At 72.0% G+C, this 46,066-nt stretch carries 48 protein-coding genes and 2 pseudogenes; 30 read left to right on the top strand and 20 right to left on the bottom strand.

Annotated features, from left to right (window positions below):
* Positions 1 to 123 precede the first annotated feature (123 nt).
* A complete protein-coding gene (locus ACWCYO_RS28245; RefSeq protein ID WP_449785764.1) occupies positions 124 to 1,104 on the bottom strand; it encodes a COX15/CtaA family protein in 981 nt (326 codons plus the stop codon).
* A 394-nt stretch (positions 1,105 to 1,498) separates the two neighbouring features.
* On the opposite strand from ACWCYO_RS28245, the gene ACWCYO_RS28240 reads away from it, so the two are divergent.
* Positions 1,499 to 2,179, top strand: a complete 681-nt coding sequence (locus tag ACWCYO_RS28240; RefSeq protein WP_449785762.1) for an LAETG motif-containing sortase-dependent surface protein — start codon at positions 1,499 to 1,501, stop codon at positions 2,177 to 2,179.
* Positions 2,180 to 2,248: 69 nt separating this feature from the next.
* Here the strand turns inward: ACWCYO_RS28240 and ACWCYO_RS28235 are convergent, their stop codons facing one another.
* Both ACWCYO_RS28235 and ACWCYO_RS28230 read right to left on the bottom strand, forming a co-directional pair.
* Complete coding sequence (locus ACWCYO_RS28235; RefSeq protein WP_270150935.1) at positions 2,249 to 2,968, bottom strand: ABC transporter permease; 720 nt, start codon at positions 2,966 to 2,968, stop codon at positions 2,249 to 2,251.
* A 41-nt stretch (positions 2,969 to 3,009) separates the two neighbouring features.
* Entirely contained in the window at positions 3,010 to 3,939 is a 930-nt protein-coding gene (locus tag ACWCYO_RS28230; protein WP_270143285.1) for an ABC transporter ATP-binding protein, read from the bottom strand.
* Between the two features lie 164 nt (positions 3,940 to 4,103).
* Here ACWCYO_RS28230 and ACWCYO_RS28225 point away from each other — a divergent pair, with 164 nt between their 5' ends.
* From ACWCYO_RS28225 to ACWCYO_RS28180, 10 genes are all read left to right on the top strand, one after another.
* Positions 4,104 to 4,946, top strand: coding sequence for a helix-turn-helix transcriptional regulator (locus ACWCYO_RS28225; RefSeq protein ID WP_270143284.1), 843 nt, complete (start codon positions 4,104 to 4,106; stop codon positions 4,944 to 4,946).
* A gap of 9 nt (positions 4,947 to 4,955) precedes the next feature.
* Positions 4,956 to 6,371 carry a Fe-S cluster assembly protein SufB gene (gene sufB / locus ACWCYO_RS28220; protein WP_270143282.1) on the top strand — a complete coding sequence of 472 codons (1,416 nt, stop codon included), beginning with the start codon at positions 4,956 to 4,958 and terminating at the stop codon, positions 6,369 to 6,371.
* Positions 6,372 to 6,434: 63 nt separating this feature from the next.
* The gene (sufD, locus tag ACWCYO_RS28215; protein ID WP_270143280.1) at positions 6,435 to 7,667 is read left to right on the top strand and encodes a Fe-S cluster assembly protein SufD; all 1,233 of its coding nucleotides are present in this window, start codon (positions 6,435 to 6,437) and stop codon (positions 7,665 to 7,667) included.
* A 5-nt stretch (positions 7,668 to 7,672) separates the two neighbouring features.
* Positions 7,673 to 7,990: a bifunctional 3-phenylpropionate/cinnamic acid dioxygenase ferredoxin subunit gene (locus ACWCYO_RS28210; protein WP_270143278.1), complete on the top strand. Its 318-nt coding sequence runs from the start codon at positions 7,673 to 7,675 to the stop codon at positions 7,988 to 7,990.
* A 6-nt stretch (positions 7,991 to 7,996) separates the two neighbouring features.
* The gene (gene sufC, locus ACWCYO_RS28205; protein WP_030055937.1) at positions 7,997 to 8,761 is read left to right on the top strand and encodes a Fe-S cluster assembly ATPase SufC; all 765 of its coding nucleotides are present in this window, start codon (positions 7,997 to 7,999) and stop codon (positions 8,759 to 8,761) included.
* Positions 8,758 to 10,017, top strand: a complete 1,260-nt coding sequence (locus tag ACWCYO_RS28200) for a cysteine desulfurase (protein WP_449785761.1) — start codon at positions 8,758 to 8,760, stop codon at positions 10,015 to 10,017. The genes sufC and ACWCYO_RS28200 overlap by 4 nt, the downstream gene beginning before the upstream one ends.
* A gap of 20 nt (positions 10,018 to 10,037) precedes the next feature.
* Positions 10,038 to 10,490, top strand: a complete 453-nt coding sequence (gene sufU / locus ACWCYO_RS28195; RefSeq protein WP_270143273.1) for a Fe-S cluster assembly sulfur transfer protein SufU — start codon at positions 10,038 to 10,040, stop codon at positions 10,488 to 10,490.
* A 22-nt stretch (positions 10,491 to 10,512) separates the two neighbouring features.
* Entirely contained in the window at positions 10,513 to 10,890 is a 378-nt protein-coding gene (locus tag ACWCYO_RS28190; protein ID WP_223885951.1) for a metal-sulfur cluster assembly factor, read from the top strand.
* A 141-nt stretch (positions 10,891 to 11,031) separates the two neighbouring features.
* Positions 11,032 to 11,685, top strand: a complete 654-nt coding sequence (locus ACWCYO_RS28185) for a hypothetical protein (RefSeq protein WP_270143270.1) — start codon at positions 11,032 to 11,034, stop codon at positions 11,683 to 11,685.
* A 96-nt stretch (positions 11,686 to 11,781) separates the two neighbouring features.
* Positions 11,782 to 12,522 carry an AfsR/SARP family transcriptional regulator gene (locus ACWCYO_RS28180; protein ID WP_449785760.1) on the top strand — a complete coding sequence of 247 codons (741 nt, stop codon included), beginning with the start codon at positions 11,782 to 11,784 and terminating at the stop codon, positions 12,520 to 12,522.
* Between the two features lie 37 nt (positions 12,523 to 12,559).
* Here ACWCYO_RS28180 and ACWCYO_RS28175 read toward each other — a convergent pair.
* Positions 12,560 to 13,018 (bottom strand): annotated as a pseudogene (locus ACWCYO_RS28175) (radical SAM protein); the annotation flags it as partial.
* Positions 13,019 to 13,615: 597 nt separating this feature from the next.
* On the opposite strand from ACWCYO_RS28175, the gene ACWCYO_RS28170 reads away from it, so the two are divergent.
* From ACWCYO_RS28170 to ACWCYO_RS28155, 4 genes and pseudogenes are all read left to right on the top strand, one after another.
* Entirely contained in the window at positions 13,616 to 14,512 is an 897-nt protein-coding gene (locus ACWCYO_RS28170) for a hypothetical protein (protein WP_449785759.1), read from the top strand.
* The gene (locus tag ACWCYO_RS28165; RefSeq protein WP_449785758.1) at positions 14,509 to 15,039 is read left to right on the top strand and encodes a GNAT family N-acetyltransferase; all 531 of its coding nucleotides are present in this window, start codon (positions 14,509 to 14,511) and stop codon (positions 15,037 to 15,039) included. Before ACWCYO_RS28170 ends, ACWCYO_RS28165 begins: the two co-directional genes overlap by 4 nt.
* Before the next feature lie 40 nt (positions 15,040 to 15,079).
* Positions 15,080 to 15,178 (top strand): annotated as a pseudogene (locus ACWCYO_RS28160) (NUDIX hydrolase); the annotation flags it as partial.
* Entirely contained in the window at positions 15,175 to 15,588 is a 414-nt protein-coding gene (locus ACWCYO_RS28155) for an NUDIX hydrolase (protein WP_449785757.1), read from the top strand. The pseudogene ACWCYO_RS28160 and the gene ACWCYO_RS28155, both read left to right, overlap by 4 nt.
* Positions 15,589 to 15,692: 104 nt before the next feature.
* Here ACWCYO_RS28155 and ACWCYO_RS28150 read toward each other — a convergent pair whose 3' ends face one another.
* Positions 15,693 to 16,898, bottom strand: coding sequence for a helix-turn-helix domain-containing protein (locus tag ACWCYO_RS28150; RefSeq protein ID WP_449785756.1), 1,206 nt, complete (start codon positions 16,896 to 16,898; stop codon positions 15,693 to 15,695).
* A 199-nt stretch (positions 16,899 to 17,097) separates the two neighbouring features.
* Between ACWCYO_RS28150 and ACWCYO_RS28145 the strand changes: the two genes are divergently transcribed.
* Positions 17,098 to 17,757: a Uma2 family endonuclease gene (locus ACWCYO_RS28145; RefSeq protein ID WP_449785755.1), complete on the top strand. Its 660-nt coding sequence runs from the start codon at positions 17,098 to 17,100 to the stop codon at positions 17,755 to 17,757.
* A 68-nt stretch (positions 17,758 to 17,825) separates the two neighbouring features.
* Here ACWCYO_RS28145 and ACWCYO_RS28140 read toward each other — a convergent pair whose 3' ends face one another.
* A complete protein-coding gene (locus tag ACWCYO_RS28140) occupies positions 17,826 to 17,981 on the bottom strand; it encodes a hypothetical protein (protein WP_449785754.1) in 156 nt (51 codons plus the stop codon).
* A gap of 189 nt (positions 17,982 to 18,170) precedes the next feature.
* On the opposite strand from ACWCYO_RS28140, the gene ACWCYO_RS28135 reads away from it, so the two are divergent.
* A complete protein-coding gene (locus tag ACWCYO_RS28135) occupies positions 18,171 to 18,878 on the top strand; it encodes a TNT domain-containing protein (RefSeq protein WP_449785753.1) in 708 nt (235 codons plus the stop codon).
* Between the two features lie 167 nt (positions 18,879 to 19,045).
* Here ACWCYO_RS28135 and ACWCYO_RS28130 read toward each other — a convergent pair whose 3' ends face one another.
* On the bottom strand, positions 19,046 to 20,377 hold the full coding sequence (locus tag ACWCYO_RS28130; RefSeq protein WP_449785752.1) for an MFS transporter: 1,332 nt from the start codon (positions 20,375 to 20,377) through the stop codon (positions 19,046 to 19,048).
* A 327-nt stretch (positions 20,378 to 20,704) separates the two neighbouring features.
* Between ACWCYO_RS28130 and ACWCYO_RS28125 the strand changes: the two genes are divergently transcribed.
* Positions 20,705 to 22,312, top strand: a complete 1,608-nt coding sequence (locus tag ACWCYO_RS28125) for a hypothetical protein (RefSeq protein WP_449785751.1) — start codon at positions 20,705 to 20,707, stop codon at positions 22,310 to 22,312.
* Here the strand turns inward: ACWCYO_RS28125 and ACWCYO_RS28120 are convergent, their stop codons facing one another.
* Positions 22,313 to 22,771, bottom strand: coding sequence for a VOC family protein (locus ACWCYO_RS28120; RefSeq protein WP_449785750.1), 459 nt, complete (start codon positions 22,769 to 22,771; stop codon positions 22,313 to 22,315).
* Positions 22,772 to 22,919: 148 nt separating this feature from the next.
* On the opposite strand from ACWCYO_RS28120, the gene ACWCYO_RS28115 reads away from it, so the two are divergent.
* Positions 22,920 to 24,140 carry a hypothetical protein gene (locus tag ACWCYO_RS28115; protein WP_449785749.1) on the top strand — a complete coding sequence of 407 codons (1,221 nt, stop codon included), beginning with the start codon at positions 22,920 to 22,922 and terminating at the stop codon, positions 24,138 to 24,140.
* A gap of 57 nt (positions 24,141 to 24,197) precedes the next feature.
* Here the strand turns inward: ACWCYO_RS28115 and ACWCYO_RS28110 are convergent, their stop codons facing one another.
* The gene (locus tag ACWCYO_RS28110; RefSeq protein ID WP_449785748.1) at positions 24,198 to 25,799 is read right to left on the bottom strand and encodes a PucR family transcriptional regulator; all 1,602 of its coding nucleotides are present in this window, start codon (positions 25,797 to 25,799) and stop codon (positions 24,198 to 24,200) included.
* Positions 25,800 to 25,943: 144 nt separating this feature from the next.
* Here ACWCYO_RS28110 and ACWCYO_RS28105 point away from each other — a divergent pair, with 144 nt between their 5' ends.
* The 4 genes from ACWCYO_RS28105 to ACWCYO_RS28090 all read left to right on the top strand — a co-directional run bounded on the left by ACWCYO_RS28105 (position 25,944) and on the right by ACWCYO_RS28090 (position 30,682).
* The gene (locus tag ACWCYO_RS28105) at positions 25,944 to 26,540 is read left to right on the top strand and encodes a PadR family transcriptional regulator (protein ID WP_270143250.1); all 597 of its coding nucleotides are present in this window, start codon (positions 25,944 to 25,946) and stop codon (positions 26,538 to 26,540) included.
* On the top strand, positions 26,537 to 27,787 hold the full coding sequence (locus tag ACWCYO_RS28100; protein WP_270143248.1) for an FAD-dependent oxidoreductase: 1,251 nt from the start codon (positions 26,537 to 26,539) through the stop codon (positions 27,785 to 27,787). Before ACWCYO_RS28105 ends, ACWCYO_RS28100 begins: the two co-directional genes overlap by 4 nt.
* A gap of 177 nt (positions 27,788 to 27,964) precedes the next feature.
* Positions 27,965 to 29,593, top strand: a complete 1,629-nt coding sequence (gene pruA / locus ACWCYO_RS28095; protein ID WP_270143246.1) for an L-glutamate gamma-semialdehyde dehydrogenase — start codon at positions 27,965 to 27,967, stop codon at positions 29,591 to 29,593.
* 159 nt (positions 29,594 to 29,752) lie between these two features.
* Complete coding sequence (locus ACWCYO_RS28090; protein ID WP_270143244.1) at positions 29,753 to 30,682, top strand: proline dehydrogenase family protein; 930 nt, start codon at positions 29,753 to 29,755, stop codon at positions 30,680 to 30,682.
* 61 nt (positions 30,683 to 30,743) lie between these two features.
* On the opposite strand, the gene ACWCYO_RS28085 is transcribed toward ACWCYO_RS28090, so the two are convergent.
* A complete protein-coding gene (locus ACWCYO_RS28085) occupies positions 30,744 to 31,337 on the bottom strand; it encodes a Uma2 family endonuclease (RefSeq protein ID WP_270143242.1) in 594 nt (197 codons plus the stop codon).
* Positions 31,338 to 31,486: 149 nt separating this feature from the next.
* Between ACWCYO_RS28085 and ACWCYO_RS28080 the strand changes: the two genes are divergently transcribed.
* The gene (locus tag ACWCYO_RS28080) at positions 31,487 to 32,179 is read left to right on the top strand and encodes an RraA family protein (RefSeq protein WP_449785747.1); all 693 of its coding nucleotides are present in this window, start codon (positions 31,487 to 31,489) and stop codon (positions 32,177 to 32,179) included.
* A gap of 5 nt (positions 32,180 to 32,184) precedes the next feature.
* On the opposite strand, the gene ACWCYO_RS28075 is transcribed toward ACWCYO_RS28080, so the two are convergent.
* From ACWCYO_RS28075 to ACWCYO_RS28060, 4 genes are all read right to left on the bottom strand, one after another.
* The gene (locus ACWCYO_RS28075; protein WP_449785746.1) at positions 32,185 to 32,673 is read right to left on the bottom strand and encodes an N-acetyltransferase family protein; all 489 of its coding nucleotides are present in this window, start codon (positions 32,671 to 32,673) and stop codon (positions 32,185 to 32,187) included.
* A 67-nt stretch (positions 32,674 to 32,740) separates the two neighbouring features.
* The gene (locus ACWCYO_RS28070) at positions 32,741 to 33,718 is read right to left on the bottom strand and encodes an SGNH/GDSL hydrolase family protein (RefSeq protein ID WP_449785745.1); all 978 of its coding nucleotides are present in this window, start codon (positions 33,716 to 33,718) and stop codon (positions 32,741 to 32,743) included.
* A gap of 150 nt (positions 33,719 to 33,868) precedes the next feature.
* A complete protein-coding gene (locus tag ACWCYO_RS28065; RefSeq protein ID WP_449785763.1) occupies positions 33,869 to 35,182 on the bottom strand; it encodes a TerD family protein in 1,314 nt (437 codons plus the stop codon).
* Positions 35,183 to 35,339: 157 nt separating this feature from the next.
* Complete coding sequence (locus ACWCYO_RS28060; protein ID WP_449785744.1) at positions 35,340 to 36,593, bottom strand: hypothetical protein; 1,254 nt, start codon at positions 36,591 to 36,593, stop codon at positions 35,340 to 35,342.
* A gap of 330 nt (positions 36,594 to 36,923) precedes the next feature.
* On the opposite strand from ACWCYO_RS28060, the gene ACWCYO_RS28055 reads away from it, so the two are divergent.
* Positions 36,924 to 37,424: an SsgA family sporulation/cell division regulator gene (locus ACWCYO_RS28055; protein WP_270143236.1), complete on the top strand. Its 501-nt coding sequence runs from the start codon at positions 36,924 to 36,926 to the stop codon at positions 37,422 to 37,424.
* On the opposite strand, the gene ACWCYO_RS28050 is transcribed toward ACWCYO_RS28055, so the two are convergent.
* The 3 genes from ACWCYO_RS28050 to ACWCYO_RS28040 all read right to left on the bottom strand — a co-directional run bounded on the left by ACWCYO_RS28050 (position 37,343) and on the right by ACWCYO_RS28040 (position 40,934).
* Positions 37,343 to 38,914, bottom strand: coding sequence for a GAF domain-containing protein (locus tag ACWCYO_RS28050; RefSeq protein ID WP_449785743.1), 1,572 nt, complete (start codon positions 38,912 to 38,914; stop codon positions 37,343 to 37,345). The genes ACWCYO_RS28055 and ACWCYO_RS28050 overlap by 82 nt on opposite strands.
* A 515-nt stretch (positions 38,915 to 39,429) precedes the next feature.
* Entirely contained in the window at positions 39,430 to 40,542 is a 1,113-nt protein-coding gene (locus tag ACWCYO_RS28045) for a M56 family metallopeptidase (protein ID WP_333493448.1), read from the bottom strand.
* A complete protein-coding gene (locus ACWCYO_RS28040) occupies positions 40,542 to 40,934 on the bottom strand; it encodes a BlaI/MecI/CopY family transcriptional regulator (RefSeq protein WP_270143232.1) in 393 nt (130 codons plus the stop codon). The genes ACWCYO_RS28045 and ACWCYO_RS28040 overlap by 1 nt, the downstream gene beginning before the upstream one ends.
* Positions 40,935 to 41,061: 127 nt before the next feature.
* Between ACWCYO_RS28040 and ACWCYO_RS28035 the strand changes: the two genes are divergently transcribed.
* The 3 genes from ACWCYO_RS28035 to ACWCYO_RS28025 all read left to right on the top strand — a co-directional run bounded on the left by ACWCYO_RS28035 (position 41,062) and on the right by ACWCYO_RS28025 (position 43,104).
* Positions 41,062 to 41,748 (top strand): DedA family protein, encoded by a 687-nt coding sequence (locus ACWCYO_RS28035; protein WP_449785742.1) that lies wholly within the window; start codon positions 41,062 to 41,064, stop codon positions 41,746 to 41,748.
* The gene (locus ACWCYO_RS28030) at positions 41,748 to 42,416 is read left to right on the top strand and encodes a phosphatase PAP2 family protein (RefSeq protein ID WP_270143228.1); all 669 of its coding nucleotides are present in this window, start codon (positions 41,748 to 41,750) and stop codon (positions 42,414 to 42,416) included. Before ACWCYO_RS28035 ends, ACWCYO_RS28030 begins: the two co-directional genes overlap by 1 nt.
* A 172-nt stretch (positions 42,417 to 42,588) precedes the next feature.
* Positions 42,589 to 43,104 carry a pyridoxamine 5'-phosphate oxidase family protein gene (locus ACWCYO_RS28025; protein WP_449785741.1) on the top strand — a complete coding sequence of 172 codons (516 nt, stop codon included), beginning with the start codon at positions 42,589 to 42,591 and terminating at the stop codon, positions 43,102 to 43,104.
* Here ACWCYO_RS28025 and ACWCYO_RS28020 read toward each other — a convergent pair.
* The 3 genes from ACWCYO_RS28020 to ACWCYO_RS28010 form a co-directional block, all read right to left on the bottom strand.
* Positions 43,074 to 43,739 carry a hypothetical protein gene (locus tag ACWCYO_RS28020; protein ID WP_449785740.1) on the bottom strand — a complete coding sequence of 222 codons (666 nt, stop codon included), beginning with the start codon at positions 43,737 to 43,739 and terminating at the stop codon, positions 43,074 to 43,076. The genes ACWCYO_RS28025 and ACWCYO_RS28020 overlap by 31 nt on opposite strands.
* Before the next feature lie 171 nt (positions 43,740 to 43,910).
* A complete protein-coding gene (locus ACWCYO_RS28015) occupies positions 43,911 to 44,192 on the bottom strand; it encodes a hypothetical protein (RefSeq protein WP_449785739.1) in 282 nt (93 codons plus the stop codon).
* Complete coding sequence (locus ACWCYO_RS28010) at positions 44,189 to 44,626, bottom strand: hypothetical protein (protein WP_449785738.1); 438 nt, start codon at positions 44,624 to 44,626, stop codon at positions 44,189 to 44,191. The genes ACWCYO_RS28015 and ACWCYO_RS28010 overlap by 4 nt, the downstream gene beginning before the upstream one ends.
* 283 nt (positions 44,627 to 44,909) lie before the next feature.
* Between ACWCYO_RS28010 and ACWCYO_RS28005 the strand changes: the two genes are divergently transcribed.
* The gene (locus tag ACWCYO_RS28005) at positions 44,910 to 45,779 is read left to right on the top strand and encodes a helix-turn-helix domain-containing protein (protein WP_449785737.1); all 870 of its coding nucleotides are present in this window, start codon (positions 44,910 to 44,912) and stop codon (positions 45,777 to 45,779) included.
* The gene (locus tag ACWCYO_RS28000) at positions 45,779 to 45,982 is read left to right on the top strand and encodes a DUF397 domain-containing protein (RefSeq protein ID WP_449785736.1); all 204 of its coding nucleotides are present in this window, start codon (positions 45,779 to 45,781) and stop codon (positions 45,980 to 45,982) included. Before ACWCYO_RS28005 ends, ACWCYO_RS28000 begins: the two co-directional genes overlap by 1 nt.
* Positions 45,983 to 46,066: the final 84 nt, after the last annotated feature.

Here is a 46,066-nt window from a genome sequence, read left to right as displayed (position 1 = left end):
AAACGCTCCCGCAACCCGGCAAGATCACGCTCAACGCCCACGGTCCTCGCAACTCCCGCAGATCGCGGGTGTTGCGAGGACCGTTAGAACCGAAGCTGAGCTGAGGGGGGCCTTCGACGAGGGTCAGACGGTGGCAGCTTGTGGGGTCTGCGCGGGCAGCTGCTCGGGGGCGGCTTCGACCTCGCGTACGCGGAGGGCGAGGGGGATGCGGAGGGCGGCGCTCCACGTCAGCGTGGCGCCGAGCATGTGGAGACCGACCATGAGCTCGGGGGCGTCCGTGAAGTACTGGATGAAGCCGAGGACGCCCTGGAGGAGCAGGACCGCGAGGAGTTCCTTGGTGCGGGACTTGGCCGCTTGCGGGGCCTTGATCGCGGCGAAGACGAAGATCAGTGCGATGGTCAGGCCGACCGAGATGAAGGCGAAGTCGGCGTGGAACTGGGCCAACCTGTCGTAGTCGATCGGGATGCGGGGGACGATCTTGTTGTCCTGGGGCGTACCCGGGTGGTGCCCGGCGCCGGTGACCAAAGTGCCGGCGGCGACCAGCAGGCCGACGACCGTGACCAGGACGTAGGAGAGCTGGTGGATCGGGCGGGCCACCGAAAGCCTGGCCGGGCCGTCGCCCTCCTTGCTGCGCTCCCACATCAGCAGGGCGACCCAGACCAGGGCCATCGCGGCGATCATGTGTCCCGCGACGGTGTAGGGGTTGAGGCCGGTCAGCACGGTGATGCCGCCGAGCACGGCGTTGCTCATCACCAGCCAGAACTGGGCCCAGCCGAGCTTCGTCATGCTGCGCCGCCACGGGCGGTGGCAGCGGGCGGCCAGGATCGCCCAGCCGACGGCCGCGCTCAGCACGTAGGTGAGCATCCGGTTGGTGAACTCGACGATGCCGTGGAAGCCCATCTCCGCCGTGGGCGTCAGGCTCTCGGCGGTGCAGCGGGGCCAGGTCGTACAGCCGAGGCCGGAGGCGGTGAGGCGGACGGCGCCGCCGGTGACGACGATCACCACGCTCATCACCAGCGCGGCGAACGTGGCGCGCCGGACCATCGCGGCGGAGGGCTGCCAGCGCTCGGCGAGCAGGGAGAAGGGGTTCAGCACGCGGTCAATCGTAGGCGGCCTTACGGGCGATCTTGGGGCGGGGCGCGGGGTGCGGTGCCGAGAGAGCAAAGCGGGGTCGTGGTGGCGGCCCGGCGCAAGGCGGCCAGGAAGGCCTGATCGCGATGGCGCCCCCGGTGATCGAATCTGATCATCGGAGGCGCCATCACGTTCCTGAAGTGACGAAGTTCATTCAACTTCGCCGAATCCGCGTTCTGCCAGGTGGCGGCTGTGATGGACTGGTCAAGCACATCCGGGAATGGACCGACAGACGAAATCCGGTCGTACGGCGGGGTGTGGCGAGGTGCGGGAGTGCCGGTAGAGTCCCCCGGACATGCCGTGGCGGGCCACCGCGAACCACTTCAACGCGCCTGCTGCGCAAGACCGTTCGGAGGGGAACAGCGTAATGGCGCGACAGCAGCGGCACGTTCGGATCGGTGCGACGGCACTCGCCGGCACGGCGGCGGCCGGATTCCTCCTGCCCCTGGCGCTGGCCACCAACGCCTCGGCGCACGTGCCGACTTGGTCGGTGACCTGCGACAAGGTCGTGATCGATCTGATCAACTACAGCCCCAAGCCCGACGTGAAGAACACCGTCAGCCTCACCGTCGGCGACGAGAAGGTCCTGGACGCCAAGGAGTTCCCGGCGGAGTTCCACGGCACCTTCCCGGTGAAGGACCACGACGCCCCGGTGACGGCGCACCTGGTGGTCAAGACCACCGAGACCCCGGCCGAGAAGGGCTGGAACGTCGACGAGACCAAGACCATCGCGCCGTGCCACACCCCGACCCCGACACCCACCCCCACCCCCACCCCCACCAAGACCCCCACCCCGACCCCCACTCCGACGCCGACCATGACTCCGTCGGCGACGCCCACCCCGACCAGGACCCCGTCGGCGACCCCGACCCCCAGCCAGACCCCCGCCGCCCCCGCCCCGGCCCCCGCCACCAGCGCCCCGGCGCTCGCCCAGACCGGTAGCAGCGACGCGACGCCGATGATCGCGGCGGTCGGCGGCGGCGTGGTGCTGGTCGGCGGCGCGCTGGTGCTGCTCGCCCGCAAGCGGCGCGGCGGCAGCCAGGGCTGACGTGTGCCCGGAACGCGCGACGCCCCCCGGCCAGCTGAGGCCGGGGGGCGTCGCGCGTCGATGCGGCGGCTACTCCCAGCGGAAGAACCGGGCGGCCGCCGCCAGCCCCAGGACGGCCCAGCCCGCCAGGATGCCGAGGTCCGACCACGGCACACCGGTGCCGTGCTGGAGCACCGAGCGCAGGCCGTCGGAGAGCGCCGAGATCGGCAGCAACTCCAGCACCGACCGCACCGCGCCGGGGAACTTGCTGAGCGGCACGATCACCCCGCCGGCCAGCAGCAGCAGGATGAACACCAGGTTGGCGGCGGCCAGCGTGGCCTCGGCCTTCAGGGTGCCGGCCATCAGCAGGCCGAGCCCGGAGAAGGCGGCGGTGCCGAGCACCAGCAGCGCGGCGACGGCCAGAGGGTTGCCGTGCGGGGACCAGCCGAGCGCCAGCGCGATCACCGACAGCAGGGCGACCTGGAGCACCTCGGTGACCAGCACGCAGCCGGTCTTGGCGGTCAGCAGCGTCCAGCGCGGCAGCGGGCTGGCGCCGAGCCGCTTGAGCACGCCGTAGCGGCGCTCGAAGCCGGTGGCGATGGCCTGCCCGGTGAAGGCGGTGGACATCACGGCCAGTGCGAGCAGGCCGGGCGCCAGGAAGTCGACCCGCTTGCCGGGGCCCTCCACCGCGACGACGTCCACAGCGGAGAACAGCACCAGCAGCACGGTCGGGATGACCACGGTGAGCAGTAGCTGCTCGCCGTTGCGCAGCAGCATCCTGGTCTCGAAGGCGGTCTGGGCGAGCAGCATCCGGCCGACCGGAGCGGCTCCCGGCTTCGGGGCGTAGGTACTCACGAGCGGAGCTCCCGTCCGGTCAGGTCGAGGAAGACGTCTTCGAGGCTGCGGCGCTGCACGGACAGCCGTTCGGGCAGGATGCCGGAGGCCGCGCACCAGCCGGTGACGGTGGCCAGCAGCCTGCTGGGGTCGACGGGCGCCGCGACGCGGTAGTTGCCGGGGGCGGTCTCGGCGGCGGTGGCGCCCGGGGGCAGTTCCTTGAGCAGCGGGCCGAGGTCGAGTCCGGGCGGGCCGTCGAACCGCAGGGCGTCCTCGGCGCCGCCGCGGCACAGCTCCTCGGTGGTGCCGCCGGCGATGACCCTGCCGCGGTCGACGATGGCGACGTGGTCGGCGAGCTGCTCGGCCTCGTCCATGTGGTGGGTGGTGACCACCACGGTGACGCCGTCCCGGCGCAGGTCGCGGACCAGTTCCCAGGTGGCGCGGCGGGCCTGCGGGTCGAGGCCGGCGGTGGGCTCGTCGAGGAAGACCAGTTCGGGGCGGCCGACCACGGCCATCGCCAGGGCGAGCCGCTGCTGCTGGCCGCCGGAGAGCCGGCGGTAGGTGGTGCGGCCGCAGGAGCCGAGGCCGAGGCGCTCGACCAGGGCGTCCACGTCCAGCGGGTGGGCGTGCAGTTTGGCGGTGTGCCGCAGCATCTCGACGGCGCGCGCGCCCGCGTAGACGCCGCCGGACTGGAGCATGACGCCGATCCGGGGGCGCAGCGCGGCGCTCTGGGTGACCGGGTCGAGCCCGAGGACGCGGACGGTGCCGGCGTCGGGGCGGCGGTAGCCCTCGCAGGTCTCGATGGTGGTGGTCTTGCCGGCGCCGTTGGGGCCGAGTACGGCGGTGATCGCGCCGCGTGCGATGGTGAGGTCGAGGCCGTCCACCGCGGCTTTGTCGCCGTAGCGCTTGACCAGCCCGGCGATCTCTACCGCGGGTACGGGGTTCATACCGGCGAGTGTAAGAGGACCGAACGGACCGGCCGGACACCGGCCTTGGTGATCGTTTTCGCTGGTCAGGTAAGGCTTGCCTGCGTGACAGAAGCCACCGGTGAGGCCTGCGTCACGGCTTGTCCTTGCGGAAGTAATTACGCAACACTGGTGTTGTGAAAAACATGCGCGAGCACGCCGAGCAGCAGGAGGCCGAGACGGCCTCCCACTGCGACGTGCCCGTGACGGCGGCCGAGGTGCTGCTGGAGGGCCACCGGGCCACCCGGGACCGGGTCGCCCGGTCGATCCTGGACCACGGCCCCTCCTCCGCCGCCGACCTGGCGAACCGGCTCGGCCTCACCGCCGCCGCCGTCCGCCGTCACCTGGACGGACTGGCCGCCGCCGGCCTGGTCGAGTCCCGCGAGCAGCGGGTCTACGGCAGCCGTGGCCGGGGCCGTCCGGCCAAGGTCTTCGCTCTCACCGACGGCGGCCGGGACGCCTTCTACCAGGCCTACGACCAGCTCGCGGCCGACGCGCTGCGCTGGATCTCGGACTCGGTGGGCGGCGGCAAGGCGGGCGAGGAGGCGGTCGCCGCCTTCGCCCGCGCCCGGTTCGGCAAGCAGGGCGAGAGGTACCGGGAGACCCTGCGGCGGGCCGAGGCCCGGGAGCGCCCGGAGGCCCTCGCCGAGGCGCTGAGCGCGGACGGGTACGCTGCCACGGTGCGGCGTGTCCCGTCGGCCGTGGCCAAGGCCCCGGCGGGCGCCCAGCTCTGCCAGCACCACTGCCCGGTCGCGCACATCGCCGAGCAGTTCCCGCAGCTCTGCGAGGCGGAGACCGAGGTCTTCTCCCAGCTCCTGGGCACCCATGTGCAACGGCTGGCCACCATCGCCCACGGCGACGGGGTCTGCACCACCTATGTGCCGGCACCCGGTGCCGCATCGTCGCCCGCCCAGCGCCCCGCGGGCCACGGCTCCGATGCAGTGCCGACTGCCGGTACGTCCACCGAAGATTCTGCGTCCGCGCGTTAGGAAGCTCGCATGACTGACACCGTTTCGCACCCGGAGCTCGAGGGCCTGGGCAATTACGAGTACGGCTGGGCCGACCCGGACACCGCCGGTGCCGCGGCCAAGCGCGGGCTCAGCGAGGAGGTCGTGCGCGACATCTCCGCGAAGAAGAACGAGTCCGAGTGGATGCTGAACCTCCGGCTCAAGGGCCTGAAGCTGTTCGGCAAGAAGCCCATGCCGACCTGGGGCTCCGACCTCTCCGGCATCGACTTCGACAACATCAAGTACTTCGTCCGCTCCACCGAGAAGCAGGCCGAGTCCTGGGAGGACCTGCCCGCGGACATCAAGGCGACCTACGACAAGCTGGGCATCCCGGAGGCGGAGAAGCAGCGCCTGGTCGCCGGTGTCGCCGCCCAGTACGAGTCCGAGGTCGTCTACCACCAGATCCGCGAGGACCTGGAGGAGCAGGGCGTCGTCTTCCTGGACACCGACACCGCGCTGCGCGAGCACCCGGAGCTGTTCAAGGAGTACTTCGGCACCGTCATCCCGGCCGGCGACAACAAGTTCGCCGCGCTGAACACGGCCGTGTGGTCCGGCGGTTCGTTCATCTACGTGCCGAAGGGCGTGCACGTCGACATCCCGCTTCAGGCCTACTTCCGGATCAACACCGAGAACATGGGCCAGTTCGAGCGGACGCTGATCATCGTCGACGAGGACGCCTACGTCCACTACGTCGAGGGCTGCACCGCGCCGATCTACTCCTCCGACTCGCTGCACTCGGCGGTCGTCGAGATCATCGTCAAGAAGGGCGGCCGCTGCCGCTACACGACCATCCAGAACTGGTCGAACAACGTCTACAACCTGGTCACCAAGCGCGCCGTGGCGTACGAGGGCGCGACCATGGAGTGGATCGACGGCAACATCGGTTCCAAGGTCACCATGAAGTACCCGGCCGTCTACCTGATGGGCGAGCACGCCAAGGGCGAGACCCTGTCGATCGCCTTCGCGGGCGAGGGCCAGCACCAGGACGCCGGCGCCAAGATGGTGCACATGGCGCCGAACACCTCCTCGCACATCGTCTCCAAGTCGGTGGCGCGCGGCGGCGGCCGGACCTCCTACCGCGGTCTGATCGAGATCGGCGAGGGCTCGCACGGCGCCAAGTCCAACGTGCTGTGCGACGCGCTGCTGGTCGACACCGTCTCGCGCTCGGACACCTACCCGTACGTGGACGTCCGCGAGGACGACGTGTCCATGGGCCACGAGGCGACCGTCTCCAAGGTCAGCGAGGACCAGCTGTTCTACCTGATGAGCCGTGGCCTGACCGAGACCGAGGCGATGGCGATGATCGTCCGCGGCTTCGTCGAGCCGATCGCGCGCGAGCTGCCGATGGAGTACGCGCTGGAGCTCAACCGGCTGATCGAGCTGCAGATGGAGGGCGCGGTCGGCTGACCCCCGGCCGCCACCGCCCACCGACTTTTCGAGCTTTTCGAGGAAGAGAGCACTACGACAGCCATGGCTGACGTCCAGAACACCACCGGCTCCACCACCGCCGGTTCGATCGAGGTCGGCACCGCCGGCGCGGGCGCGCAGCTCGCCGGCCCCGGCACCGGCCGGACCGGGGTCCAGCAGCCGATCGACGCGCGCGTCGCGGTCAAGCCGTCCTTCGACGTGAACGACTTCCCGGTGCCGCACGGCCGCGAGGAGGACTGGCGGTTCACCCCGCTGCACCGCCTCGGCGGGCTGCACGACGGCACCGCCGCCGCCTCCGAGCGTGGCGAGGACAAGGTCGAGTTCACCCTGCCGGACGGCGTCACCGCCGAGACCGTCGGCCGCGACGACGCCCGCCTGGGCAAGGCCGGCACGCCGGTCGACCGGGTCGCCGCGCAGGCCTTCAGCGCCTTCGAGCAGGCGCTCGTGGTCACCGTCCCCAAGGACGCGGTGCTGACCGAGCCGGTCAAGATCGACGTGAGCGCCGAGGGCGGGGTCCGCTTCGCCCACGTGGTGATCGACGTCAAGCCGTTCGCCGAGGCCGTCGTGGTGCTCAACCACGCGGGCACCGGCACCCGGGCCGCCAACGTCGAGCTCCTGGTCGGCGACGGCGCCAAGCTCACCTTCGTCTCCGTGCAGGACTGGGAGCGGGACGCCGTCCACGTCGCCCAGCACAACGCGCTGGTCGGCCGGGACGCCTCGTTCAAGTCCGTGGTCGTCACCTTCGGCGGCGACCTGGTCCGCCTGCACCCGCGGGTCAACTACGCCGGCCCCGGCGGCGAGGCCGAGCTGTTCGGCCTGTACTTCGCCGACGCCGGCCAGCACCTCGAGCACCGCCTGATCATCGACCACGACACGCCGCACTGCCGGTCGAACGTGGCGTACAAGGGCGCGCTGCAGGGCCAGGACGCCCACGCGGTCTGGGTCGGCGACGTGCTGATCCGTGCCGCCGCGCTCGGCACCGACACCTACGAGCTCAACCGGAACCTGGTGCTCACCGACGGCGCCCGGGTCGACTCGATCCCGAACCTGGAGATCGAGACCGGCGAGATCGTCGGCGCCGGCCACGCCTCGGCGACCGGCCGCTTCGACGACGAGCAGCTGTTCTACCTGATGGCCCGCGGCATCCCGGCCGACGAGGCCCGCCGCCTGGTGGTCCGCGGCTTCTTCGCCGAGCTGCTCCAGCAGATCGGCGTGGCCGAGGTCCAGGAGCAGCTCATGGAGAAGATCGAAGCCGAGCTGGAAGCGGCGGTCTGATCCCCATGAGCTTCCTCCGTGCCTGCGCGCTGAGCGACCTCCAGGAGGACGTGCCCAAGCGCGTGGACCTCAACGGCGTGCCGGTCTCGATCGTCCGCACCGAAGAGGGGGTGTTCGCGATCAACGACACCTGCTCGCACGCGAACGTCTCGCTCTCCGAGGGTGAGGTCGAGGACTGCATGATCGAGTGCTGGCTGCACGGCTCCAGCTTCGACCTGCGCACCGGCAAGCCCTCCGGCCTGCCCGCCACCAAGCCGGTCGCTGTCTACCCCGTAAAGATCGAAGGGGACGATGTGCTCGTCTCCGTCAACCAGGAGTCCTGAGTACACATGGCTACCCTTGAAATCCGCGACCTGCACGTCTCCGTCGAGGCCGAGAACGGCCCGCGCGAGATCCTGAAGGGCGTCGACCTGACCGTGAAGCAGGGCGAGACCCACGCCATCATGGGTCCGAACGGCTCCGGCAAGTCCACCCTGGCCTACTCGCTGGCGGGCCACCCCAAGTACACCGTCACCGGCGGCTCGGTGCTGCTGGACGGCGAGGACGTCCTGGAGATGTCCGTCGACGAGCGCGCCAAGGCCGGTGTCTTCCTGGCCATGCAGTACCCGGTCGAGGTCCCGGGCGTCTCGGTCAGCAACTTCCTGCGCACCGCCGCCACCGCCGTCCGCGGCGAGGCCCCCAAGCTGCGGCTGTGGGTGAAGGAGGTCAAGGAGGCGATGGCCGCCCTGCAGATGGACCCGGCCTTCGCCGAGCGCAACGTCAACGAGGGCTTCTCCGGCGGTGAGAAGAAGCGCCACGAGATCCTCCAGCTGGAGCTGCTCAAGCCGAAGATCGCGATCCTCGACGAGACCGACTCCGGCCTGGACGTCGACGCGCTGCGGATCGTCTCCGAGGGCATCAACCGGGTCCGCTCGACCGGCGAGGTCGGCACCCTGCTGGTGACCCACTACACCCGCATCCTGCGGTACATCAAGCCCGACTACGTCCACGTCTTCGCGGGCGGCCGCATCGTCGAGTCCGGCGGTGCCGAGCTGGCCGACAAGCTGGAGGAAGAGGGCTACGAGTCGTATGTGAAGGGCGGCGCGTCCGAGTGACCCATACCCTTACCGGCCTGCTCGACACCGACGCGATCCGCAAGGACTTCCCCGTCCTGCAGCGCCTGCTGCACGAGGAGAAGCCGCTGGTCTACCTGGACAACGCGGCGACCTCGCAGAAGCCGCGTCAGGTGCTCGAGGCGCTGAACGCCTACTACGAGCGGCACAACGCCAACGTCCACCGCGGCGTGCACGTGCTCGCCGAGGAGGCCACGGCGATGTACGAGGGCGCCCGCGACAAGGTCGCGGCCTTCGTCAACGCGCCGAGCCGCAACGAGGTGATCTTCACCAAGAACGCCTCGGAGTCGCTCAACCTCGTGGCCAACATGCTCGGTTGGGCCGACGAGCCGTACAAGGTCGACGCCGACTCCGAGATCGTGATCACGGAGATGGAGCACCACTCCAACATCGTCCCGTGGCAGCTGCTGTCGCAGCGCACCGGTGCGAAGCTCAAGTGGTTCGGGCTGACCGACGAGGGCCGGCTCGACCTGTCGAACATCGACGAGCTGATCACCGAGAAGACCAAGGTGGTCTCCTTCACCCTGGTCTCCAACCTGCTGGGCACGATCAACCCGGTCGAGACGATCGTCCGCCGGGCCCAGGCGGTCGGCGCGCTGGTCGTCATCGACGCCTCGCAGGCCGCGCCGCACATGGTGCTGGACGTGCAGGCGCTGGAGGCCGACTTCGTCGCCTTCACCGGCCACAAGATGCTGGCCCCGACCGGCATCGGCGTGCTCTGGGGCCGCCAGGAGCTGCTGGAGGACCTCCCGCCGTTCCTCGGCGGCGGCGAGATGATCGAGACCGTCACCATGGGCTCGTCCACCTACGCCCCGGCGCCGCACAAGTTCGAGGCCGGCACCCCGCCGATCGCCCAGGCGGTCGGGCTGGGCGCGGCCATCGACTACCTGTCGGCGATCGGCATGGACAAGATCGCCGCGCACGAGCACACGATCACCGAGTACGCGGTGGAGCGCCTGCTGGAGGTCCCGGACCTGCGGATCATCGGTCCGCGCACGGCCGTGGACCGCGGCGCCGCGATCTCCTTCACCCTGGGCGACATCCACCCGCACGACGTGGGCCAGGTGCTGGACGAGCAGGGCATCGCCGTGCGCGTCGGGCACCACTGCGCGCGGCCGGTCTGCCTGCGGTACGGAATTCCGGCGACCACGCGGGCGTCGTTCTACCTGTACTCGACGCCGGGCGAGGTCGACGCGCTGATCGACGGCCTGCACCACGTCCGGAACTTCTTCGGCTGACGGGACGGGGCAGGACGACCATGAAGCTCGACTCGATGTACCAGGACATCATCCTGGACCACTACCGCAACCCGCACGGCAAGGGGCTGCGGGACGGCGACGCCGAGGTGCACCACGTCAACCCGACGTGCGGCGACGAGATCACCCTGCGGGTGAAGCTCGACGGCGCGAAGGTCACCGACGTCTCGTACGAGTCCCAGGGCTGTTCGATCAGCCAGGCCAGCGCCTCGGTGCTGAACGACCTGGTGGTCGGCAAGACCGTCGGCGAGGCGCAGGCCGTCCAGGAAGCCTTCCTGGAGCTGATGCAGAGCAAGGGCCAGGGCGAGGGCGACGAGGAGGTGCTGGAGGACGCGGTCGCGTTCGCCGGCGTCTCCAAGTACCCCGCCCGGGTCAAGTGCGCCCTGCTCAGCTGGATGGCCTGGAAGGACGCCACCGCCCAGGCGCTCGCCCAGAACCCCGTCGTGAACGACTGACCTGCAGAGGAGGACAGAACCAATGAGTGACGAAACCCCCTCCGCTGTGGAGGAGCAGCCGAACGGCGGCATCGTCGGCACCACCGCCGGCACCGTCTCGGTCGAGGACCTGACCGAGGCCCTGATGGACGTCGTCGACCCCGAACTGGGCATCGACGTCGTCAACCTGGGCCTGATCTACGGCATCCACATCGACGAGTCCGACGTGGCCACCATCGACATGACGCTCACCTCGGCGGCCTGCCCGCTGACCGACGTCATCGAGGACCAGGCCAAGACCGCCACCGACGGCCTGGTCCAGGACCTGCGGATCAACTGGGTCTGGATGCCGCCGTGGGGTCCGGACAAGATCACCGACGACGGCCGCGAGCAGCTGCGCGCGCTGGGCTTCAACGTCTGAGGTCGTGCGGTGGTTTTTTCGGCGCCGCCGCCTGGAACGGGTCTCCGTTCCGGGCGGCGGCGTTTTCCGTTCTCGGGTGTCACGTCGCGGTGACGGGGGGCGTTGGAGGGTGGGCGCAGGCTTTTCGAGGAGGTGGGGAGAATGACCCCCCGACGGATCCTGCGCACTGGTGTGAACACGATGATGGCGGCGGTTCTGGGGCTCGGCGGCGCCGCGCTGGGGGCGTCCGCGGCGCACGCCCAGGACTTCGGGCCGGACACCTGCCGCCAGGGCTTCGTCTGGAGGGACGCCAGGCCCGGGGACCACGTCTGCGTGATCCCGCAGCACCGTACCGATGCGGCGTCCGACAACAGCCAGGCGGGGGCGCGGACCCTGCAGAACGGTTTCTGCGTTTCGAGCTTCGTCTGGCGCGAGGCGTGGGCCGGGGACCACGTCTGCGTGATCCCGCAGCACCGTACCGATGCGGCGTCCGACAACAGCCAGGCCGACGACCGGAGGCTGGCGGTGCGCGTCTGGGACGGCGACAACGGCGCCGGCCGCCTGAAGATCAGCGGCGACCACTTCAACATCGGCGGGCTGGTGCGGGTCGAGATCAGGCTGAGCCCCACCGGCAGCGTGCAGTGGACGGACACCGTGACGGCCACCCAGCACGGCGGGTTCGCGGGCGGCAGCTTCGGCGTGGTGCCCGGGAACCCGTTCAGCTGTGCGACGAAGAACGCCGTGGCGCGGGCGACCGACCTGACCTCCGGCCGGACCACCGCCTGGATCCCGGTCGGGTACTGCTTCAACCTCTGAGCCGTCGCCGGTGAGTCGGGTGCGGTCGACAGCGCAGGGCGGGCGGCGCAGCATGGAGAAGGGGCTGATCTGTGCGCGAATGGATGGGGTGGTTCGATGGCCTGCGGCGATCGGTGCTCCCCGGCTCCCGGCGCGGGCGTGCGGCTCGCCCTGCTCGGCGGCTTCGGCCTCTCGGCCGGTGACGCGTCGGTGCCCGTCTCCGCGGGGGCGGAACGATTACTCGCCTTCGTGGCGCTGTGCTGCAACGGGAACGTGCCGCGCGCCCTGGTGGCCGGGACCCTCTGGCCGGACGCCGCGGAACGCTGCGCCTCCGCGAGCCTGCGCTCGGCGCTGTCCCGGCTCCCGGCGGCGGGTCGGGAGGCGCTGGAGGTCGGCCAGACCGAGCTGAGGCTGGCCGACGGCGTGGGCGTGGACCTCCGCGAGGCGAGGACGCTGGCCCACCGGATCCTGGCCCCCGACGCGGCCCCCGCCCGGGCCGGCTTCGGGCTGGCGGCCGTCGAGGACCTCTCGGCGGACCTGCTGCCGGGCTGGTACGAGGACTGGACACTGCTGGAGGCGGACAACTGGCGGCGCCTGCGAGTCCACGCCCTGGAGGCCCTGGCCGGCGCCTTCGTCGGCGCCCGCCGCTTCCCCGAGGCGGTGGCCGCCGCCGGCGCCGCCGTCCGCGCCGACCCGCTGCGCGAGAGCAGCCACGCCTGGATGGTCAGGGCGCACCTCGCGGAGGGCAACCCGGGCGAGGCGCTGGCGGACGTCGAGTGCTACGAGCGGCGGCTGCGCGCGGAGCTGGGGCTGTGCGCGCCTGATCGGCTACGGCGTTTAGTGGCCGGGGTGGGGTAGCCGGCGGGGCAACCAGTCGCCGACCAATGCCCTTCATGATCCGGTCGAAGGCCGGACGTCCGGTCCGGTCCACGCGCCGACGGTTGAGGGCGGAAGGGCCGTCGATACTCACCCCGACACGGAACCCGTACGCGGTGAGGAAGTCGCACCAGGCCGGTGTGATCAGTACGGCGTTGGTCTGCACCGAGTGCTCGACCAACCCAGCCTGCCGCAACGGCTCGAACGGGGCCAGTAGCTCCGCGAGTCGCGTGCGGCCGACGGCCAGCGGCTCGCCGGCGTGCCAGACCACCTCGACCGGCTCCGGTGACGCGGTATCGGCGAACTCGGCGACGGAACGGGCCACCGCCTCGGCGATCGCGACCGACATCGGTGCCCGCCGCTTGCGGTCGGGCAGGTAGCAGTAGGTGCAGTCCAGATTGCAGAAAGAGTCAGCCTGGACAACGACCGTCCTCGGACGACGGGCGATGCGGCGCCGATACGGGGCCGGGGAGTGCATCATGCTGCTCCTCCAAGGGCGGAGACTGGGCCGGCGCAGGGCCGTTCACGGGGCGGGATCCTGCGCGGGGGCCGCCCGGGGCGGGCGGCGTGCAATCAGTGAACGACAGTCACGAGCCGCACGGTGAGGCAAAGTTGCTGGCGCACTGGTCCCATTCCGACCGGAAAACTTGACCGTCCCATTGCCTGACCCCATGCACGGCACGTGACAACGCGACTACGTTGACCTCATGCTGGCCAATGTCCCGCTCCGCCTCCGGATGTCCGAACGCCGCATGACCAAGGCCGAGTTGGCACGCGAAGTGAATACCGAGATCAGGACCCTCACGGGGAAGCTCGGCTCCGTGTCAGAGCGCACGGTGCACAACTGGCTGACCGGTGCGACCCGGTGGCCGCCGGTGAAGATCCGCCTCGCACTCAGGGCAGTATTCGCATGTACGCCCGAAGACCTGGGCTTCGTCCCGACCGGGCGGGCCCGCACCACACCGGAGGACGACGTGAGGCGACGCGACTTCATAGCGGCGGCCGGAGGCGCGGCCGTGACCGTGCTCACGAGCCCCCCGCCGTGGCATCGAGTGGCCGTATCGGCGTCAGTGACGTGCGGAGACTGCAGGCCCGCTTCGCCGAGGTCATCGCCAGCGACCACCGCCACGGCGGTCGGCTCGGCATCGAGACCAGGGCGACCGCGCTCGCCGAGGAAGCCCTCGACCTGCAGAAGAACGGCACCGCGACTCAGCGGGTCCGGGCCCAGCTGTACGCGTGCGCGGCATCGTTCATGTCCTCGGCGATGTGGGCCGCGATCGACGGCCGTCGCTTCGACGCAGCCCTCGAACACCACCAGAAAGCTGCCACCCTGGCGGCGATGTCCGGCGACTCCGGCATCCAGTTCCGCATCTGGTCCCACGCGGGCAGCCTGTACCGGCACCTCGGGCAGGTGGGCGACGCGCTCGCCGCCAATGAGGTCGCCCGCGGCCTGCCGATCGCCCGACGCGACCCGCTGTTCGCCTCCCTCGGACACGCCCGCCACGCGGCGATCCACGGCCTGACCGGGGACTCCAACGCGGTCCGCCGGTCCATCGGGCACTCACAGGACGCCCTCAACCGAGCCGACCTCGACATCTCCCGACCAGTGTGGATCACCGCTTTCTACGACCAGTCCGAACTCGACTCCCTCGCCCTCGCCGCTCACCTCGCGGCCGGGAACTGGGAGGAGGCGGAAGCACACGCGCACCGCAGCATCGCCCAGCGGCGCGACACCATGCAGAGGTCACGAGCGATCACCACCGTCCGGCTCGCCCGCGCCCAGCTCGGGCAGGGCGATCTGGAGCCCGCGGTCGCCACCGCCATGTCCGTCCCGGCCGAGGACTCCGCGCACCCCCGCGTCACCCGGATGTTGGCCGCCTTCGGCACCTCGCTGCATGAGCTGGCCGGCGGCAGTGGCCCGGACCGCACCTGGACGGCATACGCCCACAACACCTGGAGGACCACCGCGTGACCGTCGAACTCCGCCACCACACCACCCTGCCCCCCGAGGCCCGGCAGGATCTGCTGGACGTGTACGCCGATGTGCGGGCCCCCCTGCTGCACCTGCCGAACTACCGCGTCGACGTGTTCGCCGAACGCCTCGACCGGCATGCCACCGAGCCCGGCTTCGAGCTCGTCCTCGGCTACGACGGCGAGGTGCCGGTCGGCTACGCCTACGGCAACACGATCGAGGCGGGCGACCGGTACTGGAAGCGCATGACCGAGCCCCTTCCGGACGGCTACACCGAAGCCCCGGCTCTGGCCATCAAGGAAATCGGCGTCCGGACCCGCTGGCGCGGCACGGGTGCCGCCCGCCGGATCCACGACGAGCTGCTGCGCCGCCGCGTTGAGGGCCGTGTCACCCTTCTGGTCAACCCGCTCGCCGGGGACGGCAAGGTCCAGCGGCTCTACGAGACCTGGGGCTACCAGGCGTTCAACGCTCAACAGCCCTCTCCGGACTCGCCCCGACTGACTGCGATGATCCGCCCGATCCACTGAGCCTGGGGCGGCGGCGCCTGGTAGCGCACACCGATGTTGCGTTGACGTGATGTGGGTTCCTCGAAACTCGCTGACCCGCTTCATCGACGCCGATACTGTCTTCCCACCCATCCTGGCCTCCCTGGAGGAGCAGACGTGACACAGCAGACTGCGGAGGAACGCCCGGGCATTGCCGCCGCGATCGTGGTTCACGAAGGCCGCGTCCTGATGGTCCGGCGACGGGTCAGCGAGGGCCAGCTCTCCTGGCAGTTCCCGGCCGGTGAGATCGAGGCCGGCGAGTCGCCCGAGGAGACGGCTGTCCGTGAGACGGCGGAGGAGACTGGGCTCGGCGTAACCGCCGTCAAGCTCCTGGGCGAGCGGGTTCACCCGAAGACCGGCCGACTGATGTCGTATACGGCCTGCGAGGCCGTCAGCGGCACCGCCGAGGTGGTCGACACGGAGGAGCTGGACCAGCTCGCGTGGGTGGCTCTCGCCGAGATCCCCGAGTACGTGCCGTACGGGCTCTTCGAACCGGTGCAGGCGTACTTGGAGATTGCGCTCACTGTCTGAGCCGATAGCTCTACGGGCGGCCACCCGTAGAGCTATCGGTCACACCGGTGTCGCCATGAAACTCGTCCGCACCGACGCCTGGCTCACCGACACGACCTCACATTTCAGCTGATGATTACGGACGTTCCGAGGATCGATGAGAGCTTGCGCAACTTGGCTGTGGTTGCGCTGCCCGCGCTCGCCTTCTGCGCGATCACCCCGGGCAGCCCCTGATGCCGAGCCCAGCCGGGCGCGGCCGAGCACACCTCGAGCAAGGTGTCCAGGGCGGTGTCGGACTGCCGGGTTTCGGCTTGTGCGAGCGCCACGTCCAGCAGCATCCGGTTACGCGCTGACGGGGTGAGCGAGCTGATGTCGCCGATCGACTGGAACAGGCTGAGCGCCTTGCCCGGCCGGCCAGTTGAGACGGAGATTCCAATCGCCTGTGCGGTGACCGTTGCCGGCCCGAACGCCGTACCGTTCACCATGACGTCCCTGCCCATCCGGGCCGCTACCGCAAGCCCCTGCGACAGCAGATCGTCGGCGCCATCCACATCCCCTTGACGGGCAGCGACGACGGCCGCGAAGGTCACGTGCCATCCGTAAGTGGCGAGCATGCCGAGATCCCGATCCCTGTACCTGGGCTCGATGGACTCGTACGACATGCGGGCCGTCTCCTCCGCCTGGTCGAGCCGGGCATCCCGCACGTAGATCCACGACCGGCCAGACGCGATCATGGCCGAGCGGACGGTGTCCCCGGTGTGGTCGGCCTGGTATTGCGCGTGTCCGATCCCGGCGTACGCGAGATCGCGGGCGCCGAACTGGTTCGCCACGTAGGCGGCGAGCCGGTAGGCATCCGCGAGGATGCCTACCGCCGCGCTCTTCTGGTCGACCGGAGCGGCCTTGAGTGTGGCGGCGGCCTCGCGCAGTGCCGGGGCGACGCGTACTTTGGCGCCCACGTAGTTGCCGGAGCGGTAGGCCTCCCATGCGGCGGCGAGTCCGGCCGCGAGTTCGGCCGGGGGTGGGGGCTGTACATCGACGCCGACGCCGGCGGCGGTGTCGTGGACGGTGCGGGACAGCTCGCGCATCATCGCCCGGTCGGCGCCGTGCATCGCGCGGCGAGGGGCCTGTTGGCCGAGGATCACCGACACGTCGGTGTGGAGCGCGGCCGAGATTCGCAGCAGCGTCTGGAGGCTGCCGCCGAGGTTGCGCTCGGCCTTGCGGATCGTCGCCACCGACAGGCCAGCAGCTTCGGCAAGCTGTTCCTGAGTCATGTCCGGTCCGCGGAGAAGCTTGATGCGCTCGCCTGTGGTGTAGTCGGTCCACTGCGTCATCCCTGGTTCCCTTGCGGGTACACGGCCGTACTCGGAAGGTACCCGCTCCCTTGGGTGGGTGGGCGCGCTTTGGTTCCGTGGAGCTTTCGTCAACCTGCTGCCGCGCAAACCGCTCCTTCGGAGGAAAGGTTTGCGTGGCAGTGGTATATCTGCGAGCGGGCGGCCAGGCTGGTGCCGCGACCTCGGAGGGAGCGAAGTCATGTCGGTGATTGCGTTTGCGCAGTTGCTTCTGCCTGACTCGCCGTACGCCATGTGGGTCCGGGGGGAACTGGAGGAGTACCTCCGGCTCCCGGATGACGGCACGCGGGTTGAGGTGATCGGAGGGGAGATCGTTGTGTCCCCATCGCCGGTGTACCTCCATGAGGGGATCCTCGTGGACATCCAGGACTCGGTGGCGGTCGCGAGAGCTGCCGACCCGGCGTTCCCGTGGCGGGCTATTCGGACGATCAACCTGGACCTGATCGAGATCGGGGAGGGCTATATCCCGGACATGGCGATCGTGCATCGGGACGTCGATGCCGAGAATCGAGCAAAGGATGTGCTGTATGTCCACCCGGGCGATCTTGAACTGGTGGTTGAGGTGACATCCACGTCGAACGCCCGCCATGACCGTCGCCCGATGTTCGGGCGCCAGGTCAAGTCCACCAAGTGGAATGGTTACGCGCGGACCGGAATTCCGTACTACCTGCTGGTGGACCGTGACCCGCGGCAGCCCGGTACCACGTTGTTCGGCAAACCGAACAAGGCTGAGGGGACGTACGAGGTATTGGAGGAGTGGAAGTTGGGCGAGACCGTCCGGCTGCCAGAGCCGTTCGATTTCGAGATCAGCCCCAATGCCTGGGAGCCCTGGCAATCGTAGGGCCGGAGTGAAACGCCGCTGCCCGGGACTTCGGAGGAAGTCCCGGGCAGCGGCGTTCTCGTGTGCGGTCAGGCGCGCTTGGGCTTGCCGGTGGCGGCCAGGGCGACGGCGAGCGGGCCGAGGCCGAGGTGCTGCTGGAGGAGCGGGTAGATCGGCGTCGCCAGGTTGGCACCGATCAGCATCAGCAACAGGGCGACCGAGACCAGGCGGAGCTTGGCGACCATGTCGGAGTCGGACGGGCCCCGGCTTCTTCCCGCTGACTTCCCGTCGTCCCCCAGCGGGTCGCGTTGACCTTCTCTCCCTCGGCGCGGTTTCGTGGGGGACACACCAGATGACTACGTAGAGTAGTTGCATGGACTCGCTGCGCCATGTTGCTCGCGCGGCATGCCGCCCGTTCCTTACGAGGGAGCAGTGTGAAGATCCGTCACCTCCTCACCGCCCTTACCACCACCGCCGTCCTGTTCGCGGGCTCGCCGGCCTCTGCCCAGGTGGCGGTGTCCCATGACGGAGCCGGTACGGTGCAGGGCCGACCCGGCCCTGACGCCGAGCGGTCGTTGACCGAATGCTCAGCGGAGTACCTCAACGGGGACAAGCGGCTGGGGCCCCTGCGCCTGCCCGTCCTCGGGCTCGCCGGCAAGGAGCTCACGGGCTACCAGCCCACCAACGATCTGGGCCCCCAGCGGTTCCTGGACCTGTACTGGAAGGACGAGGGCTGGGTCTACCCGGCGCAGAACGGGTACATCGTCAATCCGGACGGGAGCCCGCAGCGAGCCCTCCTCACCTTTCAGGTCGGTCAGGACATCGACCGATACGGGAGTGAACGCGGTGCCTTCCTCGCCCCCGAGGGGACGCCGTACGCGCAGCGGGCGATCCCGCCGATGAACCTCGACGGCGATCCGGCGGCCGGTTGCAACTACTACGACTACCGGGTGATCAAGGAGTTCACCGTCTACTCGGGGACCGTCGCTCCCTGGTTCGCCCAGCCCGGACTCGGCACCCAGTACGAACTGGACTACACCCTCATCCCCGGCGCTCCCACTCCGGACCAGGGCTTCGGCGTCAAATGGCTGGTCGACAACCACTACCTGGAGCGGATCATCTCGCCGACGTCGCCTCACTGAGCGCCGCATACGAGGTGCTGGGGGAGTGGAAGTCCGGCGAATCGGTCCGGCTTCCGAAGCCGTTGGATTTCGAGATCAGCACCGAGAGGTGGCCGCCCTGGCCAGGGTGGAACGCCGCTGCCCGGGACTTCGGAGGAAGTCCCGGGCAGCGGCGTTTTCGTACCGGGTCAGGCTGTCTTGGGCTTGCGGGCGACGGCGACCGCGAGGGCGGTGCAGAGGAGGGCCGCCACGGTGGCGAAGCCGCTGATGGCGGGGAGGAGGCCGTAGCTCCTGACCAGGGCGCCGACGGCGATGATGGGCAGGGAGCTGCCGAGGTAGACGATGATCCACAGGGAGCTCATCTCGGAGCCCCGGCGTTCCGGGTTCATCGCGGCGACGGCGGTGGTGAACAGGGAGCGGAACGCGACGCCCTGGCAGGCGCCGCCGAGGACGCTGCCGATGAACAGCAGCGCCGGGGTGCCGGTGTAGCCGGCGGCGACGACCAGGGCGAGGCCGGTGGCCAGGCCGGTCATGCCGAGGGCGATCACCAGGCGGTCGGAGGTCGGGGGCACGATCAGCTGGGCGGCGGCCGAGGAGCCGAGCAGGAGGGCGGCCACGATGGCGCCGGTCAGGTGCGAGGGGGTGTGCAGCAGCTTGGCGGAGAAGGCCGGGGCCAGGCTGAGGTAGACGCCGAAGACCGCGTAGGAGATGAAGCCGGCCGCGGAGGCCAGCAGGAACTCGCGGCGGCCGGTCTGCGGCAGCCGCAGGCGCTGCGGGCGCAGGTGGGCCGGGGTGGTGATCCGGGGCGGGGACGCCGGCGGGCGGTTGCGGCCGGGCATCCGGGGGTGGACGACGGCCAGCGGCACGCAGAGCGCCAGCAGGGCGATGGCGTGCAGCAGGAAGGGCGTCAGCAGCGGGTCGGAGCCGCCGGACAGCAGGGCGCCGACGATCGGGCCGAGGGCGACGCCGCCCGCGGAGCAGGCCAGGGTGAGCTTGGCGGCGAGCGTCGGGTGATCGGGCAGCAGGTCGCCGAGGGCGGCTCCGGCGGCGCCGGTGGAGAGGCCGACGGCGATGCCCTGGATGGCACGGCCGACCGCCAGCTGCCAGAAGCCGCCGGAGGTGGCGAACACGACGTCGCCGGCGGCGGCCAGGGCGACGGCGGGCAGGATCAGGGCGCGGCGGCCGAGGTGGTCGGACCAGTGGCCGACGATGGCCAGCACCGGGACCAGCGCGAACACGTAGATCGTGAAGAGGATGGTGGTGTCGAGCGGGCCGAGGCCGAGGCGCTGCTGGAGGAGCGGGTAGATCGGCGTCGCCAGGTTGGCGCCGATCAGCATGAACAGCAGGGCGGCGGCGACCAGGCCGACGCGGACTCCGCGCATCGCGTTCCAGCGGCTGATCGCGGCGAGCTGGAGCTGCGCGCGCGGCGCGAGCTCCAGGGGGAGCAGGGCCTCCGACAGTCGGCGTCCGTCGAGCTGCGCGGTGCGCAGGCCGGAGCCGGCGGGGGAGAGGTCCGCCATGTGAGGGGTCTCCTGTGGCAGGGCACCACCGGGTCGGCGGGGTGTGCCGGTGCGCCCGTCCTGAGGCGCTGTGGTGTGGCCGCGGTGCGGGGCTCCCTGGTGGAGCGGATGAGCTGAGGATTCGGGCTTCGTTGCCCGGTGGACTGCACGGGGTGTGCGCAGACACCAGTTCGAAGGATAAAGGGTGGGCGCACGGAAGCGCCGCGCGCCCCTGCGCGCGCCCCTCGAGGCCGGGCATCGCGGGTGTCCGACCTATACGCTGAGGAGGTAGATCGACACGCGGAGCTGTTCGGGCTGACCGCGCTGGCTGAGGGAGAGCGCACAACGATGGCCGGACGACGTCGGAAGAACGCGGGGGCTTCGGCGGGAGAGGGCGCGGGCGAGGCTGTCCTGCCCGCTGACCTGGAGCTGCAGGACCTCTACGGGGCGTTCGCCGCGCACGGTCTGGACGACGAGGACCTGGACGACGCGGCGGTGCTGGTACCGCCGGTGAAGCTGCCCGCCGAGCAGGAGCTGGCCGAGCAGGCGAAGGCCGTGCCGATGTTCGGCTACGCGCTGGCGCTGGCCCGCTGGGCGGCGCCGCACCGGGTGGTGGACGAGTTCGGCGACCTGGTCGAGGAGGACCGGGCGCCCGCCGCGCGGCTGCTGGGGCTGGCCCCGGCCGAGGGCGAGGTGCCGGAGGAGGCCGAGGTCGAGGCGCTGCGGGCCTGGTCGCTGGCCTGCGACCTGGACCTGGTGGAGCTGGGTACGACCAAGGACGGCGAGCACGTCGCGGTGCCGGGGCCGGACCTGGAGCCCGCCGAGCAGGGGGACCCGGACACCGTCCTGGAGCTGTGGCTGACCGCGGCCGGGATCGTCCGGGAGCTGGCGGTGGAGGCGGACTCGCTGCCGGAGGAGGAAGAGGAAGAGGGGGCCGCCGAGGAGGACGAGGACGGCCTGAACGAGGTCGAGGAGGCCCGGGACGTCGCCGCCGAGCTGCTCGACGAGGCGCTGCAGGTGCTGTACGAGACCACCGCCTTCGCCGACCCGGGCAACGAGACCGTGCCGCTCGGCGTGCTGGCCGCGCTGCTGGTGGTGCCGGAGGGCGAGGAGCCGAGCGAGGAGCTGCTCGGCGACATCACCGACGTGATGGTCGCCCTGGACCCGATGCTGGGCGACCTCGCCGAGCTGGGCCTGCTGGACTACCGGCCGATCGACCCGGAGCTGTTCGACGAGGAGGAGGACGAGGAGCCCGCCGTCGTCGGCGAGGCGCCGCTGGACGAGGAGGAGTCGGCCCGCTTCGGGCTGGTCCGGCTCACCCCGCTCGGCCAGTACGGCGTCCGGCAGTGGCTGCTGGAGGACGGCTACGACGCGCCGCTGGTCGGCGAGCTGGCCCAGGGGGACGCGGCCGAGCTGCTGCGCGGGGTGTGCGAGTCGGCGAACGTGCTGCCGGAGGAGGAGCTGCGGGTCTGGGTGGCCGGCCGGGAGCCGGAGCCGGCGGCGCGCGAGCTGCTGGCGGCGGCGCGCGGAAACGACGCGTACGGCCCGCTGCGCCGGATGCTGTGCGTCTCGGCGCTGAACCTGCTGGGGGCGGGCGCCGAGCCCGCCGTCCGGGAGGTGCTGGACGACCCGGAGCTGGGCGGTGCGGCCCGGGCCTGGCTGTCCGCGCTGGGCGCGGCGGGCGTGCCGGCGCCGGACCGGGCGATGGCGCTGTGGACGGTGGTCGACACCTTCGCCGCCCAGCTGCTGGACAACGGCGGCGACGCCGAGCTGCTGCGCGAGCTGATCACCGACCTGCCGGTGAACGGCGATCCGGTGGAGTGGTTCGGCGAGCTGTGGCGGGTCGACCACCCGTACACGGCGGACGTCCTGGAGGCGATCGGCGAGCTGCACCCGGACCGGGCGCTGGCCAAGGAGGCACGCAAGGCGGCCTTCAAGGCGCGCTCCCGGGGCTGATCAGGGCAGGTCCAGCGAGCCCGCCTCGGTGAAGGGGAAGAACGGGTTGTGGGCCAGCTCCCACAGGTGCCCGTCCGGGTCCTCGAAGTAGCCGGAGTAGCCGCCCCAGCTGGTCGGGACCGGCGGCTTGACCACCACGGCGCCGGCCTCGACAGCCGTCCGCAGCGCGGCGTCCACCAGCGCGGGGGACTCCAGGTTCACCGCGAGGGTGACGCCGCGGAAGGAGGGTTCGCCGGTGGCGGGCACGCCCGCGTCGGCGGCCAGCTCCTCGCTGGGGAAGAGGCCGAGCACCGAGTCGGCGGTGCGGAACCAGACGATCTCCGGGCTGGAGGCGGAGGAGCGCTTCCAGCCGAGGTCCTCGTAGAAGCGGGCGCTGCGCTCGAGGTCGGAGACGCCGAGCGTGACGATGCTGATCCGGGCGGGGAAGGCGGCCCGGGCCGCGCTGTTCTGTGCTGTCATGCCGCCAGCGTAGGGAGGGCGGCTGACAACCGGCCCGACTGACACGGCCACCGCCCCCGTCCGACAGCCGAGCTGATGACCCGGCAGCTGCGGGCACGTAAGGTGGCGTCAGCGGTGCGGGCGTGAGGACTCGGGGGTGCGGCACAGGATGGCGCGGGAGAACGGCGGAAGGCCCCAGGAACCCCGGGAGGGGAACGCCGAGCGGTCGGCGCCGGAGCGGCCGGGCGAGCAGGATCGTTTCGCCGACCAGGAGGAGTTCTCCCGCCGGACCCTCACCGCGGTGGACTTCCCGGTGTACGGCGTGGCCGGACCGGCGGGTCGCGGGGAGGCACTGGCGGCCTTCGAGACCTGTGGCGGCGAACTGCGCTGGGTCGAGGTGCAGTGCGGTGACTGGACCACCGCGGCCGGGCCGTACGTGACCGTGCGCACCTACCGGCCGGGGGCCGACGACTGCGAGGTGCTGCCGGAGCTGGAGGACGTGGTCGAGGACGAACGCGACCGGGTCTACGAACAGTTGGGCATCGACGAGGGCGACGGGCCCGGTCTGGTGCGGGCGTTGCGCGAGTGGATCACCGTGGACGGCGAACCCTGCGCGGTGGAGGTGCACGAGGACCGGCCGGTGGCCCTGGTGGCGCCGGCGGGAGCGGGAACGGCGGGAACGGGACCGGTCGGCGGCGGGTCGGTCGGGCAGGTCTGGGCCGGGCGGCTGCGGGTCGGCGGGCAGGCCGTCACGGTGTGCGGGCGCGGGCTGCCTCCCGGCGGCGTCGAGCTCGGCGGGATCGGGGACTTCGAGTGCTACCTTCGCGGGCGCACCGAGCTGCTGCGCGACCTCGCCTCCCGGAGGGCCCGGTACGTGCCGGTCGAGGAACGTGAACTGCCGCCCGCCGTAGGACTGGAGGCGCACCGGGAGCTGATCGCCCAGAGCATCGCGGAGGCCGCCGCGATCGAGGCGCAGGTGCGGGTCGGGCGCACGCCGAGGCTGCCGCGCGGGCTGCGCGGGGACGTCTGCGCGGTGCGCTGGGAGGCGGCGGTGCGCCAGCAGATGCGGCTCGCCGCGGAGACCCGGGAGGAGGCCTCGGCGGCGGTGACCTCGATGGTCAACCACCTGAACCGGCTGTCCCAGCAGACGCATTGGCTGGTCGGCACGCCGGAGGGGGAGGCGGCGGTCGAGGAGGTGGTGCGGTACACGGTGTTCGCCAGCGAGGTGGCGAGCCTGCCGGCCCAGCGGGCCTGGGAGCAGCTCTGGCGGGAGCGGCCGGGCAGCGGCGGGGGCCGCGGCCGGGACGGCGGCTGGGAGGAGCAGCGGCTGGTGGAGCAGCTGTGGCTGTCGGCCTGGGAGCAGTGGCGGTCGGGGCGGGTCTGGTCGTAGTCGGGCCTGGTCGTAGGCGAGGCGGGTCGTAGCCGGGGCCGGGGTGGCTCGTAGCCGCTACTCGTCCGCGGGCAGCCGCAGTTGCAGCATCGCCAGCAGCCGCTGCTGCGGCTGGGCGAGGTCGATGCCGGTCAACTGTTCGGCGCGGCGCACCCGGTAGCGCAGGGTGTTGGGGTGGATGTGCAGGGCGTCGGCGGCGATCCGGACCTCGCCGAGCGCGTCCAGCCAGGCGAGCACGGACTCGGCGAGCCGGGTGCCGTGCCGGCGGTCGTACTCGGTGAGCGCGGTGAGCCGGGGGTCGCGCAGGCCGTCGCGTTCCTGGAGCAGCGCCAGCATCTCGCTGACCAGCACCTCGGCCTGGACGTCGATCAGCGCCGCGACGTCGAGGTCCACCCCGCCGCGGCCCATCGCGTCCAGGATGCGGTCCGCCTGGGCGCGGGAGTCCGGCACCTGGGCGAGGCCGTCGACGGTCGAGCCGATCGCGGCGCGCAGCGGGACGCCGAGGTGTTCCCGGGCGGCGGTGACCACCTCGTCGGCCCAGTCGCGCACGGTGGTCATCGGCAGGCCCGGCGGGAGTTCGGGCAGCAGCACGTAGACCCGGGACTCGATCGGGGCGAGCAGTGCGGTGCGGTGCCGGGCGGCGGTGTGCACCGAGATCAGGCCGGTGACGTCGGAGCGGTGCAGTGCCTCGGTGGTGTGGGCGCTGTAGGCCAGTACGGTGGCCGGGCGGCGCAGGTCCAGGCCGAGGTGGGTGGCCAGTGACTGGGGGCCGGTTGAGCCCTCCAGCAGGCCGGTCAGCAGGGTCTGGGTGAGCCGGACGTCGGCGGACAACTCGCGGCGGCGGCGCACCAGTTGGGCGGCGGCCACCCGGGCGGCGCCGATCAGGGCCTGTTCGGCCAGCGGGGCCAGCGGCTGGGCGCCCTCCTGCACCCAGATGGTGCCGAGCGGCTGTGCCCCGGCCCGGATGCCGACCGCGAGGCGTCGGCGCAGGCCGAGTTCGGGGTGCGGCTCGACCGCGATCGGGGTGTCCGAGCTGCGCAGGTGCTGGAAGATGCCCCACTCGCGGAGCTTGGAGAGGTACGGTTCCGGGCCCTGCCAGCCGAGGATGGACAGCCGGCGCAGGTCGTCGACCTCGTCGGAGTCGGAGGAGCGGGAGTAGGCGAGCACCCGGCTGGAGGTGTCCTCGATCGAGACGATGCCGTTGGTGAGCACGGCGACGGTCTGGGCGAGGGAGAAGAGGTCGCCGGCGTTGGGCTCGGGGGCGCCGGGGGAGTCCGGGGCGTCCGGGCCGGCGATGATCGCCCGGGCGAGCGAGTCGAGGTGCTCCCAGCGGGTCTCGCGGCGCACCGAGAGCAGGGCGACGCCGGCGTCGGTGGCGGCCTCGCGCAGGGCGTCGGCCTGGCCGGGGGCGTCCAGCTTGACCGCGACGGCGGCGGCGCCGGCCCGGCCGGCCGCGCGCAGGGCGGGGAGGGCGGCGCGGCCGCGGGCGCCGATCGCGAGGACGAGTTCGCCGGGGGCGGCGGTGGGCGGGTCCTCCGGGTCGAGGATCGCGACGTCGCGCACGGGGACGTCCAAACCCAGTGGGGCGGCCTGGAGTTCGACCAGGGGCTCGCCGAGGGACATCAGCAGTTGGCGGAGCGGAAGGCCGGGGGTGGTCACTCCGGGCCTCCTTCATCCGCTCGGACAACGGTGTGTGGTTGATTTTAGCCGGGCGGACAGGGTTCTGATCCGTCATTCCTAAATAGTTGACTCTGACTATTCGGAGGTGGATAGTCAGTACTGACCAAGAGATGAGGATGTCTCGTGGCGAAGCGACGCAAGGTGTCGAACCCGCTGGCCCTCGCGGTCCTGGCCGAACTCATGGCCGAGCCGATGCACCCGTACGAGATGGGTCGTCGGCTCAAGGAGCACGCCAAGGACCGCAACATCAAGTACAACCGCAGCTCGCTGTACATGGTCGTGGAGCAGCTGCGGAAGGCCGGGTTCGTCGCCGAGCAGGAGACCGTCCGCGACACCCAGCGACCCGAGCGCACCGTCTACGCCCTCACGGAGGAGGGGCGCACCGAGCTCCACGACTGGATGCGCGAACTCGTCGCCGAACCGCAGCACGAGTACCCCGCGTTCGGGGTCTCGCTGTCGCTGCTCATGGTGCTCCCGCCGGCCGAGGCCGTGGAGCTCCTGGAGCGGCGACGGGCCGCCCTGACCGCCGAGGTGGCGGAGATCCGGGCGACGCTGCGCAAGGCCACCGAGGAGGGCGTCGGCTGGCTCTTCCTGATCGAGGAGGAGTACCGGGTCGGCGGCATGGACGCGGAGATCGCCTTCGTCGAGCGCCTCATCACCCAGCTCCAGGAGCCGGACTTCGTCCGGACCTGGCAGGAGTACTTCGGGAGTCTGCAATGAGTGCACCGCGTACCGCTCGTACCGTCAAGAAGGCGCTGGTCATCGGCGGCGGGATCGCCGGCCCGGTGATGGCGCTGGCGCTGCGCAAGGCCGGCATCGAGGCGGAGGTCTTCGAGGCCTACGAGACCTCCGCCGAGGGCATCGGCGGGACCTTCATGATCGCGCCCAACGGGCTCGGCGCCCTCGCCGTCGTCGGCCTGGAGGCGGAGGTCGGCCGGATCGGGCAGCCGGTCGGGCCGATGGTGATCGAGGACGGCAAGGGCGGGGCGCTGGCCGAGTTCGCCGGCCTCCCCGACCTGCCGCGCGGGCGGCTGATGCGCCGCGCCGAACTGTACGAGGTGCTGCGACGGCGGTTGCGCGAGACGGGCGTCGAGGTCCGGCACGGCAAGCGTCTGGTCGGCGCCGAGGAGGGTGCCGACGGCATCACCGCACACTTCGCCGACGGCGGCAGCGCCACCGGCGACCTGCTGATCGGCTGCGACGGCACCGGTTCGACCGTGCGCACCCTGATCGACCCGGCGGCGCCCGCCGCCCAGTACACCGGTCTGCTCGGCATCGGCGGCTACAGCGCCTACCGGCTGCCCGGCCGGGCCGGGCGAGGCGAGACCGTGCACTTCGCCAACGGCGCCCGCGCCTTCTTCGGCTACTGGGGCCTGGCCGACGGCAGCGGCACCGCCTGGTTCAGCAACATCCCGCAGCCCGAGCCGCTGACCCAGGAGCAGGTCCGCGAGGCCGGGATGGCGGAGTGGCTGCGCCGCTGCCGCGAGCTGCACGCCGACGACCTGCCGGCCCGGGACGTGCTGCGGCAGGCCGACCCCGCCACCATGGAGACCTTCCCGCGGCTGGAGATCATGCCGTCCGTCCCGCACTGGTACCGCGGCCGGATGGTGCTGGTCGGCGACTCGGTGCACGCGCCGTCCAACAGCTCCGGGCAGGGCGCCTCGCTGGCCGTCGAGAGCGCCGTCGAACTCGCCCGCTGCCTGCGCGACCTGCCCGACCACACCGCCGCCTTCGCCGCGTACGAGGCGATGCGCCGGCCCAGGGTCGAGAAGATCGCCGCCGATGCGGCGCGCACCAACAGCCAAAAGGCTTCCGGGCCGGTCGCCCGGATGCTGTTCCGGGTGGTCGCGCCGATCGCGATGAAGACCTTCATGAGTCCGGAGAAGATGCTCCGGCCGGTGCACGGGTACCGGATCGACTGGGAGCGGCGGGTGGTGCCGGTGGGCCGTGCGGGGCGGGCCGCCTGACGGGCGGTCGTGACCGTCGCGTGACCGCCTTCGTCGGGCCGGACAACGCCGTACGGGGGAATTTAGCCGCCCGGCCAATCAAGTGGCCGGGCGGGCAGGAATAGCGTTCGTGCTGTGGCCTGCGTGCGACCCGCGCAGGCATCCCCCTCGCATCGAACGAAGGAGAGCGTGCGCCTCATGGACGCTGTGACCCAGGTCCCCGCGCCGGTGAACGAGCCGGTCCACAGCTACGCCCCCGGCAGCCCGGAACGGGCTCGTCTGGAGGCCAAGCTGAAGGAGCTGGGCGGCCAGGAGCCGGTCCAGCTGACCATGACGATCAACGGTGAGCGCCGGATGGGCGGCGGCACCGAGATCCACGTCGTCCAGCCGCACAACCACGCGGCTCGGCTCGGCACCCTGCGCAACGCCACCCAGGCCGACGCGCAGGACGCCATCGATGCTGCCCTGGCCGCTGCCCCGGCCTGGCAGGCGCTCTCCTTCGACTCCCGCGCCGCGATCTTCCTCAAGGCCGCCGACCTGCTGGCCGGCCCGTGGCGCGAGACCCTGGCCGCCGCCACCATGCTCGGCCAGTCCAAGACCGCCCAGCAGGCCGAGATCGACACCCCCTGCGAGCTGGTCGACTTCCTGCGCTTCAACGTGCACTTCGCCCGTCAGATCATGGCCGAGCAGCCGATCTCCTCGGACGGCGTGTGGAACCGCAGCGACCACCGCCCGCTCGAGGGCTTCGTCTACGCGATCACCCCGTTCAACTTCACCGCGATCGCCGGCAACCTGCCGACCGCGCCCGCGCTGATGGGCAACGTGGTGCTGTGGAAGCCGTCCCCGACCCAGCAGTACTCCGCGCACCTGCTGATGCAGCTGCTGGAGGAGGCCGGCCTGCCCAAGGGCGTCATCAACATGGTGACCGGCGACGGCCTGGACGTCTCCGCCGTCGCCCTGAAGCACCCGGCGCTGGCCGGCATCCACTTCACCGGCTCCACCGCCACCTTCCAGCACCTGTGGCGCACCGTGGGCGAGAACATCGCCGGCTACCGCACCTACCCGCGGATCGTCGGCGAGACCGGCGGCAAGGACTTCCTGGTCGCCCACCCGTCCGCCGACCTCGCCGTGCTGAAGACCGCGATGACCCGCGGCGCCTTCGAGTTCCAGGGCCAGAAGTGCTCGGCGCTGTCCCGCGCCTACGTCCCCGCCTCGCTGTGGGCGCAGCTGAAGGACGACTTCGCCGCCGAGGTCGACGGCCTCACCATGGGCGACGTCACCGACCTGTCCAACTTCATGTCGGCCGTCATCGACGAGCGCGCCTTCGCCAAGAACAAGGCCGCCATCGACCGCGCCCAGGCGGACCCGCAGGTCGAGGTCCTCGCCGGCGGCACCTACGACGACTCGGTCGGCTACTTCGTCCGCCCGACCGTCCTGGTCTGCCAGGACCCGGCCTCGGAGTACTTCCGCGACGAGTACTTCGGCCCGATCCTCGCCGTGTACGTCTACGAGGACGAGAAGTACGAGGAGATGCTGGCGCAGATGGAGTCGGTGTCGGCCTACGGCCTGACCGGCTCGATCATCGCCCAGGACCGCGCGGCGGCCCAGGACGCGATGCACAAGCTGCGCTTCGCGGCCGGCAACTTCTACATCAACGACAAGCCCACCGGCGCCGTCGTCGGCCAGCAGCCCTTCGGTGGCGGCCGGGCCTCCGGCACCAACGACAAGGCCGGCGCCAAGCAGAACCTGGCGCGCTGGACCTCGACCCGCTCGGTCAAGGAGACCTTCGTCCCGCCGACCGACTACCGCTACCCGCACATGGGCTGACCAGCCCTGTTGCCGATCGATCCGCTGTAGAGGCCATCGGTCACCCGCGACGCCCGGTCCCGCAGCCGGACGTCGCCCGCCGGGGCGGCGTCAAAACCCCCGTACCGCCGCCCCGGCCGCTTTCTGCCACCCTTGGAAACACCAGCTCCAGGAGTCACGATGCTCCGTTCCGCCCTTCTCGCGGCCTCCCGGTCCCCCCAGGTCCGCACCGTGGTCGAGAAGTTCCCCCCGACCCACGCGATAGTCGAGCGCTTCGTCGCCGGTGACGCCCTCGACGACGCCGTCACCGCCTGCGACGACCTGGTCGCCACCGGCCGCAAGGTCACCCTCGACCACCTCGGCGAGGACACCAAGGACGCCGCCCAGGCCGCCGCCACCGCCGAGGCCTACGAGCACCTGCTCAAGGCCCTCAAGGAGACCGGCCTCGCCGCCGGCGCCGAGGTGTCGGTCAAGCTGTCGGCTGTCGGCCAGTTCCTGCCGGTGGACGGCGAGAAGATCGCACTGGAGAACGCCCGCCGCATCTGCGAGGCCGCCGCCGACGCCGGCACCACGGTGACCCTCGACATGGAGGACCACACCACCACCGACTCCACCCTCGCCATCGCGCGCGAGCTGCGGGCGGACTACCCCTGGCTGGGCATCGTGCTCCAGGCCTACCTGCGCCGCACCGAGGCCGACTGCCGCGAGTTCTCCGGCGCCGGCTCCCGCGTGCGGCTGTGCAAGGGCGCGTACAAGGAGCCCGAGTCGGTCGCCTTCCAGGGCAAGCACGAGGTCGACCTCGCGTACGTCCGCGCCCTGAAGGTCCTGATGGCGGGCGAGGGCTACCCGATGATCGCCTCGCACGACCCCAACATGATCAAGATCGCCGGCCAGCTGGCCCAGTGGAACAACCGCAACCGGGACTCCTTCGAGTACCAGATGCTGTACGGCATCCGCCCCGAGGAGCAGCTGCGCCTCGCCGGCGAGGGCAACACCGTGCGGGTCTACCTCCCGTACGGCCAGGAGTGGTACGGCTACTTCATGCGCCGTCTCGCCGAGCGCCCCGCCAACCTCACCTTCTTCCTGCGCGCCATGGCCACCCGCAACTGACCCTGGCGGCAGGATGAACGGCCCGCACCCCTGACGGGGGGTGCGGGCCGTTCCGTGTTTCCTAGAGGAAGTCCTTGGTGTCCAGCTCGAAGTCGAACGGGGCGGGGAAGGCAAGCGGTTCACCGAAGGCGGCCAGGTGGACCTCGGTGTACTCCTCGCGGTGCGGCTTGCTGAAGAGGCTGATCTGGGATTTCTCGCGGTCGACGAGCACGTAGAGCGGAATCCCGGCCCGGGCGTAGCAGTGCCGCTTGGCGATGCGGTCCTGGTCCGGCTTCGTCGAGGTGATCTCGGCGACCAGGGCCACACCGTCCGGCTCCATCCAGGGCGGAGCACCGCGGAAGAGCCGGAGGCTTCTCGGGGCGAAGGTCGCGTCCGGGATGACGTGGTTCTTCGGACAGAGGCCGCCGCTCACGAGGCGAAGGCCTTTGCCGCCGGACACTTGCATGTGGACCTCGGACTTCGCCTTCACCTGGTCGATCAGCAGGTCGATGTAGTCCTCGTGATCGCCGTCCGGCGGTGGTGCCACGATGATCTCTCCCTCGATCAGCTCAGCTCGGAAGCCTTCGGGGGAGTGCAGGCTCAGGAAGCTCTCCAGCAGGATGTCGGCCTGCGATGGGGAGCCCGTGATCGGTTGCTCATGCGCCACAGCAGTCATGATGCCCCTCCTTCAGATGGGCGTCACGCTGTTCGCTGCCGGGCCGGGTTATGCAGTGCACGGCGGACTTTCGCTCGATGGTGTGAGTTTGAAGCCCGGCGTAGGATTCCGGTGCTGGTCAACTGGGCGTTCGGTGGGAGGAGTTGGGGATGCTGAAGGCTTTCGAGGGGCTGTCCACGCCGTTGGTGGCGGACTCGTGCGTACGGCTCGGGGTTGGGGTGCGGGTGGCGCCGAGCGGGGTGGCTGGGGTGGCCGCCGGGGCGCGGGTGGCGGGGCGGGTGCTGCCGGTGCGGCACTACGGGAGCGTGGACGTGTTCCTGGAGGCGTACGGGGCGGCGCGGGACGGGGATGTGCTGGTGATCGACAACGGCGGGCGGACGGACGAGGCGTGCATCGGGGACCTCGCGGTGCTGGAGGCGCGGGCCGCCGGGGTGGCCGGGATCGTGGTGTGGGGGCTGCACCGGGACACGCCGGAGCTGGTGGAGATCGGGCTGCCGGTGTTCAGCTACGGCGCGCTGCCGCTGGGGCCGCTGCGGCTGGACGCGTGGGAGCCGGAGGCGCTGGTGTCGGCGCGGGTCGGGCCGCACCTGGTGACCGCCGAGGACGTGGTGTTCGCGGATGCGGACGGGGTGCTGTTCGTGCCGGCCGACCGGGTGGAGGAGGTACTGGAGACCGCCGCCGGGATCGCCCGGACCGAGCGCGCGCAGGCGGAGCGGATCGCCGCCGGCGACACGCTGCGGAAGCAGACCCGGTTCGAGGAGTACCTGGAGCGGCGCGCCGCCGACCCGTCGTACAGCTTCCGGCGGCACCTGCGCACGGTCGGCGGGGCGATCGAGGAGTGAGTCGGTCACAGCGGGCGGTACATGACGTGCAGGCCGACATAGCCGTCCACCGGGTGGTGGAAGGCCTCGGGGACGGTGCCGACGATCTCGAAACCCAGTGACCGGTAGAGCTTGACGGCGTGGTGGTTGTTGGCGACCACCGCGTTGAACTGCATGGCGCGGAAGCCGGCCCGGCGAGCCCAGTCGAGGGTGTACTCGACCAGGGCCCGCCCGATGCCCTGGCCGTGGTGCGCCGGGTCGACCATGTAGCTGGCGCTGGCCACGTGCGCGCCGTTGCCGGGGCGGTTGCGGTTCATGGTGGCGGTGCCGAGGACCGTGCCGTCCGTGTCGACGGCGGCCACCGTGCGGTCGGGGGCGGAGTGCATCCACCACTCCCGACCCAGCTCGGAGGGCATGTCGAGGGGATAGGGGAAGGTCTCGCCGGCCGCGACGATGGTGTGGAAGAAGGGCCAGATGGCCGGCCAGTCGTCGGGGGTGGCTTCGCGGATGTGCATCGGACCAGGATGATCCCGAACGGGCGGTCGGGCCAGTCGATTTCCGGTGTGCGCCGACGGGTGCCGGTCAGCCGCCGAGGACGGTGTCCTCGACCTGGGTGGCGGCGAAGGCCTGGCCCTTGGCGTTGGGGTGGATCACGGCGTACTTGAGGGGGACGACGCTGGTCAGCACGCCGTCCAGCCAGTGGTCGGCGTCGCAGGCGCTGTGCCCGGCGGAGCCGGGGTAGAGGTCGACGAAGGTGTCCTGCCGGGCTGAAGTCGCCTGCCGGATGACCAGGTTGAGCGGCTCCAGGATGCGGGTGCGGGCCCAGGCGAGGTCGCCGGTGGTGAAGGTGGCGAACTGCAGCGGGTTGCCGTACCGGCAGAGGGTGGCGTCCTCGGGGATCAGGTGCGGGTAGCCGACGGTGTAGATCCTGGCGGAGGGCGCCTGCTGCTGCAGCGCGCCGAGCATGGTGGGGTAGTCGGCGCGCAGTCGGTCGAGTCGGCCGGGGATCTGGGCGTCGTACTTGTCCTTGCAGGGGGTGCCCAGGCCGAGGTTGGTGGCGCCGAGTTCGATGCAGTCCTTGAGGATCTGGCCGAAGCCGAGGTCGTTGCCGCCGACGCCGACGGTGATCACCTTGGTGTCCGGGTCGACGGCGTCGATCTGCGGCGGCACGGGCGGGTAGGGGGCGTTGGGGTCGGTGCCGAGCGGCGGGAGCGGGCGGCCGATCGGGCTCTGCTTGTTCGCGTGGACGTCCAGGGTGGTGGCGCCGCCGCAGCTGACGTTGCGCAGGTCGGTCAGCGAGCCGAGGTCGCGGCGGATGATCTCGGGGTAGGAGCCGGTGGTGCGGGCGCAGCCTTCCTGGGGCTCGGTCAGGTCGCCGGTGGCCTCGATGACTCCGGCGGTGTAGGAGTCGCCGAGGGCGGCCCACTTCGGCGCGGTGGCGCGGGTGGCGGGCTTGGTGGTCGCCTGGGCGGCGGTGGGGGCGATCGTGGGGGCGATCAGGGCGGGGGTGAGCGCGGCGGCGGTGCCGGCGACGGCGAGGCGGGACGGGAAGCGGGGCACGGTCTCTCCTCAACGGCGGAAGGGGAGAGTGCGCTTCACCCCCCTGAGAGTCAATCGAGTCGCACCGTGGACGACTTGATAGCTCAGGGGGGTGAATTCAGTGGCGCGGGACTGACGTTGGGGTCGGTCGGAGGAGAGGGTCGGGACCGGTCAGAGGAGGGCGGCGGAGGGCTCGATCATCGCCCGGGCGGTCTTGCCGTCGACGAACTCGCCGAGCGCCGTCATCTCCCACTCGCCGGAGGGGCGGCGGACCAGCTTGCACATCACCACGCCGGTGCGCGGCTCGGACTGGGTGAGGTCGAAGCGGACCAGCTCCTCCTCGGTGCGCACGTCGACCAGGCGGCAGTAGGCGTTGCGCAGCTCGGTGAACTTCTGGCCGGAGAAGGAGTTGACCACGAACACCAGCGCGTGGACCTCGGGCGGCAGGCCCTCGAGGTGGACGGTGATCGACTCGTCGTCGCCGCCGTCACCGCCGACCAGGTTGTCGCCGGAGTGGGCGATCGCGCCGTTGAAGATGGTCAGCTTCATGAACCAGGCCGTCTCCAGGCGCTGGTGCCGGGCGTCGAAGGCGAGGCAGGAGGCGTCCAGGTCGATGTCCCGGCCGCGGGCGGCGGACTCCCAGCCGAGGGCCATCCGGACCGAGGAGAGGAAGGGGCGGCCGTTCTTCACCAGGGAGACGGAGCTGCCCTTGACCAGGCTGACCCGGCCCTTGTCCAGGGTGACCTTGGGACGCTCGGCCGGTGCCGGGGGTGCCGTCGGGGCTGCCGGGGCGGCCGGTGCCGGGGGTGTGGTGGGCATCGACGGGATGGTGGCGAGGGCGATCCGGGGGTCGACCGGGGGGACGGGCGGCACGGGCGGCGCCGGGGGAACGGGCGGCAGCGGCGGGACGGGTGGGGCTGGCGGGGCGACCTCGGCGGTGGAGTGGATCTGGACGGTCGGCGCGCTCGGCGAGGCCGCGGCCGGGGCGGGGGAGTCGTCGACGGTGACGCCGAAGTCGGTGGCGATGCCCGCCAGGCCGTCGGCGTAGCCCTGGCCGACGGCACGCACCTTCCAGACCCCGTTCCGCCGGTAGACCTCGACCACGATGAGCGCGGTCTCCAGGCCCAGTCGGGGCGGGGTGAAGGTGACCAGCACGTCGCCGGTGTCGGCGTCCCGGACGGTGGCGGTGGGCTCCATCCCGGCGAAGGTGGCGGACTGGTCGGCCGGGCTGGCGGTGATCACGACCTTGCTGATGTCGGCCGGGACGGCCGGGGTGTCGACGGTGATCGCGTCCGGTGCTCCGGCGGAGGCCGGGCGGAGGCTGACGCCGGGTCCGTGCGGGGCGTTGAAGAAGACGAAGTCGGCGTCCGAGCGGACCTTGCCGGCGTCGGTCAGCAGCAGGCCGGAGACGTCCAGCGCCTTGGGCGCGGTGACCTCGACGGTCACCCGCGCGGCGGTCAGCGGTGCGTTGCCGCCTTGGGTCAGGACGGTGGACAAGGACTCCTCCTCGGGTGCGGAACGACGGCCCGGGCCGGGGCCGGTGGGGCACCGGGCCGGGTGCTGCCTACCGTAACGAACGTGGGTACGGAGATGAGCCCGATGAGCTGCTGCCGGTAGGACGATCGGATCGGCCGACGGACGGTCAGCGGGCCCGGTGCGCCAGGTGCTGGGCGGGCTGCGGGAGCAGCGGGCCGAAGCAGCCGAGCGCGGCGACCGCGCGGGGGTGGTCGATGCCGAAGGCGGCGGCGTTCCAGCTCTCCTGCGGGCCCGGCTTGCGGACCGGGCCGACCTGGTCGGCCGGGCGGGCGCCGCGCACCGCGAAGGTGTAGCGGCCGGGCTTGACGTCGGTGCCGGGCGGGGTGGTGAAGCGGTAGACCAGGGTGCCGCGTTCCTGCTGGGTGGTCACCACGGCGCCCGGCAGGTCGGTCCAGGCGGCGCCGCCGCCGGGGGCCAACTCGCCCGGAGCGAGCCGGAATTCGGCCTGCAGGGCGGTGACCGGTTCGGCCACGGTGAGGTCGAGCGCGTGCCGGAGGCCGTCGCGTCCGAGGGGGGTGGTCAGGCCGGTGCCGGTCAGGGTTTGGTCGGCCTCCGGGCCGGCACCCGCGGTCTCGGAGGTGTCGGTGCCGGTGGTGGCGGTGGTGTCGGTGGCGTCGGTGCCGGTGGCCCCGACGGAAGTGCCCGGGCCCGCGTTCGACCCCGGGCCCGGGACGGCGGCCTCGGGCGGCGGCAGCGGGCGGCCGGGGGCGGGGAAGGCGGGGCCGGGGCGGGCCGGGGTGGTCGGCTGGAGCCCGGGCGGGGTCGGGGACTGTCCGGCGTCGGTCTGCCCGGCGGACGGTGCGAACGGCGTGGCAGGGGTGGCCGGGGTGGCCGAGGGGGAGGCTCCGGCGTCCGGCTGCCCGTCCGTCCCGGTGCCACCCGCAGGGGCCGAGGACCGGGGGTCGTGCCCGGCGGAGGCCTGACCGCCGGTGGACGGCGTGACCGGGACCGCCGTGCCCGCCCGCAGCCCAGCCGGCGGCGTGGCCGCGGCGTTCGCCGGGCCGGCCGGGTGGGTCGAGGCGTGCCCCGAGGGCTTCGGGCCGTGCGGGCGACCGGAGGGCGCGGGCGTGTCCGGGGTCCGCTCGGAGGCCGCCTCGGCCTGGTCGGTGGAGCCCGGGCTGGGCGGCGGGGTGCTGCCGACCCGGGCGACGCCGGCCCGTCGGCCGATGCCCTGCTGCTCGTTCAGCAGGAGGGTGGTGGCGATGCTGATGCCGACGACGGTGGACATCGCCATCGCGGCGCCGGAGAAGCGGAGGGTGGGCAGCCGGAACCGGCCGCCGAACGGGCGTGGCCGACCGTGTCGACCCTGCCGTGCGGGCTCGTGCTGCACGTCCCGCGCGGTCTCCCCACGCACAGCCACCGGACCCCTCCCTCCCCGAAGTCGCCGTCGCGTCGCCGTATTCTCCCACGCACCGGTGAGGGGCCCGGATCCGGCCGTCCCGGACCGGTCCCGCTGCGGGCCCGCGTCGGGAGGGGGAGAGCGTACCAGCGGGTGGCAGGATGGCGGACGGAATCCCACCATTTTCCGGACATCCGTTCGACGAGCGGAAGTTGACGGTCCGTCTGACACGCCGGGCAGGGGTCGGTCGGGCCGGACGAGGGGATGTTGCAACCCCCTTGCAACCCTTGCCCGCCCGGCCGCGGGTGGCGCAGGCTGATGACATCCCGCGCCGTTCCCGGAGAGACCGTCATGCCGCCCGACCCGCTGTCCGCAGCCTCCAGTGCCCCCCTCGCCGCCACCCCCACGGGCGGCGATGGGGGCGGCTCCACCGCCGCTCCGGCGGCGGTGGAGGAGGTGCTGACGCTGCGGATCTCGCTGGGCGACGAGGTGGTCGGCGAGGTGCGCACCCGGTTCCGCTTCGACGCCGCGCGCCCCTACGAGGTCCTGCTGACCTTCCACCTGGGGCGTCCGGACGAGGCGGACTGGGTGTTCTCGCGCGACCTGCTGCGCGACGGCCTGCAGACGCTGAGCGGGCAGGGCGACGTCAAGCTGTGGCCGGCGTACTGCCCCTGCCACGGCGCGACGCTGCACCTGGCACTCGAATCCCCGCACGGCAGCGCGCTGCTGGAGGTCTCCAAGCCCCGGGTGCGGGCCTGGCTGGACCGCACCTACGCGCTGGTCTCGGTCGAGCGGGAGCGCGACTGCGGCCCCACCGACGCCCAGCTGGCCGCACTGCTCGCGGGCGGCTGAACGCCGGGTGGCTGAACCCCGGGCGGCGGCTCCGCTGCCGTGCACGGCGACGGCAGCGGAGAGGGAACGGGCGCCGTGGCACCCGGCAGCCGGACCCGGCCCGCCGCCAGCTCCGCCCGCAGCCGTCGTACGGCGGGTGCGGTGGAGGCGGGCAGCAGGTCGTACGGCTCCTCCGGCGCCTCCACGGTGACCAGCACCGAGTCGGCGAAACGGTACGGCCGGTGGGCCAGCAGGCCGCCCAGGTAGCGGCGCAGCCGGGACAGTTCGGCACGGACCGTCACCGTCCGCCCCGCGTCCCCGAACAGGCCCTCGGCGAGCTGCGCCGCGGTGCTGCCCTCCCGGGTGGTGGCGAGCAGCAGCAGCAGTTCGGCGTGGCGCGGGCTGACCGGGTGCGACCAGCTGTCGGCCGCGCCGCGGACGGACAGTTCGGGGCGGTCCGGCCGGCGCAGGTCGAGCAGCAGCCGGGCACCCTCGGCCTGTTCGGCGCTCACCGTGCCGGAGCCGTCAGGCTCGGGCGGGCGGACCGGGCGCACCAGCCAGCCGTCCGCGAGCGGTTCCAGCACGCACTCGCCCAGCCCCGGCACCCAGTGCACCGCGGCCGGGGCCCAGCCCTCGCTGGGGATGCGCAGCCGGCTGGGCGGCGGCAGTCCGGCCGAGGCGGCGGTCCAGCCGGCCGCGTCCACCACCAGCGCCGGGCCGCCGACCCGGGCGAGCAGCGGGGCGGCCAGGGTGCGCAGCTGGTTGAGGGCCTCCAGCCGGTGGGCGCGCAGCTCGGTCTCGGCGAGCCGGGCGGCGGTGGCGGTGAGCTGGAGCAGGTACGGGCGGACGTTGTGGGCCGGGCCGCTGAGGTTGATCGCGCCGACCAGCCGGCCGGTGGCCGGGTCGTGCACGGGCGCGGCCACGCAGGTCCAGGTGTGGTGGCTGCGCAGGTAGTGCTCGGCGGAGTGGACGTGCATCGGGCGCTGGGCCCGCAGTGCGACGGCGATGCCGTTGGTGCCGACGCTCTCCTCGGTCCAGCGGGCGCCGGTGACGAAGCCGATCCGGTCGGCGCTGCGGCGCAGGCCGCGCTCGCCCTCCTGCCAGAGCACATGGCCCTCGGCGTCGGCGATGGCGACGATCAGCGGCGACTGGCCCACCGGCTCGAGCAGGGTCTCGCGCAGCACCGGCATGACGCTGTCGAGGCCGCTGGCCCGGCGGCGCTGCTCCAGTTCGGCGGGGCCGAGCAGGACGGCGGCGGCGCCGGTGTCGGGGTCGAGGCCGAGGCGGCGCAGCCGGGCCCAGGAGTCGCCGATCTCGGGACGGGGTTCGAGCAGGCCCGGCCCGTTCGGGCCGCCGGATCCGCGGGGTCCGCCGGGCCCGCCGGTTTCGGGGAGCGCGAGTTCGCGGGCGGCGGCGTCGGCGAGGGTGCGCTCGTGGACCTTGGCCAGCTCCGCCGCCGTCGGTGGGGTGCGGCGCTCGGGTCGTCGGGACTGCCGTCCGGTCTGCCGCACTCCTGTTGCTCCTCGCCGCCGTTCGAGGACGCGCCGGGGTCGACGCGCTGACGAAAGCGTACGGGGGCGGTGCGGATGTGGGCATGGGGTCTGCCAACTCCGCAAACCGCCCGGTACGGAAACCGTTCGGAGGCGCGCCGGCGGCTTCGTACCGAGGCGTGCCGGCGGCTTCGTGTCGGGGTGAGCCACCGGCCGGATGCAGAACCGGACTACGAGGGCGGTGGTTCGTCAGAGGGGGACGATGCGGGCTTCGGACGGCAGGACCGGCCACAGGTCGTCCGGCTCCTCGTCACTCACCCGGCAGGTCCCCGCCCCGTTCGCGGCGCAGCCGTAGGACGTCGGCCATGGTGGCGGTGGACAGGGCGCCGTTGCGGGCGGCGGCGACGGTCGGACGTTCATCGGGATTCACTCCTGATCAGTCCAGAGGAACGGTGAGGTCCGTCTGAGGGCTGCCGCCGTGCGAGCGGTCCGGGCGGGCGGTGACGAGGGAGCGCCAGCGGGTGCGGACGGCCGGGTCAGCGTTGCGCGCCGGGTTCGTGCTGGGCGGCCTCGACGGTGTGGTGCAGGTCGGCGGTGGCCTCCAGGGTGGCGCCGGTGGTCAATGCCAGGCAGGCGGCCAGGGCCAGGGCGACGGCCCGCAGGCGGGTGGCCGGGGTGGTGGAGGGGCGGGGCTGGAGCAGGGCGGCGACCCGGCGCGGGACGGGGCCGGAGTGCGCGGCGGCGACCAGCTGGGGGCGGGCCGGCCAGGGCGAGCGGCTGGCGGCGAGGGCGGCCCGGCCGACCGCGCGGGCGGTCACGGCGCGGTCGCCGATCCGGGCGGCGGCCACCTCGTCGGCCCAGCGCTCCAGGTGGTACCCGAGGGGCGCGCGCAGCGGGCGCAGCGCCGGGTGGAGGTCGGCGGCGTGCTCGGCGAGGGCGAGGAAGACGTGGTGGCGGCCGGTCAGGTGGGCGCGTTCGTGGGCGAGCAGGGCGGCGCGCTCGGGCCCGCTGAGGGCGCGCAGCATTCCGGAGGTGACCACGATCCGGCCGGGTTCGCCGGTCCGGCCGGGGCGGCGCAGGCGCCCGGGGAGGGCGAAGGCGTCGGCGCGCTCGTCGTCCAGCACGGTGAGCGGGTGCTCGTCCGGCTGCCGCAGCCGGGCCAGGGGCCGCCGTAGCCACTCGGTGGCGCGCGTGCGGTGCATGGAGGCGTGCATGGGGCGCACGTCCGGATGCCGGTCACCGGCGTGGCCGCCTGAGTGCGGGTCGGCGTCGTCGTCCGGGTACGGGCCGTCGGCGGGCAGGGCGGCGCGGGCGGCCCGCAGTTCCAGGTGCCGTCGCCGGGCGGTCCGTACCGCCAGTGCGGTGAGCGCGGCGAGTACCAGGCCGGCCAGCGCGGCCGCGAGCGGGGCGCTGGGCGCGGCGGCGGTGAGCCAGGGCAGCGAGAGGTGGCCGAGGGCGGCGACCGGGGGCAGCTGGAGCAGCCCGGCGGTGGCGAGCAGCCCGAGCGAGCAGACGGTGCCGCCGGCCAGCACGGCGGCGGTGCCGGCCAGCAGCCAGGCGGCGGCCCGGGGCGGGAGCGCCTCGGCGAGCCGGCGGGCCAGCGGGGCGGTGAGGAAGGGCAGCAGCAGCGGCGCCCAGACGGCGAGCATCACGGTGCGCCCGCCGATCCCGGTGCGCCGTCGCCGAGCAGTTCGCGCAGCAGCTGTTCGTCCTCGGCGGAGAGGTCGGAGACGAAGCGGGCGAGCACGGTGGAGCGGTCGGCCTCGCGGCCCAGTTCGGTGTGCATCCGGCGGGCGGCGAGGCCCGCGGTGTCCTGGACGGTCGGGGTGTACGCGTAGGCGCGGCCGGCCCGGGTGCGTTCGACCGTCCCCTTGTCGTGCAGCCGGGCCAGGATCGTCGCGATGGTGGTGCGGGCGAGGTCCCCGCCGAGCGCCGTCTGGACGTCCTGCGGCGTCATCGGCTGCCGGGCGGACCAGAGGGCGGCCAGCACCTCGGCCTCCAGCTCCCCGGCGGGCCGGCGGGCGGACGGTACGTCAGACATGGCGGCGCTTCCTCCAGCTATCGTCTACAGTCATGTAGACCGTCTACGTCACTGTAGACGGTCCCGGGCGGGTTCCGCGGTGAACCGCGGTGAAGCCGCCCTCCAACGTACGGGAGGTCCGCCAGCCTTGCTTCAGTTCCCTGCCGCTCCGGCCGCTCACCTCGCGGTCGGCTCTCACCTCGCGGTGAACCCGCTGGACGCGTCCTCGCTGCTCGCCGCCTTCGGCACCCTCGGCATCGCCATGGTGCTGTTCGCCGAGACCGGCCTGCTGGTGGGCTTCTTCCTGCCCGGCGACTCGCTGCTGTTCACCGCGGGCCTGCTCTGCGTCCCCGGCGCCACCACCGGCCCGCAGCTGCACCTGTGGCAGGTGCTGCCCGCCGCCCTGGTCGGCGCGCTGGCCGGGGCCCAGGTCGGCTACCTGATCGGCCGCCGCGGCGGCCGGGCGCTGCTGGGCCGCACCAAGCGCAAGAGCCTGCTGGAGGGCGTCGAACGGGCCGAGGAACTGCTGGCCCGGTACGGGCACGGCAAGGCGATCGTGCTCGCCCGGTTCATCCCGATCGTCCGGACGGTGCTGAATCCGCTCTGCGGCGTGCTCGACGTGCCGGTTCGCTCGTTCACCGTCTGGCAGGTGGCCGGCGGCGCGGTCTGGACCGTCGGCGTGGTGCTGGCCGGGTACGGGCTCGGATCCTCGATACCCGGGATCGACCAGTATCTGCTGCCGATCATCGGTCTGGTAGTAGTTGTCTCCGTGCTCCCCATTGTTCTCGAACTGTTCCGCGCCCGTACGGCGCGCCGTCACGGAGGTGACGTGTGATGTCCTCTCGGGCCCTGGCCGTCTACGACGGCAGCGGGATCGACGGCAGCCTCTACACCCGGGTCAACGGGTGGGCGCAGTCGGCCCCGCACTGGCTGGACGACGTGATCAAGATCTGGTCGGCGATCGGCCTCGGACTCTTCGCGCTGTTCATGCTCTACGCCTGGTGGCGGGCGCGCGGCGCCGAGTCCGCGGTGATGGCCAAGGTGCTGGCCTCCCCGGTGATCGTGGTCGTCGCGTACGGCATCAACTCCGTCCTGAAGAACATGGTCGAAGAGGTCCGACCGTGCGCCCAGATCCGCGGCAGCATCTCGCTGGAGACCTGCCCGAGCGCGACCAGCGGTGACTGGTCCTTCCCGAGCAACCACTCGGTGATCGCCTTCGCCGCCGCGATCTCGCTCTGGTTCGTCAGCCGTCGGCTCGGCGCCGTCGCCACCGTCTTCGCGGTGCTGATGGCGGCCTCCCGGGTCTGGGTCGGCGTGCACTACCCGCACGACGTGGCGGCCGGCGCGCTCGTCGGCATCCTGGTGGCGCTGGTGCTCGCGCCGCTGGCCGGCCGCTGCGGACCGCTGGTGGACCGGATGCGTTCCGGCGCGCTGCGCCCGCTGCTGGGCCCCGGCGCGATGCCGGTGGTGACCCGCGGGTACGCCTCGCACCGGGCGCGGTAGCGGCGATTTCCTGAGCGGCCTGCCCCTTGTCCGGTTTCGGACGACGGGTGGAGCATGTGAGCCGGGCGTGGGGCCCCCTGACCGGGGGCGCCCGCCCGGCTCAGTCGTTCTCAGCCGTACTCAGGCGCGCTCGGGGCACGAAGGCACCGGGCGCCAGCGGAGGGAGTGCCGAATGCCGTACCGACTCGACATCACGCAGGGGGACTGGCCGGGCGACCTGCTGCACAAGGGCGTCGAGGGGCTGCTCGCCGAAGCCATGGTGCTCACCCTCGCCACCGCCGGCCGCGAGCACGGGCCGCACGCCAACCTGGCCTTCTTCGCCTACGACGACGACCTCGTCCTGTACTTCGTCAGCGAGCGCGCCACCCGGCACAGCCACCACCTCGCCGAGGAGGCCCGGGCCGCCGCCACCGTCTTCCTGCCGCCGCCCGCCTTCGGCGAACAACTGCGCGGAGTCCAGCTGACCGGCAGCGCGAGCGAGGCCTGGGGGCGCCAGGCGGAGGCGGCGCTGGCGGCGTACCAGGGGCGCTACCCGTCCTTCGCCCAGGACGAGGAGCTCCGGCGGCAGTACCTCACCGGGGGCGGGGCGGCGGCGCTGTACCGGTTCCAGGTCGAGGAGCTGACGGCGGTCGACGAGCCGAACTTCGGCCGGCGCAACTACCTGCGGGCCCGGGTGGTGCGGGGGTAGTTGCGCCCGATGACCATGCCCCGCGGGGGGAACGGGACCCGGCGCGGGCGGCCGTTGTGGACCACCGAGGCGCCGAGGCCGGCGGTGACGGCCATCACGAAGGCGTTGAGCCCGAAGGCGACGGCCAGCTCACCGGGGACGTCGATGTCCTCCGGGAGGCGTGCCGTCGCGACGCCCCCGGGGTCGTAGCGGACGGCGAGCCGGTCGCCGACCGCGTGCGAGCGCAGGCCGGTGGTGACGGTGCCGTTCGGGATCGGCGTGCCGTTCTCGTCCACGAGCGTGTAACCCGAGTACGGGTGCTTGCCCTGCTGGTAGTCGTACGCGGCCGTGACGCGGGCGGTGACCGTCACCCCGGAGGTGCTCAGGATCACCGAGTCCCGGGCGGAGGCCACCGACCCCAGCGCCATCAACCACAGCACCACGCCGAACCCGGCCGCCCAGCAGCCCGCCGCAGCCCCGAGCAGCCGGACCATGCCCACGATCCAGGCGACCCCGAGTACCAGCCCGACCGGCAAGGCCGCGCCGAACCCGGCGTCCGCGTTCAGCAGCACCAGCCCGAACGTCCCGGCCGGAACGGCCAGCGTGAGCGCCACCGCCAGCGCGATCGTCCCGCGTCTGCTTCTCGGTCCAGCCATGGCTTCCCCCGGTTCTCGGTGTGACGCGGTGGAAGCGTACGCCGGGCCCCTGACGCCCTCCGGGCGGGGTGCGGCCAGGAAGTCGGCGGGTCCGACTTCCTGGTCATCGTCGGCGGCGCCGGGCGACGGCGCAGGCGGCGTGGGTCAGGAGGACCTGGCCGGCGCAGACGATCAGGAGGAAGAGGAGGTTCGCCGCGCCGGGGTGGTCGTGGCGGACGGGGCGGACGGCGAGTTCGGCGAGGCCTGCGCTCGTCGGGACGGCGAGGGCGGCGCCGAGGAGGGCGAGGCCGGCGGGCCGGTGTACTCGGGGCGGGTGGTCCACTCGATGCCGCCGCGCACGGGGCGGAGGTAGAAGCGGCCGCCGATGACGTCCATGAGGACGCCGGTGCGCCCGGTTCTGCGGTCGTGGAGGACGTCGCCGGGGCGGGGCGTGCCGGGGGTCGGCGTGCTCATCGATCGTCGTCACCTCCGGTCCAGGGGGCGATCTCGCGCAGGCGGCGCAGGCGGAGGACACCCTGATAGGAGAGGGTGACCAAGTTGCCCCGCACCTCGACGACTTCGGCCGGGACGAGGGGCGCCCCCGGTGTGGTGATCTGCCACTCGGCGGGGGTCATGGTGACGGTCTCGCCGACGGCGGGCACCCACGGGTGCCGCGCCCGCCGGGCGCGCACGCCGTCGCGGAGGACGTCGGTGAGCCGGACGATGACGTCGGGCCGGGCGGCGCCGAGGTCGATGAGCACGATGCCGGTGGTCGTCGCGCACTGCCAATCGACGGCGACGGAAGGCAGTTTGACGTCCGCGGCGGTGAGCGTGGCGATCAGGTCGTCGCACGCGTCGGCCGCCTCGCGGCGACGCTGGGCGGTGAGTCCGCGGAAGGCGGATCCCATGGCGATCACTCCTTGAGGAGGCGCGAGCGGGTCGGGGGATGGGTGGTCGGCGCAGCGGGCGAGTGCCGTGCGTAGTCGTTCCGACACGGAAAGCATGACAGGAAAGAGTCGCTATGCGCGACTCGCTCGCGAAAATTTCGCGAGGTGAATTCATGTTCGAGGGAGCATTCTTGGCTCCGACCCGTCTCGCCTGGACTATCGTCGGCCTCGTCCAACCCGTGGCTCCACCGCTGCCGGGCCGTCAGACTCGGTGGCAGGCCAACCCGAGGAGCAGGTAGCGCACATGGCCGGAAGCAACGACCTGGGTTCGCCCACGCTGTGTCGACTCAAACTGAGACTCGAACTCCGTGCGCTGCGCGAGGAGGCGGGTTTGACGTCCACCGACGTTGCGAAGACGGTCAAGTGGTCCGCGGCCAAGATGACCCGGCTGGAAACCGGCGACGGCTGGGTGCAGCCCACGGACGTCGAGGCGCTGTGCCGGCTGTACGGCGCGAGCGAGGAACGGACCGAACTGCTGGCCGCGTATGCGCTGGTGACGAAGACGCACAAGGACGAGTGGAAGAGCAAGGAGTACCAGCAGGTCATCCTGCCTGGGTTCTCGGCGTACTTGGGGCTCGAGGGTGCCGCCGCGCAGGTGCGGATCTATGAGTCGGAGTATGTGCCGGGACTGCTGCAGACCGAGTCGTACATGCGAGAGTTGCTTCGGCATACACGTCGACCGCAGGAGGAGATCGACCGGCTGGTCGAAATCAGGCTCAAGCGCCAGGCGATTCTCGCACGGGAGGCTGATCCCGCGAGGCTCGGCGTGGTCATCAACGAGGCGGTTCTCCGGCGAGTGTTGGGCAGTGCCGAACTGATGCGGGAGCAGTTGGACCATATGGCGAAGCGTGCCACGGCGGCCAACATCAAGCTCCAGGTTGTGCCCTTCAAGGCGGGGTTCCATCCTGCTATGACGGGCTCGTTCACAGTGCTGAGCTTCGAGGATCCGAAGGTCGGTCCGATCGTGCATATTGAGGCGCTCGGTTCGGCGACGGTGATAGATGATCGTGAGCGCGTGCGAGGCTACGAGGACACGTGGGCCGATCTGATCGGCACGGCGGCCAGCCACGATCGGTCGATCAGCATGCTCAAGCAAGCAGCCAAGGAGATGTGATGCAACCTCTGCATGACAAGGAAGTCGGTTGGTTCAAGTCCAGTTACAGCAGCGAGCAGGGTGGGGCCTGCGTGGAGGCGCTGCGGCTGTCCTCGGGGGTCGCGATCCGCGACTCGAAGGACAAGAGCGGCCCGAGCCTTGAGTTCACCCCGGAGGCCTGGCAGAGCCTCGTCGCGGGCATCAAGGCCGGCGAGCTCGGCTAGTTCGAGGCGTGGGGGGGGCCGGCCGGGGGGGAGCTGGGCCCCCCCCCCGCGAAGAGATTTCAGCGGAATGGGGAGTGTTCAGTG

Source organism: Kitasatospora sp. NPDC001683 (assembly GCF_053596495.1).
This window is presented reverse-complemented; position numbering and strand designations above follow the sequence as displayed.

Coding starts and splice junctions, on each gene's coding strand:
- ACWCYO_RS28240 (WP_449785762.1), top strand. CDS start 1,499: ATGGCGCGACAGCAGCGGCACGTTCGGATCGGTGCGACGGCACTCGCC.
- ACWCYO_RS28235 (WP_270150935.1), bottom strand. CDS start 2,968: ATGCTGCTCGCCCAGACCGCCTTCGAGACCAGGATGCTGCTGCGCAAC.
- ACWCYO_RS28230 (WP_270143285.1), bottom strand. CDS start 3,939: ATGAACCCCGTACCCGCGGTAGAGATCGCCGGGCTGGTCAAGCGCTAC.
- ACWCYO_RS28225 (WP_270143284.1), top strand. CDS start 4,104: ATGCGCGAGCACGCCGAGCAGCAGGAGGCCGAGACGGCCTCCCACTGC.
- sufB (WP_270143282.1), top strand. CDS start 4,956: ATGACTGACACCGTTTCGCACCCGGAGCTCGAGGGCCTGGGCAATTAC.
- sufD (WP_270143280.1), top strand. CDS start 6,435: ATGGCTGACGTCCAGAACACCACCGGCTCCACCACCGCCGGTTCGATC.
- ACWCYO_RS28210 (WP_270143278.1), top strand. CDS start 7,673: ATGAGCTTCCTCCGTGCCTGCGCGCTGAGCGACCTCCAGGAGGACGTG.
- sufC (WP_030055937.1), top strand. CDS start 7,997: ATGGCTACCCTTGAAATCCGCGACCTGCACGTCTCCGTCGAGGCCGAG.
- sufU (WP_270143273.1), top strand. CDS start 10,038: ATGAAGCTCGACTCGATGTACCAGGACATCATCCTGGACCACTACCGC.
- ACWCYO_RS28190 (WP_223885951.1), top strand. CDS start 10,513: ATGAGTGACGAAACCCCCTCCGCTGTGGAGGAGCAGCCGAACGGCGGC.
- ACWCYO_RS28185 (WP_270143270.1), top strand. CDS start 11,032: ATGACCCCCCGACGGATCCTGCGCACTGGTGTGAACACGATGATGGCG.
- ACWCYO_RS28180 (WP_449785760.1), top strand. CDS start 11,782: ATGGCCTGCGGCGATCGGTGCTCCCCGGCTCCCGGCGCGGGCGTGCGG.
- ACWCYO_RS28150 (WP_449785756.1), bottom strand. CDS start 16,898: ATGACGCAGTGGACCGACTACACCACAGGCGAGCGCATCAAGCTTCTC.
- ACWCYO_RS28145 (WP_449785755.1), top strand. CDS start 17,098: ATGTCGGTGATTGCGTTTGCGCAGTTGCTTCTGCCTGACTCGCCGTAC.
- ACWCYO_RS28140 (WP_449785754.1), bottom strand. CDS start 17,981: ATGGTCGCCAAGCTCCGCCTGGTCTCGGTCGCCCTGTTGCTGATGCTG.
- ACWCYO_RS28130 (WP_449785752.1), bottom strand. CDS start 20,377: ATGGCGGACCTCTCCCCCGCCGGCTCCGGCCTGCGCACCGCGCAGCTC.
- ACWCYO_RS28125 (WP_449785751.1), top strand. CDS start 20,705: ATGGCCGGACGACGTCGGAAGAACGCGGGGGCTTCGGCGGGAGAGGGC.
- ACWCYO_RS28120 (WP_449785750.1), bottom strand. CDS start 22,771: ATGACAGCACAGAACAGCGCGGCCCGGGCCGCCTTCCCCGCCCGGATC.
- ACWCYO_RS28115 (WP_449785749.1), top strand. CDS start 22,920: ATGGCGCGGGAGAACGGCGGAAGGCCCCAGGAACCCCGGGAGGGGAAC.
- ACWCYO_RS28100 (WP_270143248.1), top strand. CDS start 26,537: ATGAGTGCACCGCGTACCGCTCGTACCGTCAAGAAGGCGCTGGTCATC.
- pruA (WP_270143246.1), top strand. CDS start 27,965: ATGGACGCTGTGACCCAGGTCCCCGCGCCGGTGAACGAGCCGGTCCAC.
- ACWCYO_RS28090 (WP_270143244.1), top strand. CDS start 29,753: ATGCTCCGTTCCGCCCTTCTCGCGGCCTCCCGGTCCCCCCAGGTCCGC.
- ACWCYO_RS28085 (WP_270143242.1), bottom strand. CDS start 31,337: ATGACTGCTGTGGCGCATGAGCAACCGATCACGGGCTCCCCATCGCAG.
- ACWCYO_RS28080 (WP_449785747.1), top strand. CDS start 31,487: ATGCTGAAGGCTTTCGAGGGGCTGTCCACGCCGTTGGTGGCGGACTCG.
- ACWCYO_RS28075 (WP_449785746.1), bottom strand. CDS start 32,673: ATGCACATCCGCGAAGCCACCCCCGACGACTGGCCGGCCATCTGGCCC.
- ACWCYO_RS28055 (WP_270143236.1), top strand. CDS start 36,924: ATGCCGCCCGACCCGCTGTCCGCAGCCTCCAGTGCCCCCCTCGCCGCC.
- ACWCYO_RS28045 (WP_333493448.1), bottom strand. CDS start 40,542: ATGCTCGCCGTCTGGGCGCCGCTGCTGCTGCCCTTCCTCACCGCCCCG.
- ACWCYO_RS28040 (WP_270143232.1), bottom strand. CDS start 40,934: ATGTCTGACGTACCGTCCGCCCGCCGGCCCGCCGGGGAGCTGGAGGCC.
- ACWCYO_RS28030 (WP_270143228.1), top strand. CDS start 41,748: ATGTCCTCTCGGGCCCTGGCCGTCTACGACGGCAGCGGGATCGACGGC.
- ACWCYO_RS28025 (WP_449785741.1), top strand. CDS start 42,589: ATGCCGTACCGACTCGACATCACGCAGGGGGACTGGCCGGGCGACCTG.
- ACWCYO_RS28020 (WP_449785740.1), bottom strand. CDS start 43,739: ATGGCTGGACCGAGAAGCAGACGCGGGACGATCGCGCTGGCGGTGGCG.
- ACWCYO_RS28015 (WP_449785739.1), bottom strand. CDS start 44,192: ATGAGCACGCCGACCCCCGGCACGCCCCGCCCCGGCGACGTCCTCCAC.
- ACWCYO_RS28010 (WP_449785738.1), bottom strand. CDS start 44,626: ATGGGATCCGCCTTCCGCGGACTCACCGCCCAGCGTCGCCGCGAGGCG.
- ACWCYO_RS28005 (WP_449785737.1), top strand. CDS start 44,910: ATGGCCGGAAGCAACGACCTGGGTTCGCCCACGCTGTGTCGACTCAAA.
- ACWCYO_RS28000 (WP_449785736.1), top strand. CDS start 45,779: ATGCAACCTCTGCATGACAAGGAAGTCGGTTGGTTCAAGTCCAGTTAC.